The sequence below is a fragment of the Daejeonella rubra genome (genome assembly GCF_900103545.1).
Classification (GTDB): domain Bacteria; phylum Bacteroidota; class Bacteroidia; order Sphingobacteriales; family Sphingobacteriaceae; genus Daejeonella; species Daejeonella rubra.
Map to the genome: position 1 here is coordinate 57,672 of NZ_FNHH01000007.1, position 57,671 is coordinate 115,342.

Annotated in this window: 57 protein-coding genes (2 of these 57 cut by a window edge); 22 read left to right on the forward strand and 35 right to left on the reverse strand. The window is 39.2% G+C overall.

Annotation, left to right across the window (positions count from 1 at the left end):
* Positions 1-293: the end of a superoxide dismutase gene (locus BLR27_RS06810; RefSeq protein ID WP_090702519.1), read on the forward strand. Its footprint begins 316 nt before the window's first position; the window shows 293 of its 609 coding nt (coding positions 317-609); the start codon falls outside the window, past its left edge; it ends in the stop codon at positions 291-293.
* A 238-nt stretch (positions 294-531) separates the two neighbouring features.
* Here BLR27_RS06810 and BLR27_RS06815 read toward each other — a convergent pair whose 3' ends face one another.
* Positions 532-1,470 carry a hydrogen peroxide-inducible genes activator gene (locus BLR27_RS06815; protein WP_090702523.1) on the reverse strand — a complete coding sequence of 313 codons (939 nt, stop codon included), beginning with the start codon at positions 1,468-1,470 and terminating at the stop codon, positions 532-534.
* A gap of 364 nt (positions 1,471-1,834) precedes the next feature.
* Between BLR27_RS06815 and BLR27_RS06820 the strand changes: the two genes are divergently transcribed.
* Positions 1,835-4,294 carry a zinc-dependent metalloprotease gene (locus BLR27_RS06820; RefSeq protein WP_090702526.1) on the forward strand — a complete coding sequence of 820 codons (2,460 nt, stop codon included), beginning with the start codon at positions 1,835-1,837 and terminating at the stop codon, positions 4,292-4,294.
* Positions 4,295-4,362: 68 nt separating this feature from the next.
* Complete coding sequence (rluF, locus tag BLR27_RS06825; RefSeq protein ID WP_090702530.1) at positions 4,363-5,103, forward strand: 23S rRNA pseudouridine(2604) synthase RluF; 741 nt, start codon at positions 4,363-4,365, stop codon at positions 5,101-5,103.
* Positions 5,104-5,107: 4 nt separating this feature from the next.
* On the opposite strand, the gene BLR27_RS06830 is transcribed toward rluF, so the two are convergent.
* From BLR27_RS06830 to BLR27_RS06860, 7 genes are all read right to left on the reverse strand, one after another.
* On the reverse strand, positions 5,108-5,611 hold the full coding sequence (locus BLR27_RS06830; RefSeq protein WP_090702533.1) for a hypothetical protein: 504 nt from the start codon (positions 5,609-5,611) through the stop codon (positions 5,108-5,110).
* 148 nt (positions 5,612-5,759) lie between these two features.
* Entirely contained in the window at positions 5,760-6,110 is a 351-nt protein-coding gene (panD, locus tag BLR27_RS06835) for an aspartate 1-decarboxylase (protein WP_090702536.1), read from the reverse strand.
* A 209-nt stretch (positions 6,111-6,319) separates the two neighbouring features.
* The gene (locus BLR27_RS06840) at positions 6,320-8,047 is read right to left on the reverse strand and encodes a M56 family metallopeptidase (protein ID WP_090702540.1); all 1,728 of its coding nucleotides are present in this window, start codon (positions 8,045-8,047) and stop codon (positions 6,320-6,322) included.
* Positions 8,044-8,409, reverse strand: coding sequence for a BlaI/MecI/CopY family transcriptional regulator (locus tag BLR27_RS06845; RefSeq protein ID WP_090702545.1), 366 nt, complete (start codon positions 8,407-8,409; stop codon positions 8,044-8,046). Before BLR27_RS06845 ends, BLR27_RS06840 begins: the two co-directional genes overlap by 4 nt.
* A gap of 117 nt (positions 8,410-8,526) precedes the next feature.
* Positions 8,527-10,362, reverse strand: a complete 1,836-nt coding sequence (glmS, locus tag BLR27_RS06850) for a glutamine--fructose-6-phosphate transaminase (isomerizing) (RefSeq protein WP_090702548.1) — start codon at positions 10,360-10,362, stop codon at positions 8,527-8,529.
* A 74-nt stretch (positions 10,363-10,436) separates the two neighbouring features.
* Positions 10,437-11,819: a DUF4270 domain-containing protein gene (locus BLR27_RS06855; protein ID WP_176767626.1), complete on the reverse strand. Its 1,383-nt coding sequence runs from the start codon at positions 11,817-11,819 to the stop codon at positions 10,437-10,439.
* Between the two features lie 102 nt (positions 11,820-11,921).
* On the reverse strand, positions 11,922-12,746 hold the full coding sequence (locus BLR27_RS06860; RefSeq protein ID WP_090702555.1) for a glycogen/starch synthase: 825 nt from the start codon (positions 12,744-12,746) through the stop codon (positions 11,922-11,924).
* Positions 12,747-12,893: 147 nt separating this feature from the next.
* Here BLR27_RS06860 and panC point away from each other — a divergent pair, with 147 nt between their 5' ends.
* From panC to BLR27_RS06890, 6 genes are all read left to right on the forward strand, one after another.
* Positions 12,894-13,733: a pantoate--beta-alanine ligase gene (gene panC / locus BLR27_RS06865; RefSeq protein WP_090702883.1), complete on the forward strand. Its 840-nt coding sequence runs from the start codon at positions 12,894-12,896 to the stop codon at positions 13,731-13,733.
* Between the two features lie 11 nt (positions 13,734-13,744).
* Positions 13,745-14,758 (forward strand): lysylphosphatidylglycerol synthase transmembrane domain-containing protein, encoded by a 1,014-nt coding sequence (locus BLR27_RS06870; RefSeq protein WP_176767627.1) that lies wholly within the window; start codon positions 13,745-13,747, stop codon positions 14,756-14,758.
* Positions 14,736-15,230: a D-glycero-beta-D-manno-heptose 1-phosphate adenylyltransferase gene (gene rfaE2, locus BLR27_RS06875; RefSeq protein WP_090702562.1), complete on the forward strand. Its 495-nt coding sequence runs from the start codon at positions 14,736-14,738 to the stop codon at positions 15,228-15,230. Before BLR27_RS06870 ends, rfaE2 begins: the two co-directional genes overlap by 23 nt.
* Before the next feature lie 293 nt (positions 15,231-15,523).
* Complete coding sequence (locus BLR27_RS06880; protein ID WP_090702566.1) at positions 15,524-16,663, forward strand: acyl-CoA dehydrogenase; 1,140 nt, start codon at positions 15,524-15,526, stop codon at positions 16,661-16,663.
* A gap of 16 nt (positions 16,664-16,679) precedes the next feature.
* Positions 16,680-17,927, forward strand: coding sequence for a TlpA disulfide reductase family protein (locus tag BLR27_RS06885; RefSeq protein ID WP_090702569.1), 1,248 nt, complete (start codon positions 16,680-16,682; stop codon positions 17,925-17,927).
* Entirely contained in the window at positions 17,927-20,050 is a 2,124-nt protein-coding gene (locus tag BLR27_RS06890) for a M1 family aminopeptidase (RefSeq protein WP_245704462.1), read from the forward strand. The genes BLR27_RS06885 and BLR27_RS06890 overlap by 1 nt, the downstream gene beginning before the upstream one ends.
* 50 nt (positions 20,051-20,100) lie before the next feature.
* Here the strand turns inward: BLR27_RS06890 and BLR27_RS06895 are convergent, their stop codons facing one another.
* Positions 20,101-20,448, reverse strand: coding sequence for a phage holin family protein (locus BLR27_RS06895; RefSeq protein ID WP_090702572.1), 348 nt, complete (start codon positions 20,446-20,448; stop codon positions 20,101-20,103).
* Positions 20,449-20,480: 32 nt separating this feature from the next.
* Between BLR27_RS06895 and BLR27_RS06900 the strand changes: the two genes are divergently transcribed.
* From BLR27_RS06900 to BLR27_RS06920, 5 genes are all read left to right on the forward strand, one after another.
* Entirely contained in the window at positions 20,481-20,936 is a 456-nt protein-coding gene (locus BLR27_RS06900; RefSeq protein ID WP_090702575.1) for a hypothetical protein, read from the forward strand.
* A 136-nt stretch (positions 20,937-21,072) separates the two neighbouring features.
* Positions 21,073-21,537, forward strand: coding sequence for a ribosome assembly cofactor RimP (gene rimP, locus BLR27_RS06905; RefSeq protein WP_090702580.1), 465 nt, complete (start codon positions 21,073-21,075; stop codon positions 21,535-21,537).
* A gap of 32 nt (positions 21,538-21,569) precedes the next feature.
* A complete protein-coding gene (gene nusA / locus BLR27_RS06910) occupies positions 21,570-22,805 on the forward strand; it encodes a transcription termination factor NusA (protein ID WP_090702583.1) in 1,236 nt (411 codons plus the stop codon).
* A 115-nt stretch (positions 22,806-22,920) separates the two neighbouring features.
* Positions 22,921-25,920: a translation initiation factor IF-2 gene (gene infB / locus BLR27_RS06915; RefSeq protein WP_090702586.1), complete on the forward strand. Its 3,000-nt coding sequence runs from the start codon at positions 22,921-22,923 to the stop codon at positions 25,918-25,920.
* Positions 25,921-26,003: 83 nt separating this feature from the next.
* Positions 26,004-26,819, forward strand: coding sequence for an FkbM family methyltransferase (locus tag BLR27_RS06920; RefSeq protein ID WP_090702588.1), 816 nt, complete (start codon positions 26,004-26,006; stop codon positions 26,817-26,819).
* A gap of 1 nt (position 26,820) precedes the next feature.
* Here the strand turns inward: BLR27_RS06920 and BLR27_RS06925 are convergent, their stop codons facing one another.
* From BLR27_RS06925 to BLR27_RS06935, 3 genes are all read right to left on the reverse strand, one after another.
* Entirely contained in the window at positions 26,821-27,765 is a 945-nt protein-coding gene (locus BLR27_RS06925; RefSeq protein ID WP_090702591.1) for a glycosyltransferase family 2 protein, read from the reverse strand.
* A gap of 2 nt (positions 27,766-27,767) precedes the next feature.
* A complete protein-coding gene (locus BLR27_RS06930; RefSeq protein ID WP_090702594.1) occupies positions 27,768-29,603 on the reverse strand; it encodes an ABC transporter ATP-binding protein in 1,836 nt (611 codons plus the stop codon).
* A gap of 125 nt (positions 29,604-29,728) precedes the next feature.
* A complete protein-coding gene (locus tag BLR27_RS06935; protein ID WP_176767628.1) occupies positions 29,729-30,724 on the reverse strand; it encodes a glycosyltransferase family 2 protein in 996 nt (331 codons plus the stop codon).
* A 127-nt stretch (positions 30,725-30,851) separates the two neighbouring features.
* On the opposite strand from BLR27_RS06935, the gene meaB reads away from it, so the two are divergent.
* Positions 30,852-31,757, forward strand: a complete 906-nt coding sequence (meaB, locus tag BLR27_RS06940) for a methylmalonyl Co-A mutase-associated GTPase MeaB (protein ID WP_090702600.1) — start codon at positions 30,852-30,854, stop codon at positions 31,755-31,757.
* Here the strand turns inward: meaB and BLR27_RS06945 are convergent.
* Positions 31,744-33,033: an aminopeptidase P family protein gene (locus BLR27_RS06945; RefSeq protein ID WP_090702604.1), complete on the reverse strand. Its 1,290-nt coding sequence runs from the start codon at positions 33,031-33,033 to the stop codon at positions 31,744-31,746. The genes meaB and BLR27_RS06945 overlap by 14 nt on opposite strands.
* Before the next feature lie 160 nt (positions 33,034-33,193).
* Here BLR27_RS06945 and BLR27_RS06950 point away from each other — a divergent pair, with 160 nt between their 5' ends.
* From BLR27_RS06950 to BLR27_RS06975, 7 genes are all read left to right on the forward strand, one after another.
* Positions 33,194-34,573: an OmpA family protein gene (locus tag BLR27_RS06950; protein WP_090702608.1), complete on the forward strand. Its 1,380-nt coding sequence runs from the start codon at positions 33,194-33,196 to the stop codon at positions 34,571-34,573.
* An 82-nt stretch (positions 34,574-34,655) separates the two neighbouring features.
* A complete protein-coding gene (locus BLR27_RS18865; RefSeq protein WP_317040452.1) occupies positions 34,656-34,793 on the forward strand; it encodes a DUF6728 family protein in 138 nt (45 codons plus the stop codon).
* A 47-nt stretch (positions 34,794-34,840) separates the two neighbouring features.
* Complete coding sequence (locus BLR27_RS06955) at positions 34,841-35,221, forward strand: RidA family protein (protein WP_090702612.1); 381 nt, start codon at positions 34,841-34,843, stop codon at positions 35,219-35,221.
* 2 nt (positions 35,222-35,223) lie between these two features.
* Positions 35,224-36,153, forward strand: a complete 930-nt coding sequence (locus BLR27_RS06960; protein WP_090702616.1) for an EamA family transporter — start codon at positions 35,224-35,226, stop codon at positions 36,151-36,153.
* A gap of 5 nt (positions 36,154-36,158) precedes the next feature.
* Positions 36,159-38,264 (forward strand): ATP-dependent DNA helicase RecG, encoded by a 2,106-nt coding sequence (gene recG, locus BLR27_RS06965; RefSeq protein ID WP_090702619.1) that lies wholly within the window; start codon positions 36,159-36,161, stop codon positions 38,262-38,264.
* 38 nt (positions 38,265-38,302) lie between these two features.
* Positions 38,303-39,682 (forward strand): M20/M25/M40 family metallo-hydrolase, encoded by a 1,380-nt coding sequence (locus tag BLR27_RS06970; protein ID WP_090702622.1) that lies wholly within the window; start codon positions 38,303-38,305, stop codon positions 39,680-39,682.
* Positions 39,683-39,714: 32 nt separating this feature from the next.
* A complete protein-coding gene (locus tag BLR27_RS06975) occupies positions 39,715-40,989 on the forward strand; it encodes an MFS transporter (RefSeq protein WP_090702626.1) in 1,275 nt (424 codons plus the stop codon).
* Here the strand turns inward: BLR27_RS06975 and BLR27_RS06980 are convergent.
* The 22 genes from BLR27_RS06980 to BLR27_RS07085 all read right to left on the reverse strand — a co-directional run.
* Positions 40,986-41,198, reverse strand: coding sequence for a PLDc N-terminal domain-containing protein (locus BLR27_RS06980; protein ID WP_245704463.1), 213 nt, complete (start codon positions 41,196-41,198; stop codon positions 40,986-40,988). The genes BLR27_RS06975 and BLR27_RS06980 overlap by 4 nt on opposite strands.
* Complete coding sequence (locus BLR27_RS06985) at positions 41,195-41,419, reverse strand: PLDc N-terminal domain-containing protein (protein ID WP_090702629.1); 225 nt, start codon at positions 41,417-41,419, stop codon at positions 41,195-41,197. The genes BLR27_RS06980 and BLR27_RS06985 overlap by 4 nt, the downstream gene beginning before the upstream one ends.
* Positions 41,416-41,637, reverse strand: a complete 222-nt coding sequence (locus BLR27_RS18905) for a PLDc N-terminal domain-containing protein (RefSeq protein WP_090702633.1) — start codon at positions 41,635-41,637, stop codon at positions 41,416-41,418. Before BLR27_RS18905 ends, BLR27_RS06985 begins: the two co-directional genes overlap by 4 nt.
* Before the next feature lie 29 nt (positions 41,638-41,666).
* On the reverse strand, positions 41,667-43,415 hold the full coding sequence (locus BLR27_RS06995; protein ID WP_090702635.1) for an ABC transporter ATP-binding protein: 1,749 nt from the start codon (positions 43,413-43,415) through the stop codon (positions 41,667-41,669).
* Positions 43,416-43,492: 77 nt separating this feature from the next.
* A complete protein-coding gene (gene frr / locus BLR27_RS07000) occupies positions 43,493-44,056 on the reverse strand; it encodes a ribosome recycling factor (protein ID WP_090702638.1) in 564 nt (187 codons plus the stop codon).
* A gap of 79 nt (positions 44,057-44,135) precedes the next feature.
* A complete protein-coding gene (gene pyrH, locus BLR27_RS07005) occupies positions 44,136-44,843 on the reverse strand; it encodes a UMP kinase (protein ID WP_090702642.1) in 708 nt (235 codons plus the stop codon).
* A 31-nt stretch (positions 44,844-44,874) separates the two neighbouring features.
* Positions 44,875-45,984: an N-acetylglucosamine-6-phosphate deacetylase gene (gene nagA, locus BLR27_RS07010; RefSeq protein ID WP_090702647.1), complete on the reverse strand. Its 1,110-nt coding sequence runs from the start codon at positions 45,982-45,984 to the stop codon at positions 44,875-44,877.
* Positions 45,985-46,142: 158 nt separating this feature from the next.
* On the reverse strand, positions 46,143-46,982 hold the full coding sequence (tsf, locus tag BLR27_RS07015) for a translation elongation factor Ts (RefSeq protein ID WP_090702652.1): 840 nt from the start codon (positions 46,980-46,982) through the stop codon (positions 46,143-46,145).
* A gap of 144 nt (positions 46,983-47,126) precedes the next feature.
* Positions 47,127-47,984 carry a 30S ribosomal protein S2 gene (rpsB, locus tag BLR27_RS07020; protein ID WP_090702656.1) on the reverse strand — a complete coding sequence of 286 codons (858 nt, stop codon included), beginning with the start codon at positions 47,982-47,984 and terminating at the stop codon, positions 47,127-47,129.
* Positions 47,985-48,002: 18 nt separating this feature from the next.
* On the reverse strand, positions 48,003-48,389 hold the full coding sequence (gene rpsI / locus BLR27_RS07025) for a 30S ribosomal protein S9 (RefSeq protein WP_090702659.1): 387 nt from the start codon (positions 48,387-48,389) through the stop codon (positions 48,003-48,005).
* Between the two features lie 9 nt (positions 48,390-48,398).
* Positions 48,399-48,842 carry a 50S ribosomal protein L13 gene (gene rplM / locus BLR27_RS07030; RefSeq protein ID WP_090702663.1) on the reverse strand — a complete coding sequence of 148 codons (444 nt, stop codon included), beginning with the start codon at positions 48,840-48,842 and terminating at the stop codon, positions 48,399-48,401.
* Between the two features lie 224 nt (positions 48,843-49,066).
* Entirely contained in the window at positions 49,067-49,537 is a 471-nt protein-coding gene (locus BLR27_RS07035; RefSeq protein WP_090702668.1) for a PH domain-containing protein, read from the reverse strand.
* Positions 49,538-49,609: 72 nt separating this feature from the next.
* Positions 49,610-50,380 carry a polysaccharide deacetylase family protein gene (locus BLR27_RS07040; protein ID WP_090702672.1) on the reverse strand — a complete coding sequence of 257 codons (771 nt, stop codon included), beginning with the start codon at positions 50,378-50,380 and terminating at the stop codon, positions 49,610-49,612.
* Positions 50,377-51,321: a glycosyltransferase family 2 protein gene (locus BLR27_RS07045; RefSeq protein WP_090702675.1), complete on the reverse strand. Its 945-nt coding sequence runs from the start codon at positions 51,319-51,321 to the stop codon at positions 50,377-50,379. The genes BLR27_RS07040 and BLR27_RS07045 overlap by 4 nt, the downstream gene beginning before the upstream one ends.
* The gene (locus BLR27_RS07050) at positions 51,308-52,435 is read right to left on the reverse strand and encodes a glycosyltransferase family 87 protein (RefSeq protein ID WP_090702895.1); all 1,128 of its coding nucleotides are present in this window, start codon (positions 52,433-52,435) and stop codon (positions 51,308-51,310) included. Before BLR27_RS07050 ends, BLR27_RS07045 begins: the two co-directional genes overlap by 14 nt.
* Before the next feature lie 352 nt (positions 52,436-52,787).
* A complete protein-coding gene (locus BLR27_RS07055; RefSeq protein ID WP_090702678.1) occupies positions 52,788-53,195 on the reverse strand; it encodes an OsmC family protein in 408 nt (135 codons plus the stop codon).
* A gap of 5 nt (positions 53,196-53,200) precedes the next feature.
* Complete coding sequence (locus tag BLR27_RS07060) at positions 53,201-54,085, reverse strand: pirin family protein (protein ID WP_090702682.1); 885 nt, start codon at positions 54,083-54,085, stop codon at positions 53,201-53,203.
* Between the two features lie 21 nt (positions 54,086-54,106).
* On the reverse strand, positions 54,107-54,817 hold the full coding sequence (locus BLR27_RS07065) for a pirin family protein (RefSeq protein WP_090702685.1): 711 nt from the start codon (positions 54,815-54,817) through the stop codon (positions 54,107-54,109).
* Between the two features lie 18 nt (positions 54,818-54,835).
* Entirely contained in the window at positions 54,836-55,627 is a 792-nt protein-coding gene (locus tag BLR27_RS07070) for an SDR family oxidoreductase (protein ID WP_090702688.1), read from the reverse strand.
* 73 nt (positions 55,628-55,700) lie between these two features.
* Positions 55,701-56,237, reverse strand: coding sequence for a YceI family protein (locus BLR27_RS07075; RefSeq protein WP_090702691.1), 537 nt, complete (start codon positions 56,235-56,237; stop codon positions 55,701-55,703).
* Positions 56,238-56,346: 109 nt separating this feature from the next.
* Positions 56,347-56,934, reverse strand: a complete 588-nt coding sequence (locus tag BLR27_RS07080; protein WP_090702694.1) for a Crp/Fnr family transcriptional regulator — start codon at positions 56,932-56,934, stop codon at positions 56,347-56,349.
* Positions 56,935-56,957: 23 nt separating this feature from the next.
* Positions 56,958-57,671: the 3' portion of a pseudouridylate synthase gene (locus BLR27_RS07085; protein ID WP_090702697.1), read on the reverse strand. It continues 72 nt past the right edge of the window; the window shows 714 of its 786 coding nt (coding positions 73-786); its start codon lies beyond the right edge, outside the window — the gene reads right to left on this strand; it ends in the stop codon at positions 56,958-56,960.

The following is a 57,671-nucleotide window of genomic DNA, read 5'->3' on the forward strand; positions in this document are numbered from 1 at the left end:
CATTTGATGAATTCAAAAAGAAATTTGCTGAAGCAGGTATGACTCGCTTTGGATCAGGCTGGTCATGGCTTTCTGTTGCTGCTGATGGAAAATTACAGGTAAGCTCAACTCCAAATCAGGATAATCCTCTTATGGATATTGCTGAAGTAAAAGGTACTCCAATCTTAGGAATGGATGTTTGGGAGCATGCTTATTATCTTAAATATCAAAACAGACGTGCTGATTATGTTGCTGCATTTATGAATGTTGTAAACTGGGATGCTGTATCTGAAAGATTCGCGAAAGCAAAATAATTTCAAGAAATAAAACTTTATTGGAAAAGTGATGTATTAGTAATACATCACTTTTTTATTTTAAAGATTATGAGAAAATTATTCTGGATTCTGGCTATTACTTCGGTTACCTTTTTATCGTCCTGCGAAATTATTGGAGGCATCTTCAAAGCAGGTGCTTATACAGGCATTTTTGTCGTTGTAGTAATTATAGCTTTGATTATATGGCTTTTGTCAAAACTTATGAGGAAGAATTAATTCAGGAATAGATCTCTAAAATTTCCTTTTTATTTTTGTTGCGCATCCGCTTAGGTATAGCGTCGAGAATTTCTTTTTCCAATGCCATGATCAATTTTCTCTTTAGAAAGTTTCGATGCGTTACAATACTGATTTCACGGCTTGGTTCAGGCGATTTAAAATAGCGTACCCTGTCTAGTTGCTTCACTGTGAAATCACTTATCGATAATTCAGGCAATAAGGTTATTCCATTATTCATCTCTACCATACGTTTGAGTGTTTCTACACTATCAGTATTATACTCAAATGGTTTATGATCATCTGATTTTTTTCGCTTACATATATTGAGAATTTGGTTGCGCATACAATGACCCTCATTTAGTAACCATAGATCATCCAGATTTATGTCGGAAGGCATGAGATTCTTCTTGCCCATCAGCGGACTGGATTTTGAAAGATAGGCAACAAATGATTCGTAGAATAAAGGGATTTCCTGCAGGCTCTTATCTTCCAGTGGTGTAGAAAGGATCCCGCAGTCTAATAGTCCATTTTTAAGTTCATGAATGATCTGATCTGTCATATATTCCCAGATCACCAGTTGAACATCCGGGTACTTATCCATAAAAGCAGAAATTACTTTTGGCATCAGATAAGGTGCCATAGTAGGAATAATTCCAATTCTAAGTTCTCCTGATACAACACTCTTTTGATTACTTATTAGTTCTTTCAGCTTATAGCTCTCCTTGAGAATATTTCGTGCCTGCTCAAGAACCTCTGCTCCGATCTCTGTTGGTGTGATAGGTTGTTTGCTCCTGTCAAATAGTTTTACTCCCAGTTCTTCCTCTAATTTTTGAACCTGCATACTCATTGTAGGCTGTGTAACAAAACATTTTTCTGCCGCGATCCCGAAACTTCGATAAGTATCAAGGGCAACAATATATTCAAGTTGAACTAAAGTCATTTTATAGATTTAAACTATGTAAATATAATAAATATTGATAATATCTATAATAATATCATGAGTAAACTATGATTTACAGACATATGCGAGATAAACAAAATCATGCTATTGATTTAATCTATAGAAATATAATAACTATCAATAATGTCTATGGTATTATTTGCAATTCTAAATCTTCACGAATTCTATTCGCAATATTTTTATTTGCGCTCTCCTATATATCCAGATTTTTTAGCCTTAGGGTTAATTTATATCATTAAAAATTAGCTTGTTTTATTCTTTCGTAGGAAGCATTCAGTATTTATTCTGCAACTGATCTATTGTTAACTAAATATTTATAGGTTTATTTGATAAACCAATTCTGATGAAAATGCTTTTCCAATCTCTCAAATTAAGTAAAACATGGATCGTGTTTACAATCCATATCATTTCATGCAGTATTTCTATGGCACAGTCAGGAATTACCATTGCTGAAAAAACAAAGAATATGAAGCCGTATAATGGCTTTATAAATTATTATTGGGATGAGAGCACCGGGAAGATCTGGTTGCAGATCGATGAGCTTGATAAAGAAATTTTATACCAGACCTCTCTTCCGGCTGGTTTGGGTTCAAATGATGTTGGCCTCGACAGAGGAGTTATGGGTACCACCTATATTGTTAAATTCAGCCGCACAGCTAATAAAGTGTTAATGATCGAGCCCAACTACGCGTACCGGGCAGTGAGTGGTGGTGAAGCTGAAAAAAGAGCTGTCGAACAATCGTTTGCCCAGTCGACGATATGGGGTTTTACTGTTGCTGCCGAAACTGGAGGTTCAGTCCTTGTTGATGCAACTGATTTTATCATGCGGGATGCATTAAAAGTCTCTAACCGTTTGAGAGGCTCAAAACAGGGGAATTATAATTTAGATGCCGGCCGCTCGGCTATATATTTGCCAAGAAGTAAAAATTTCCCATTAAATACTGAGCTGGAAACAACGCTGACCTTCATTAATACTGATGGGCAAACTGGTAATTTTGTAAATTCCGTTACTCCTGCTCCGGAAGCAATCACTCTTAGAGTTCATCATTCATTTGCGCAATTGCCCGACAATAATTTTCAAACGAGGCTTTATGATGCACGTTCTCCATATATCACGAATTCCTATTTTGATTATAGCAGTCCTGTGAATGAACCAATTCAGAAAAACACGATTCTTCGTCACCGTCTGGAAAAGAAAGATCCTTCCGCTCTAAAGAGTGAAGCCATAAAACCGATCATCTATTATCTTGACAATGGTACTCCGGAACCCATCAGAAGTGCTTTAATGGAAGGTGCCGGCTGGTGGAACCAGGCTTTTGAAGCTGCAGGTTTTATCAATGCTTTTCAGGTAAAAATTCTTCCTGAAACGGCCGACCCGATGGATCTGCGCTACAATATGATCAACTGGGTACATCGCTCAACAAGAGGCTGGAGTTATGGTGATGCTGTTGTTGATCCGCGGACAGGTGAGATAATCAAAGGAAATGTAACATTGGGATCTCTGCGTGTTCGTCAGGATTATCTGATCGCACAGGGTTTACTCGCTCCTTTTGAAAATAATGCCTTGCCAGCTGATGATAAAATGTTGAAAATGGCCTTGCAGAGGTTAAAACAGTTGTCGGCGCATGAAATAGGACATACCATTGGTTTAATGCATAACTATATTTCGAGTTCTCAGAACAGGGCCAGTGTAATGGATTATCCGCCACCCATGGTTACATTAAATGCAAGCAATGAAATCGATTTGAATAATGCCTATACCAATGAAATTGGGGAATGGGATAAGGTAAGTATCCAATATGGATATTCACAATTCCCAAAGGGGACCAATGAAGCCGAAGCTTTGAATAAAATACTGAGCAATGCGGCTAAAAATGGACTGACATTTATCTCTGACAGGGACGCCCGTGATCCTGCGGGACTTCACCCTGAAGCGCATTTATGGGACAATGGAAATGATCCGGTAAAGGAATTAAAAAATGTGATGAATGTTCGTTCAAAAGCTCTGTCAAAATTTGGTTTGAACAATATCCCGCAGGGTACACCAATGGCAATGCTGGAGGATGTTCTGGTTCCTGTTTACCTTTTCCACAGGTATCAGGTAGAGGCGGTTTCAAAGCAGGTTGGCGGGATGTATTATTCCTATGCAATTAAAGGAGACGGGCAAATGGTAACACGTTCTGTTTCTAAAGAAGTTCAGCTTGAAGCCTTGAAAGCTCTCGCAGATTGTATGGATCCTAAAGCTTTAACACTCCCGGAAAGTATTATCAGGTTGATTCCTCCCCGTCCGGCAGGCTATGGAAATTCTAAGGAACTGTTTACCAGGAGAACCGGTCTGGTATTTGATCCGCTGGCTGCAGCAGAAACAGCTGCCGATATGCCTCTCTCGTTTTTATTCAATGCGAGTCGCCTGAATAGAATGGTTCAATATCAGGCTTCAAATAAGGGTTTGGGTGTGGATGAAATGATCAGTTTACTGATAGCAAAAACCTGGAAATCACCCAGACTTAATGGGATGGAGGGTTTGATACAAAAACAAAATGAGCAATTACTGCTTACCTATCTCCTTTCAGCTTCTATCAATGATGATGCATCTTTTGCTACTAAAGCACAGATCCATAAATCGCTGGAGGATTTGAAAACATATGCAGGAGCTCAGTTGAAGGCTACAACAGATAATACCTATAAAGGTTACCTGATTCTTACACTGGATCGAATGAAAACTCCAGAAAAGGCAAAACCAACACTTCATCCTATAGCACCTCCGGGAGCTCCCATCGGCTGTATGATGGATGAAATATAATTTATTGGAATACTCTTTGCCTGATTTATTTAACGGGCATTGGGGCTGTAAAATGGAATACTGTAAAAATGACTTCTGAAGATACTACCAGAATAAATAAATATCTGAGTGAGATAGGTTATTGCTCACGCAGAGCTGCTGATAAGCTGATACTTGAAAATAGGGTTACTATCAATGGGAGCGTGCCTGAAATGGGGACCAAGATCATCCCTGGTGATATTGTGAAAGTTGATGGGAAACTGGTCTCCAAACCTGAGGAAAAGCCTGTTTATATAGCTTTTAATAAGCCCATCGGAATTGTTTGCACCACTGATACCAAGGCTGAAAAGAATAATATTATTGATTATATTAAGTACCCAAAACGCATATTCCCGATCGGCCGTTTGGATAAACCAAGTGAAGGATTAATTCTGCTGACAAGCGACGGAGATATAGTGAACAAGATCCTCCGTGCCAGAAACAACCATGAAAAAGAATATATAGTCTCTGTTAACAGGCCTATTACCCCCGAATTTCTGAAGAAAATGAGAAACGGTGTGCCAATTCTTGATACCATAACCCGGGAGTGTGAGGTTGAACAGATCGATAAAAATAAATTCAGGATCATTCTTACTCAAGGCCTAAACCGGCAGATACGCAGAATGTGTGAGTTCCTTGACTTTAAGGTTACGAAGCTAAAAAGGGTGAGAATAATGAATATTAAGCTCGATATCCCGATAGGAAAATGGAGATACCTGAGCATTGATGAAATGAATGAGATCAACAGACTGATCTCATCCTCCTCTAAAACTCATACAGACTCTGAATAAAGGGTTATTTCAATTCCCTCATAGGATACTTTAAAGCCATATACAGACTTAAAAACAAGCCGACCAGGAATACTCCTCCCATATATCCAAAAATTGCAAAGGCCTCCTTAGCTGCTTCACGACCCATTTCAGGGCCGTAGATTGCCGCAAAAAGCCATATAAATGGATAAAGAAAACCTCCAATTGAAACTGTATATGAAGTAATTACTTTAATTCTGTCTGGAGCTGATAAAAAGGAAATAAACAAAAGTACTCCCATGATCATTGCACCAATCCCGGTAGAATGGAAGTGAAACCGTTGATAATAACGCCAGTTTTTGTCCGCTTCAGATTTAAGTAGCGCTGCCTTTTCAACCGGATCCTGGATCTGATTTATCTTTTCATTCTTTTTAAGGCCTTCGTTGATATTATCCTTAAAATAATCTTCGTTTGCTCCGAAAATAATGGAGATAAAAACACCCCCTATAAGTGTTAAAATAGCGATTACGTATGGAATTCTATGTGTCATAATAATAAGTTTATAATATTTTACTTATAGGTTAAGTTAGGCATTTTCTGAAATATTTTTTGATTTTTTCATCTTGTTATTGTCTTTACATAAAAAAAGGGCCTTTTTTAGGCCCCTGTTTTATATGTAATAAATACTTTTTATCTGGTTACTTCAGTTTGTTAGTCTCCTCATCCGGAAAAATAACAATCGGTTTATAATTTCTGGCTTCTTCTATCTCCATTATGGCATAAGTTATAATGATTATAACATCACCTCTCTGTACCCGTCTGGCAGCAGCGCCATTCAGTACTATTTCTCCGCTACCTCTTTTGCCCGGAATAGTATAAGTTTCAAACCGCTCTCCATTATTGTTATTTACAATTTGCACCTTTTCACCATGCAGGATCTGTGCGGCATCCATTAAATCCTCATCTATGGTAATACTACCTATATAGTTAAGATCCGCATCAGTTACCTTGACCCTGTGAATTTTTGATTTTAAAATATGAACTTGCATATTGCAAAGTTAATGATTTAGATCGATTCCTATAAAGAATGCCATTTTCATTATATTCAGTATAGTTTATGCTCACTGGAATTGCATGCTTTTTTAAGCTATTAAGTCTTATTGTAGTTATTAATAGTTTACACACCCTGGCATTAAACCAAAATCCCCGGCTTTATTAAAACCGGGAATTTGCAATAATTATTCATTTGGAATGTACTTTATTTCTTTTTTAAATTTATTTCAATAACACTTTTTCCGTTTAGATCACTGTATCTTTTACTGGCACTTTCTCCTTTTATCACATTAATAGAATGAATATTACTGGGATCAACTCCTTTGAGTTTGGAGTTTTCAACTCTTTTTCCATCCACTATATAAACAACATTATCTGGTGTGTTATTTTTCCCCTTCGAAGGAATAAAAGAAATAGAATCAGCGATAAGCCGAATATCACCCTCTTGAATGCTGACCTTTTTGGGATCAGTCTCATTTTCCAGTTTTTTACCTTTGAATTCATTTATTAAGCCATTGATCTGTACTTTTTCGGTTCCTGCTTCTAAGGATTGACCCCTAAATTCAATAGTTTCCACACGGTTTACCTCCCTGGAAGCAGCTGGTTCCTGATTGAATTTAACTTGATCATTCTTTGTGGTAATTTCAATTGCTCCTGTTCTGCCATATAAGTTATACTTTCTGGCAGCTTCTTTCTCCCCAATGACTCTGATAGTTGCTATTTCATTTTTTTTGAGTCCCATTGTTGAATTGGCAATCCGACCATTAATTAAGATAACTGGCTTTTTTTTGTCGTCTTTTGAGTTTTCTATCCTTAAATATACTTCGTCATTGTTTTCGAAAGATTTTACCTCGGGCATCGGTGGCATCGGTGGCATCGGTGGTGTTGCTGGCATTGCTGGCATCGGTGGTAATGCAGGCATCGGTGGCAATGCTGGTATTGGGGGCGTCGGCGGCATTAAAGGTTCAGGAACTGCCGGGAGTTTAGGTTTTATGGTATCTGTCTGGTTTTCAAAATATACGTTTTCAAATTGTTCTTCCAGGATTTTAACTCTGTCTACCGCATTGACCCTGATCGAAAAAATTCCAAGGGCTATTATTATGACTGGTAATACCATTACCCTTCTTAGGTATGAATACCTTGTGTTATTTGATTTTGTTAACATAGCTAGTCTTCGTTTAATGGATGAATAATTAAAGGCATGAATTGGGTTTAAGAAATGTGTACCGTAATGAGTTTCCAATAATAGTTTTGCAAATGCCTCTGTATTGTTTTCACCAACTGCTTCTTCGTCTGCAATAAACTCATGAATTGTTTGAAGCTCTTTCTGTATGATCCAGTTGAATGGGTTGATCCAAAATAAAGAACCAATGATCTGGCAAAATAACCTGTCCCATGAATGCTTTTGCCTGATATGCGTTATTTCATGCTTAAATATTTTTTGTCCGTTCTCATCGTCTAAGTGGATTGACTTTTTCCAGAATAAGTTATTGAGGAATGAGAATGGCGCATTTTCGATATCAGTTTCAATAAATTCTATGCCTTCGAAATGTTGGACAAGAGATTTATTCTTTATTCTGTAAATCTTTAGAATACTGATCACTAATAGTATGAGAAGTGAAATACCGATCATCGCGATGAAAAGAAATATCCAGTCGCTATAAGCTATGGCATTCGCCGGACTTTGAATCCCAGGCTCTGCGATCATTAATAATAATTCTTCGCTAGTTGTTTCAGCTACCGGCTTTTCAAATGTGAACCAGTGAAAATTTAACAGTGGTACGATCAGGCTTAATGCCAGGCTGATTAAAAGATAGAAGCGATTATAATAATGAAATTTATTATCCTTCAAGGCTAAACGGTAATAGCCGTACATGATCGCTGTAATTACTGTCGATTTGAGAATGTAGATCAAAATAATTTCACTGCTCATGGCTTTTTGTTTTTGAGTTCTTTTAAAAGCAGTTCCAGATCTTCAATTGACATTTGTTTTTTATCAACGAGGAACGAAACCACATTTGAATAAGATCCGTCAAAATATCTTTCTGTGAGCCCTTCGATACTTTGCGCAGAATACAATGATTTTGAAACCACTGGATAATAGAGATTGTTTCGGTTTGGATTTTTGATACCAACAAAACCTTTCTCAACCAATATCTTAAGTAAGGTTGCAACAGTGTTGTTATGTGGTTTGGGATCGTCAAGCATTTCGAGGATGTCTTTGACATAGCCACCCGCTTTGAGTGACCAAAGTACCTGCATTATTTGCTCTTCTGCCTGTGTGAGTTTTTTCATTCTAACTAAATAATTAGTCAATATTATGACTAATTATTTAGTTAGACAAATTTTTTGCAAAAAATTTTAAATACCGCAATGAAATACGGTTTAAGGAATGGAATTTACTATTGATTTTTATTCTACCGTAACCGATTTAGCAAGGTTTCTTGGCTGATCTACATTGCAACCTCTCATTACTGCAATATGGTAGGAAAGCAGTTGTAAAGGTATTGTAGCCAGCAATGGCAAGAATATTTCATCCGCATCAGGTATTTCAATTACGAAATCTGCCATATTCTTAACTACGGTATCTCCTTCGGTTACAATGGCAATTACTTTACCTTTCCTGGCTTTTACCTCCTGGATATTGCTGATCACCTTTTCGTAAGAAGAGTTCTTTGTGGCAATAAATACTACAGGCATCTCCTCATCTATCAAAGCAATAGGACCGTGTTTCATCTCTGCTGCAGGATAACCTTCTGCGTGGATATAGGATATTTCTTTGAGTTTCAGTGCGCCTTCTAATGCTACCGGAAATCCGCTTCCTCTTCCAAGGAACAGGAAGTTTCTGGCATCCTTAAATTTTGCTGAGATCTCTTTAATACTGTCGTTTGAAAGCAGACATCTTTCAACCATGGTAGGAATATTGTCAAGTTCAGTAAGTAAATGAATTAATTTACTTTGTGTGATAGTACCCCTTTGCTGGGCCATGTATAAGGCCATCAGCGTGAGCACCGTTACCTGAGCGGTAAAGGCTTTGGTGGATGCTACCCCTATTTCTGGTCCCGCATGAGTATAAACTCCTGCATGGCTGAGCCTTGGGATTGAAGCACCCACTACATTGCAAATACCAAATATGGTAGCACCCTTTTCCTTGGCCAGCTCAATAGCTGCCATGGTATCGGCTGTTTCCCCCGATTGGGATACTGCGATAACGATGTCTTTTTCTGAAATGATGGGGTTACGATACCTGAACTCCGAAGCATATTCTACCTCAACAGGGATGCGTGCATATTCTTCTATGAGATACTCTCCAACCAGACCTGCATGCCAGGAAGTACCACAGGCAACAATAACGATCCGATCAATATTTTTGAGTTTTTCAGCAAATTCTTTGATGCCACCAAGTTGCACCAGACCTTTTTCAGGATAGATGCGGCCGCGCATACAATCCTTTATGGAGCGGGGTTGCTCATAGATCTCCTTCAGCATGAAATGATCGAATCCGCCTTTTTCAAGCATCTCAAGTTTCAGCTCCAGCTCCTGAACATATGGAATCTGAATCACATTATCTATGCTTTTGATCAGCAGTTCATTTCTTTTAATATAAGCGATCTCATTATCATTCAGATAGATCACATTTTTGGTGTACTCTATGATTGGAGAAGCATCAGAAGCAATGAAATATTCTTTTTCGCCAACGCCAAGTACCATCGGACTTCCTTTACGGGCTGCAATAAGTTCATCGGGTTCATCTTTGCTCATGATCACAATGGCATACGCACCAATGACCTCATTCAAGGCTATTCTGACTGATTCTCTGAGATCCAACCCAGTTTGCTCCTGTATGTCTTCAATCAGGTGAATAAGAACCTCTGTATCGGTATCGCTTTTGAAAATATGGCCCCTTGATAGGAGGGCTTCCTTTAATGAAGAATAGTTTTCGATGATACCATTATGAATAATGGCTAATCGGCCATCTCCGGATGTATGAGGGTGTGAATTTCGGTCGGAAGGTTCTCCATGGGTTGCCCATCTTGTATGGCCCATACCAATTGTGCCTTTCAGATCCTCGCTTTCAACTGATTTTTCGAGATCGCTGACTTTACCCGCTTTTTTATAAATATTCAGTGTTCCATTCATCAGCGCGACACCTGCGCTGTCATAACCGCGGTATTCCAGGCGGTGTAATCCTTTAATAACAATAGGCCAGGCTTCACGAAAGCCAATGTAACCAATTATTCCACACATGTTGGTCAGAAGTTTAGATTTTACTAAACTACTGATTTGAATGAATATTTTAAGGGGAGTTGGGAATTAGAAGCCTAATTTATTTTGCTGTAAATAATATTTAGCTTCATCTTATAACTAACTCCCGCTTTACCACTACCGATTACAGCACTTTTGGCAGTTGTTCCTGATGAAACAGGACCTGATTGACGATTATAATTCAGGCTTACCGGAGCAATGAAGGTGTCATATTGCTTTAATTTACCTTTAAGTATATTCTGAATATAGGTTGTAATTACAAACTTATATCGCTTGTTAGTCGTGTCATAAAAACCTCCAAAATCAAGGTCGGTCATTGAAACTACAGGATCGGTACTGAAATCCGGGATAAATTGCCTTTGGTTGGCTATGTCTGTCTGGTACAGCAATAACCTCTGGGCAGGTTTGAAATTATCAGTTCCGCCTACAACGGATACTATTAGCTCAGCCTTATTGATTGTGATATTGCCAAGACTTTTTAACTTATCAATATAGGGAAAACGAATACGTGTACGCAGCCCGCCTAATCCTTGAACATAGGTATAATCAAATTTCGTGTTAGGGTTATTCAGTTGTGCCTGAATATTTGTACCAGTATAATCATGTTTAAAATCTGCAATTACAGGCGATGAATTATTCTTAATAGGGAATTTGTGAAGGGTTGTATCTATTAAGGTGCCATTCTGGCTTTTATAGTAAACTTCAAGCCTGCTTGAATCCGTTAGGTTCAAAAATGCTATTCCTCCAGGGCCAGTAGTCTGAGCTTTATTAACAGTAAGGTACAGCCCCTTTATTGCTTTATTTAGTTCTGTATCACTGGATAAAACTGTTGAAGTGGCATTCAAAAAATTAGTGGTAACGAAGTTTCGATCTAATTGGATACGGATATGAGGTGGCTTTGTTTTTTGCACATCAGCTTTTCCTGTAACTAATTCGTAAACTCTCACACTATCTTTTAAATTGAATCTTAAAGATTTGCTGCCAAGTATTGTACTGCTATAACCTACAGCTTTTGTGTTATAATACGGAGTTGACTCACTCAGTGCATCTGTAAGTTGGTGAACCTCAACCTGAAATTGAGAAGTACTGTCACCATGGAATTCATTACCATAATATAATACCAATACTGCTGAATCTAACACCGGGCTTGTACCAAATGTAAGTCCCGGAGGATCAAGTGTTAGAGACATTGCAATGTTAGCAGTGGTTTTACCCATTATTGGATCATTCAGATATCCAAGGGGATACTGTTCCAGGGTATTGGTAATGATAGTATCTTCAGTTACAGTTGCAGCATTAACTGTAATGGTGTCTATAAAACTTCCTTTGATCTCTGTAGCAGGGTCAACATTAAGTCCGATTGACTCAGTTTCCTGACAGCCACTTAAAATAAAAAGACTTATCAACAGCGTTAATAAGTCCAGTTTGTATAATTTCATCTGTATTACATTTTTTTTTAAAAGCCTCATGACTCTATTTTTACTTCAACACTGACCAATATTAAATCATGTCAGTAGTTCAGGTCATTTGCTTATTTATTTTTATGCTAATGAAATAAGTTCTTCGCTAACTATTTCTTCGTAAAGGTTGTAATAATTTTCGTAATCTGAAGTAGAATTGAACTCCAGGGTCGGTTTATTGCCTTTTTTAACAAACTTTAACACTTCTTCATTAATGTTCTCACTTGCATAAACAACAGCATCTGAGTATGAAATTGCACCCAGGTTAAGAGCTGTATTGGTAGCCTCTGAATACATTTCAGTATGCTCTGCATTCATTCCATTCATTATTGCCTTTTTTGCAAAATCAGCATTTAATGAATTCTGGAAATGGTCATCGTAAACAGAGTAAACAACTTTTGAATTTTTAAAAGTAGGATCGTCTTTGTATATAGTTTTTAAATAAGCAGGTACTAATGAACTCATCCAGCCATGGCAATGAACAATTTCTGGCGACCAACCTAATTTTTTGACTGTCTCAAGAGCTCCTTTACAGAAGAAAATAGTACGTTCGTCATTATCTTCATAGAACTTATTGCTATTATCTGCGAAGACATGTTTTCTTTGAAAGTATTCCTCATTGTCGAGGAAATAAACCTGCATACGAGCTGAAGGGATCGAAGCAACCTTAATGATCAGAGGATTATCATTGTCGTTAATGATAATGTTCATACCTGAAAGACGAATTACTTCATGAAGCCTGTTACGACGTTCATTAATATTTCCGAAGCGGGGCATTAGTATGCGGATTTCGAATCCTTTGTCCTGCATCGCCTGTGGCAGGTGACGGGTAATCTCAGCAATTTTGGTTAATTCTAGGAAAGGCGACATCTCATGCGTAATAAAAAGAATCTTGGTTTTTGCCATCTCCGATTTGGTTAATTTGAGGTTGTGAAAAATTTTAGAAGAGCAAAGATAAGCATTATCTTATGAAATATCAATGATTTACGCAAATCGTTTTGGTTCTCGGGAAGTATTTAACCATTTTTGAGGCCAGTAAAATCAGTTTATATTTTGAAAATCTTTAATAGCAGACAAGCGGTTCATAACTATCTGAATGAATTGAGAGCATCAGGTAATTCTATAGGATTTGTTCCGACTATGGGGGCATTACATGCCGGGCATTTATCCCTGATTAAACTTGCAAGACAAAAATCCGATGTTATTGTTTGCAGTATTTTTGTAAATCCTACTCAGTTCAATGACAAGAAAGATCTCGAAAACTATCCGCGGCCGGTTGAAGATGATATCAGAAAACTGGAAGAAGTTAAGTGTGATGTACTCTTTATCCCTGGTGTTGCTGAAATGTATAACAGTACCGAGAAATGGAATATTGAGCTTGGTAACCTGGATAAGATCCTTGAAGGAAAGATCAGGCCGGGACATTATCAGGGTGTTACCCAGATCGTTAAGAAGTTATTCGATACAATAAACCCGCATTATGCCTTTTTTGGACAGAAAGATTACCAGCAGTTTATGGTTATTTCTTACATGGTCAAAAAACTTCGGGTAAAGATCAAGCTTGTGCTTTGCCCGATTATCAGAGAAAGTGATGGATTGGCAATGAGCTCCAGAAATATTTATTTATCACCCCCAGACAGGAAGAATGCACTTGCATTATATAAGGCACTATCTAAAGTAGTGGAATTATATAAAACTAAAACCATTGCACAGATCATAAAGGAAGTAAACTCTTTTTTGAAATCCGCTCCTGGTATAGAACTCGAGTATTTCGAGATTTTTAATGCAAAATCATTTGAAGCTGTTACTTCTAAACGTTCCGCAAGCCTTATTGCCCTTGTTGCAGCTAAAGTTGGGTCGATCCGTATTATTGATAATATGATACTTAAATAGGGTCACGATTTTTGAAAAAGTTAATAGCGAATAGCTTCAAATATTTCATTCTCCTGATTATAGGCATAGTACTTTTGTTCTTTGCCTTCAAAGATCAGGATCTGAATTTACTGCTTGAAGATTTGAAGAAAGCTCAGTATAAATGGGTATTTGCATCAATTTTCTTCGCAAATCTCGCTCATCTACTGAGGGCATATCGCTGGAGAATGATGATCAGTTCGCTGGGACATGGAACCCCTACGCTAATGAACACCTTCTATGCCGTACTCATTGGCTATCTGGCTAATCTTGCCTTTCCCAGGATGGGTGAAGTATCACGATGTGGGGTAATCAACAAAACTGATAAAATTCCTATTGTAAAACTAATAGGTACAGTAGTTGCTGAACGCCTGATAGATCTCCTGATGCTTGGGATTATTACATTTTTGGCAGTAATACTCCAGTTTGGTCTGCTATCAGATTTTCTCTATAATAACTTACTGATAAAACTAAGTGGAAGTACCGGTCAATTCACTCTTCTGGTTTTTGCATTCTGTATGATGATCCTTACACTGATCCTTTTCTATATTTTTAAAAATAGGGAGAAAATGGGAATTTGGGTTCGATTCCATAATTTCTATCTGGATATCAGGAGTGGAATTCTATCAGTTACGTCTATGGAAAATAAAGCTGGCTTCATCATTTATTCAATTTTGATTTGGATAATGTATGGATTATCCATTTACTTATGTTTTATTGCTCTTAAAGCTACTTCCGGTCTTGGAGCACTTGAGGCACTTTCAACGCTTGTTTTCAGTAGTCTGGCAATGATTGCTCCTGTTCAGGGAGGCATTGGGGCATTTCACTGGATGGTTTCAGAAGGATTGACCATTTATGGGATTGATAAAAGTAATGGACTTGCATTTGCCTTATTACTTCACTCATCTCAAACATTAATTATTCTGATTACTGGTTCAATAAGCTTAATTTTGCTATTTATCAGTTCACCAAAAAAGATCAGTAATGAGCAAGCTGGAAATTATTAAAGGAAAGGTCTTTCGTACTGAAGAGCTGCGCGCCAGACTGAATATTTGGCGTCTGCTTGAGAAGAAAATAGTATTCACCAATGGTTGCTTCGATCTGCTGCACCTTGGCCATATTGACTACCTTTCAAAAGCTGCCGATCTGGGGGATAAATTAGTTATCGGACTCAATTCAGATGCCTCAACATCGGCTCTTAAAGGTCCGGGAAGACCAATAATTGATCAGTACTCCCGCTCGATCATGCTTGCCTCCCTTTCATTTGTTGATGCTGTTATCCTGTTCGATGAACCTACACCAATTGAACTAATTGCCAAAGTCAGGCCAGATGTCCTGGTTAAAGGTGCCGATTATACAGTCGATCAGATCGTTGGATCAGATCTCGTTTTAGAATATGGCGGTGATGTTCAAACCATTGAATACCTCTCAGGTTACTCCACCACTATTATTGAAAAAAAGATAAGATCACTCTCCTAACCCTTTTTTTTCATCCTGAAGCAGCAAATTGTTTTTATTTTTAATTTTTCGTTTCCCCTGCATTCAGGAAGTCATCCTGAAGCAGTATTCCATTATTTTGATTAAATAGTTATGTTCCTGCATTCAGGATGTCCTCCTGAAGCAGACCTCAATTATCATATTAAGCATTCATAACCCCTGCATTCAGGAAGTCATCCTGAAGCAGAGTTCTATTATTTTGATTAAACATTTATGTTCCTGCATTCAGGATTTCCCGCTTGAAACACTATTTTTGAACAACTAAACCAATTAGTATGTATTTTGAACTATCCGAAGAGCACCTGATGATACAACAGGCTGCAAGAGATTTTGCCAATAATGAATTGAAACCAGGGGTAATTGAGAGAGATGAACATCAAAAATTTCCTCATGAACAGATCAAAAAACTAGGAGAGTTGGGCTTTCTTGGTATGATGGTCGATCCCAAATATAATGGCTCAGGAATGGATACCATTTCGTATGTTCTTGCCATGGAGGAACTCTCAAAAATAGACGCTTCTGCTTCTGTTGTTGTTTCTGTCAATAATTCCCTTGTTTGTTTTGGCCTTGAAAAATATGGTAACGAATTTCAAAAGGAAAAATATCTGAAGCCATTAGCTGCCGGAGAAAAGATCGGCGCATTTTGTCTGTCTGAGCCTGAAGCTGGCTCAGATGCTACTTCCCAGCATACCACTGCCGTAGATATGGGCGATCACTACCTGTTGAACGGAACAAAAAACTGGATCACAAATGGTGGTAATGCTTCTACATACCTGGTAATCGCTCAAACTAATTCCGCACTAAGACATAAAGGTATTAATGCGCTTATTGTTGAAAAGGGAATGGAAGGTTTTAGTGTTGGGCCTAAAGAAAATAAACTCGGTATTCGCGGTTCTGATACTCATTCTCTGATGTTTACAGATGTTAAGGTACCTAAGGAAAACCGGATTGGTGAAGAAGGTTTTGGCTTCACTTTTGCAATGAAAACTCTTGATGGGGGAAGAATAGGTATTGCCTCTCAGGCATTGGGCATAGCTTCCGGTGCATATGAACTGGCATTATCCTATTCAAAAGAACGTAAAGCATTTGGGAAACCTATTGCAGGCCATCAGGCCATACAGTTTAAGCTGGCAGATATGGCAACTGAAATTGAGGCTGCCAGGATGCTTTGCTTAAAAGCTGCCTGGTTAAAAGATCAGGGACTGCCTTATGCACAGGCAAGTTCAATGGCCAAGCTTTTTGCCTCTGAGGTAGCCATGAAAACTACCGTTGAAGCTGTTCAGATACATGGCGGATATGGCTTCGTTAAAGAGTATCATGTTGAACGACTTATGCGCGATGCCAAGATCACTCAGATATATGAAGGTACATCGGAGATACAGCGTATAGTTATTGCACGCGAGATTTTGAAATAATATAGTACATTCAACTATGAAATATATTTTCAATATTACATCATTATGGGTACTTATTACGGTATTTTCTTCCTGTAAAGGTACTTCTGACGACGGGTTAAAGGAAGGAATATGGCGCGCTACCCTCAAAACAGGATCCGGTGCAGAGATTCCTTTTAATTTTGAAGTGACCGATTCTGCAGATCAAAAATTTCTGGATATTGTCAATGGAAAAGAGAGATTCAGAGTTAATGAAATTTCTACAATATCAGATTCTTTAATTATTCAGATGCCCCTTTTTGATTCAGAGATCAGAGCAAAATTCAAAAATGAAACTCTTAGCGGACGATGGATCAAGCATTATGGAGATAGTGATGAAGTTTTGCAGTTTGACGCCAGACAGGGTGATTCATGGCGCTTTTTCAAAGTTAATTCTGAATCAAACACCGGCATAAGCGGTCGTTGGTCGGTAACCTTTAATAATATTGATAAAAAAAGCAGCTATGCCGCAGTTGGTGAATTTAGCCAGGAAAATGGCCGTGTTTTCGGAACATTCTTAACTGCAACCGGTGATTACCGCTTCCTGGAAGGAACAGTTTCTGATAATAAACTGTATCTCTCTTGTTTTGACGGGAGCCATGCTTATCTATTTACAGGTAAGCTTATGAATGACAGTACAATAACGGATGGTAAATTCTATTCAGGATTTTCTTCCATTGAAACCTGGACTGCTAATAAAGATGCTAATGCAATTCTTCCGGATGCTTATTCATTAACGGATCTTAAAGATGGGTATGATAAAATTGATTTCTCATTTCCGGGTCTTGACGGGGAAAAAGTATCACTTTCTGACGAGAAGTTTAAGAATAAGATCGTGCTTGTTCAGTTTTTTGGATCATGGTGCCCTAATTGCATGGATGAAACGGTTTACCTGACCAGCTTTCATAAAAAGTATCAGAAAAAAGGAATTGAAGTTGTTGCATTGGCTTATGAGCGTTCCAAAGATTTTGAACGTTCAAGAAAAAATATATCCCGATTGAGGGACAGATTTTCTGTGCCCTATGATATGCTGATCACAGGCTTTACGAATGATAAAGTTGAGGTTTCAAAAAGTTTACCGATGCTTAAGGAATTTATAGCTTTTCCAACTCTCATGATCATTGATAAAAATGGCAAGATCAGAAAGATCCATACCGGTTTTAGCGGACCCGGAACCGGAAGCCATTATGCTGATTTTGTAAAAGAGTTCGAGAAAACAATTGATGATCTTTTGGCAGAAAAATAATGATGAAATATAAATTAATACTATGCTGCCCCCTTGTGGCAGCATTTTTTCTGTTATCCTGTTCTGCACCCAAAATGGTGAACCTTGATCCGGTAACAGTTACTGAAAATATGCCCGGTTCAACAGTTTATCGCGGAAGCTATTCAAGAACGAATGACATAATAAATACCAGGCTTGACCTGAGTTTTGACTGGGACAGTGCTTATGTTCATGGGAAGGCTACAATTCTTGCAAAACCATATTTTTACGCCACAGATCAGTTGCTGCTTAACGCAAATGGTTTTCGTATCAATACTGTTTCGCTGGTTAACAGTTATGATAAAAAGCCTCTGCGTTATAGCTATGATGGCAAAATACTCTCAGTAACCCTTGATAAAGTTTATAAAAGGGATCAGAATTACACAGTTTTTATTGATTATGTGGCCATGCCAAATAAGTTGAAGGTCGGCGAAGATATTTCGTCCTCTGGTGACCGTGGGATCTACTTTGTCAACAAAGACGGTAAAGACAAGAATAAACCAAGACAGATCTGGACTCAGGGTGAAACCGAATGTAACTCAAACTGGTTCCCTACAATAAATGACCCTCAGGAAAAAATGACTCAGGAACTGAATATTACAGTTCCTAACGAATTTGTCAGCCTTTCAAACGGCAGCCTTGAATTTTCAAGTATGAATGGTGATGGAACACGAACTGATAGCTGGAGACAGGAGCAGGCGCATTCTACCTATCTGACCATGCTTGCTATTGGGAATTTTACGATCACCAAAGATAAATGGCGCGATAAGGAGGTAAGTTATTATACCGAACCTGCATATGCCTCAACGGCCAGGCTAGTTTTTGGAAATACTCCAGAAATGATGGAGTTTTTCTCTGTGAAACTTGGTGTAGATTATCCATGGGATAAATATTCGCAAATTGTTGTGAGAGATTTTGTGAGCGGAGCCATGGAAAATACCAGCGCTACAGTTTTGTACGAAGGATTAAATATGTCCGAAGGGCAGTATCTTGATCAAAATCATGAAGATATAATCGCCCACGAGCTCTTTCATCACTGGTTCGGAGATCTGGTAACTGCAGAATCCTGGGCAAACCTTCCTTTAAATGAGTCATTTGCAACCTATGGTGAATATTTATGGGATGAATTTAAACATGGACGAGATCAGGCGGATTTTAAGGGACTTCAGGATCTGTCGGCTTATATAAGTAATAAAAGTAAAGAGGATGAGGATGTAATTCGATTTAATTACGCTGACCGGGAGCATATGTTTGATGAGATCAGTTACCAGAAGGGTGGCAGGATCTTGCATATGCTGCGTAAGACTGTCGGAGATGAGGCCTTTTTCAAAGCACTGCATCTATATCTGACCCGTAATGCATATAAAACCGCTGAAATACATGATCTGAGACTTGTATTTGAAGAGGTGACAGGTACTGATCTTAACTGGTTTTTTAAACAATGGTTTCTGGCATCGGGGCACCCTGTGTTGAATATTCAAAACAATTTTGATCCTGAAAAGAAAGAAGTTTCTATAACGATCAGGCAAAACCAGGACCTGTCAAAAACTCCGCTTTACCGTATTCCTATGGCAATTGATATTTATTTAAATGGGAAGGTTGAGCGCAAAGAGATCGTTTTGGATAAGCAAAAGCAATCTTTTATTTTTCCTGTAGCCGGATTACCGGACCTGGTAAATGTTGATGCTGAAAAATACATTCTTGCAGAGAAATCAGAGGTTAAAACCCTGCAGCAATATGTATTTCAATATGGGCATGCGCCATTATTTATGGATAGAATGGAAGCGGTGATCATGTTATTGCAGATGAAAGATGAAAACCTTTCAAAAAGGACATTGATTGCGGCAATGAAGGATAAAAGCTGGGCAATTCGTAATACAGCTTTATCGGTAATTGAACACCTTTCAAACGAGGAGAGGACCTCGGTTTACGGAGAAATTAAGGAGCTGGCTCTCAAAGATAGTGTTTCGCAGGTCAGGGCTTCAGCTGTTGAAATTCTGGGAAAATATTACAGATCTATGGATAATCGCGGTGTATTCGCAATTACAGCCAATGATAAATCACCCGCTGTAAAGAAGGCTACTTCTGATGCATCAGAAAAATAAAGGAATCCAATCTCTGATTTTACAGGCAGAGATTGGATTTTGATAAAGCCTTAAACAGCTTTATCTGAACGAAAAGCAGAAAATACCATTTGGATCAAAGCAAGAACCACGGCAAATAATAAGGCAGAGAAAAAACCTTGTGTGTTGAAATCATCCATTAATTGATCAACCATTAATACCATCAGTACAGTAATAATAAATGACATTAGTCCGAGGGTTAAAAAGTTGATCGGGAAGGTCAGAATACGAAGAATCATACCGATTGTGGCATTGGCTAATGCAATGAGAATTCCGGCAATAATTGCACTCCAGAAATTTTCAACCGTTACTCCGGGAAGCAGGTATGCAGCAATGGCAACAGCAGCTCCCATTAATAATATTTCAATGATTAGTCTCATATTCTTTTTTTTTATGTAAAATGTAATTAACAATGAAATTGAATAATCTGTTTCACATTTTCATATTTTTTTTTCTGGTACTTAGTTCCTGCAGCCAGGAAAAGCCGAAAGACAGTACAACTAACGATTTGCTGATCGGCCTTTCTGCCGATAGTGCAGAAGTGGTATTATCCAGAGTGCCATCTTTTATAATTGATGAATTTCGCGCCGATTCCCTGGACAACATCCAGTGGGTCAATTTCTTTGCTGTTTATAAAGACACCACCGACCAGGAAATGAGAGATTTTCAACCCGCTTTGGAAGGAACTTATACGATCGCTGAGGGAACGGTCAGGTTTAAGCCTGAAACGGAATTCAATCCTGGCATTCCTTACTTTGCAAGGTGTTACACCAAAATGCTTCTAAGAAAGCCTGAGGATATTATTTCTACAAGAAAAATATTCACTACCGGTGACTTCATTGAATTTAAATTCAGTACAGATAAATAATATAAATGTATTGAAACCAGCTATTTGCAATGCCGGATAGTTTTTTTATATTTGCATCGATCTGAGAAGAGCCCCGACGTTATCGGGGCTCTTTTTTTACCTTCCCATTTTTCAAAGGGATCAAAAAAGGTCGATTATGAATATAGAGAAAAGGGTTGTTGAATTAGTTGAAGAGAAGATCGCTGATCGTCCGGATTTGTTTTTGGTCGACGTGCAGATGCATGGAAGCGGAATTTTGTCTATTTTAGTAGATGGCGATAATGGTGTTGCAATAAGTGATTGTGTTGCAATTAGTCGCCATGTGGGTTTTCATCTTGAGGAGGAAAATGCAATTGAACAGGCTTACAGGCTTGAAGTTTCTTCTCCGGGTATTGACACTCCGCTGAAATCATTTCGTCAGTTCCAGAAAAATATCAACCGTTCCCTGAAAATTAAGTTGACAGACGGTAATACGAAGGAAGGTAAATTGATCAATGCTGAAGAATCAGGGATCACCATTCAGGAAAGTGTGAAAGAAAAAGGGAAAAAAGCAGAAATGATAGAAAGCTTTATCCCATTTGAAAATATATCAGAAAGTATAGTTTTAGTGAGTTTTAAATAACGTCAGTCCCAGACTGACAAATTCAATAAAAAATGAGCAATATTAATTTAATCGATTCATTCCAGGAGTTTAAAGACTTCAAGAATATTGACCGTCCTACGGTTATTAGTGTGTTGGAAGAGGTTTTTCGCAGTATGTTGCGTAAAAGGTATGGTACCGACGAGAATTGCGATGTGATCGTCAACCCGGATAATGGTGATTTGGAGATCTGGCGTACACGTACTGTGATGGAGGATGGATTTTCTGAGGATGATGATCTGGAGATTGAACTGGCAGAGGCAAAAGCTATTGATGCTGATCTTGAAGTTGGGGATGATTATATCGAACAGATCACACTTGAAAGTTTTGGCCGTAGAGCAATACTTGCTGCCCGTCAGACCCTTGTTTCAAAAATTCTTGAACTTGAAAAGGACGAAATATTTAAGAAATATAAAGATCGTGTTGGCGAAATAGTTACCGGTGAGGTTTATCAGGTTTGGAAGAAGGAAACACTGGTACTTGATGATGAAGGTAATGAGCTTTTATTGCCTAAAACTGAGCAGATCCCGGCAGATTATTTCAAAAAGGGAGATTCTGTACGTGCAATTATCGAAAAGGTAGAAATGCTGAATGGCAACCCTAAGATTATTATCTCACGTACTGCACCTGAGTTTCTTCAGCGTTTATTTGAAATGGAAGTTCCTGAAATTTTTGATGGTCTGATCACCATTAAAAAGATTGTTCGTGAACCGGGTGAAAGAGCAAAAGTTGCTGTGGAATCTTACGATGACAGAATTGATCCTGTAGGTGCATGTGTGGGTATGAAGGGATCACGTATTCATGGTATAGTTCGTGAATTAAAGAATGAAAATATTGATGTTATCAACTTTACAAACAATATTTCATTGTATATTCAAAGAGCTTTAAGTCCGGCGAAGATCACAAGTATCAAATTGGACGAAGAAGAGAAGAGAGCGGCAGTATATTTGAAACCAGATCAGGTTTCCCTGGCTATTGGCCGTGGCGGACATAATATCAAGTTAGCCGGAAAGCTGACAGGATATGAGATCGATGTATATCGTGAAGCACATGAAGATGATGAGGATGTGGATATTGAGGAATTCTCAGATGAGATAGAAGGCTGGATCATTGATGAATTCAAGCGTGTTGGACTGGATACCGCGAAGTCAATTCTGGCACTGAATGCTGAAGAATTGGTAAAACGTACCGATCTGGAAGAAACAACTGTTAAGGATGTTATAGAGATTCTGAAGTCAGAATTCGAATAAGTTATTTGATCCGGGATATTTGGAAAAATTACCGGGCAGAGAAATTGCCCGATCCTAAAACATATAACATATAAAAAACGTACTTTTGTACAAAAATAGCGAGGTTAAATAATAAATGTCAGAAGGTAAAAGCACAAATTTACTTAAAACTGCGAAGGAGCTGAATATTGGCTTGTCCACAGCGGTTGAGTTTTTAGGAAAAAAAGGTTTCAAAGTTGAAGCCAGACCCAATACTAAACTCACCGATGAGATGTATGATGTTCTTCTTAAGGAGTATCAGGGTGATAAGATTGTAAAAGAGGAAGCCAAACAAATTGTTATAGGCAAGATCCGGCGCGATGATGTCCCTGTTGCTGTTGAGAAGGCAGAGCCACAGCATTCAAAGGAGTTTGAACAGGAAGAGATCCTGATCAAGAATGTAAATCCTTTTACTCCTCCTGTGGTTGAGAAACCAAAGGAGACTGCAGTTGTTGAACCTAAACCTGAAGAGGGTTCTTTGCCTGGTGTGAAGGTGGTAGGAAAGATTGATTTAGATCAGCTTAACTCAAAAACCCGTCCCGAAAAGAAAAGTCCTGAACCAGAAAAGCCTGCTCCGGTAGCTGTTGTTGTTCCTGAGCCTGTTGCTCCGGCACCAGTAATTGCTGAGCCGGTTGCAGTAAAAGAACCAGAAGTGGTACAAGCTGTAAAGGTTGAACCAGTTGCTCCGGTAGCTGAGGTTATAGAAACTCCAAAAGCTCCTGAGAAGGTTGAGCCGGTAGCAGTGGCACCTCCGGTTGTGGTTGCTCCGCCAGCAGTTCCGCCTGTACAGGAAAAACAAGAAAATAAACCGAATACGCAGGAGGGTAACCCCAATGCGACAGTTATACGCGCTAAAGCGGAACGTTTAACCGGTCCTAATGTAATCGGACGTATTGAATTGCCAGTAGCACCGCCACGCCGCGGTCAGCCGGTAGCTTCATCGTCTGCTGCTGCAGGTGCCGATCATAAACGTAAGCGTAAGCGTAAAGATAATGCTCCCGGTCAGCCGGGACAAGCTCCTCAAGGACAGGCAGGAACTGCTCCGCGTCCGGCACCTGGTGCTGGATATCAGGGAAACCGTCCGGATTTCAGAGGAAGCAGACCAGCACCTGGTGCTGGTGGAGCTGCTCGTCCGGATTTCAGAAACAAGCCGCGTACACCCGATGCTCCAAAAGCTGAACCTACGGATAAAGAAATTCAGGATCAGATCAAAGCAACACTTGCCCGCTTAAGTGGTGCAGGTAAATCAGGAAAATTTGCACAACGTGCTAAATTGCGCCGTCAGAAGCGTGATGACGTTGCTCAAACAGCTGAAGATGCTGCATTAGAACTTGAAGCACAATCCAAAACCATTAAGGTAACAGAATTTGTTACTGCAAATGAATTGGCACTCATGCTTGATGTTCCCGTAACTCAGGTTATTTCTACCTGTATGAGTTTGGGAATGTTTGTTTCCATCAACCAAAGGCTTGATGCTGAAACCCTGACCATTGTTGCTGATGAGTTTGGCTATGAAGTAGAATTTGTAAAACCTGAAGACGAAGAAAGCGGATTATTCGGAGAAGAGGATAAGCCGGAAGATCTGTTGCCAAGAGCTCCAATCGTAACCGTAATGGGTCACGTGGATCATGGTAAGACTTCCTTACTTGACTTTGTTCGCAAAACCAACGTGATCGCCGGTGAAGCCGGAGGTATTACTCAGCACATTGGTGCTTACGAGGTTACCCTTGAAAACGATAGAAAAATAACATTCCTGGATACTCCGGGTCACGAAGCCTTTACGGCCATGCGTGCAAGGGGTGCAAACGTTACCGATATTGCAATTATTGTAATTGCTGCAGATGATAGTGTGATGCCTCAAACGCGCGAAGCTATTAATCATGCACAGGCTGCCAATGTTCCGATCGTATTTGCCTTCAGTAAGGTAGATAAGCCGGGTTCAAATGCAGATAAGATCCGTGAACAGCTTTCTGCCATGAATATTCTGGTTGAAGACTGGGGTGGAAAATATCAAAGTCAGGAAATTTCCGGTAAAACGGGAATGGGTATCGACCTTTTACTTGAAAAAGTTTGTCTTGAGGCCGATATGCTCGAATTAACTGCTAATCCTAACAAACGCGCAGTAGGTACCGTTATTGAAGCTGCCCTGGATAAAGGACGTGGTATCGTTACCACAGTATTGATCCAGTCTGGAACACTTAAAGTGGGTGATGCCATACTTGCAGGTGGATATAGTGGAAAAGTGAAAGCTTTACATAATGAACGTGGCGTTAAATTAGACCATGCCGGACCATCAACACCTGTTCAGGTGCTTGGTATGCAGGGCGCACCTACATCAGGTGATAAATTCAACGTGATGGAAAGTGAAGTGGAAGCACGTCAGGTTGCAAATAAGAGATTACAATTACAACGTGAGCAGGGATTACGTACCCAGAAACATATCACTCTTGATGAGATCGGACGTCGTTTGGCGATCGGAAACTTTAAAGAGCTGAATGTGATCGTTAAAGGTGACGTGGATGGTTCAATTGAAGCATTATCCGATTCATTACTGAAACTCTCTACCGAGCAGATCCAGGTTAATATCATTCATAAATCAGTTGGTCAGATCTCCGAATCTGATGTATTGCTAGCTTCAGCTTCTGATGCGATCATCATCGGTTTCCAGGTTCGTCCTTCAGCAAGTGCACGTAAATTAGCCGAAGCTGAACAGATCGATATCCGTCTTTACTCTATTATTTACGATGCTATCAATGAAGTTAAAGCTGCAATGGAAGGCATGCTTGACCCTGAATTTGAAGAGAAAATTACTTCCAACGTTGAAATACGTGAGGTCTTCAAGATCAGCAAAGTTGGTACGATCGCAGGTTGTATGGTATTGGATGGAAAGATCACAAGAAACAGCAAGGTGCGAATCATTCGTGATGGTGTAGTTGTTTATACCGGAGAGTTAGCTTCATTGAAGCGCTTCAAGGATGATGTGAAAGAAGTTGCTACAGGTTATGAGTGTGGTTTAAATATTCAGAACTTCAATAATATTGAGGTTGGTGATATCGTAGAATCATACGAACAAGTTGAAGTGAAAAGAAAATTATAATTTTAACAGATATAATTAAAAGCGATCTTTTGATCGCTTTTTTTGTTTTGGTGATTTTTTAGAATCAATTTATTCTATCATTTGTGGGTTTAAGAAAAGAATTCAGAAGGCTTAAAAGAAGTATAAGTTCAAGATTTAATGCGGGTGATATTAAACTCGAATTAGGCCGTATTGCTGATTATAAGCACTTTACTGTGGGGTATGCTCATGTATTTGATAAGCCCTTTAAATTTCACCACGGACCAAGTTTTGCTGAGTCTTATCATGAACTCTTTGAAACTGATATTTATCGCTTCAAGCCTTCCGGAACTTCCAGAACAATTCTTGATTGTGGTGCAAACATGGGACTGAGTGTTTTGTATTTCTCTCTCAATTACCCGGAACATCATATTATTGCCTTTGAGCCCGATCCTGAAATATTCTCAATTCTGGAGGAAAACGTTAAGACCTTTGGATTAAAGAATGTCACTCTTCATCAAAAGGCTGTATGGACAAAAACTGAAACTTTAAAGTTCTATACCGATGGCGGAATGGGTGGACGAATAGGCAATGAATACGCTCATCAGGAGCCCAAAATTATAGATGCAGTACCACTTTTGGACTTCCTTACCGAGGATGTTGATTTTCTAAAGATCGATATTGAAGGTGCTGAAGATACTGTATTAAAATACTGTGGCAAAAGTTTACAGAATGCTAATCATATCTTTTTCGAATACCATAACAATGTGAATTCAAAGCAGACCCTTCATGAACTTCTTGCACTGGTCGAAAGTTTGGGATTTCATTATTATATTAAGGAATCTGCTACACGAAAACGCCCTTTTGTAGATACAAGGCTGATCTGTGAAAGCTTTGATATGGCAATTAATGTTTTCTGCTATAAACAGCAGGATAATTAAGCTATAATGAAAATAGCTTCCTGATTTTTCCACCCCAAATTTCTTTGAGTATAAAATTTAGTTTACTGTAATTACTTTTTTTGTTGATTTTGAAAAGCAGAGAACGGTTAAGATAGATCAGTTTAGCGAGCCCTGCCGAGATATAGGTGCTGTCATTTTTGATGATCTCTTCGTAAATTTTTTTAATCAGTTTAGTGTTCTTATTAAAAGGATATTCTGCGCAGGATTTAAGCCATTGAACCTTTCTTTTGTATAGTTCTGACGATTTAATGCCTGCTTTTTTCCTTTTTTTTAGATCTCGCTTCAATATATTGGTATCTGCATTTTCATGCTGCCTGTATTTTACAAGGGCTTCGCTGATATAATCAATGCTTCCGGCATTGGTTGCTACATAACCCATCCACCAATCATGAAAATAGGCATCCGGGAACGGAAGCATCTTATCCAGCAACTCCTTCTTCAGTAAAACAGAATGTCCGGAAATACAGTTGAAAAATAAAAATACTTCTGGCTCATCTCCCCGGTAGAGATTCATAACATCAGACATGTATTTATTGAGGGACTTTCCTTGCTGGTCAATAAATTCGGAGTCATGGTAGATGAGCATATTGTTACCGATGGACTGAACCTGTTTTTCGATTTTATCTGATGACCAAATATCATCCTGGTCAGATAGTGCGATCAATGGTCCATTGCACAGTCGCATGGCTTTTTCGAAGTTTCTGATATAGCCAAGGTTTTCAGTATTGGAGAATACCTTTATAAATGGATATTTTTCGGCATAATCTCTGAGTATTTTGAGGGTGCTGTCTGAGGAGCAATCATCCACAGCTATTAGTTCAATGTTCGAATAACTTTGATTGACAATGGAATCAAGTTGCTCCTTTAGAAAGCGTTCGCCATTATAAGTACATAAAGCAATAGAAACCAGGGGTTTTTCGTCCATTTCTATTCATTGAAAGTTTGCATCTCGATGAGCCTTTTATAAAGTCCATCTGCCCGGATCAATTCATTATGTGTACCCTGTTCTGCTATTTTTCCGCTTTCAAGAACTATGATAAGATCAGCTTCTTGTATAGTGCTCAGGCGGTGTGCAATGACAATGGAGGTACGGTTTTTCATCAGTTGTTTTAAGGCATTTTGAACAACCTTTTCTGATTCTGTATCTAATGCTGATGTTGCTTCATCTAATAAGAGTATCGGAGGGTTAGCAAGCACCGCACGGGCAATACAGATTCGTTGCTTTTGTCCTCCTGAAAGTTTCATTCCCCTGTCACCGATATTGGTTTGGTAACCCTCCCCTGTATTACTGATGAACTCATGGGCATTGGCAATTTTGGCAGCCTCAATTACCTGTTCAGTACTGAAGTTCCTGCCGAAGGCTATATTGTTTAAAATTGTATCATTAAAAAGAATGGATTCCTGATTCACTATCCCCATCAGCGACCTGACATCTTTCATATAAATGTCTCTGATGTTGATTCCATCAATGCTTATCTCACCCTCGTTTGGATCCATAAACCTTGGAAAAAGATCCATCAGGGTGGTTTTTCCTCCCCCTGATGGCCCTACTAAGGCTACAGTATGACCCTTCCTGATTTTAAAGTTGACAGAGCTTAATACTTCTTTAGGACCATAAGAAAATGAAACATTTTTCACCTCTATCAGCTCGTCGAAGGAGTTTTTAGAAACCGCATTTGTCTTATCAGTAATATTTTCGGGGGCATCTAATAACTGGAATACACGCTCCCCTGCTGAAATCCCTTGTGAAATATTTCCGAAAGCTTCAGAGATCGCCTTTGCCGGATTAATGATCTGTGAAAATATAATGATATAAACTATGAACTCGGCTCCCTGAAGGTCTGACCCTTCCTCTAAGATCAATGTACCTCCATAAAATAAAAGTGCTGCCACGGTAATAACACCCATCATTTCTGAAACTGGTGCAGCTAGAAGAACTCTTCTTGCAAGTCGTCTGTGGATCTTGCTTGCCCACATATTAACGGAATTGAATTTTTCCTGAATGAAATGTTCAGCATTAAAAGATTTAACGATCTTGACTCCGCTTATACCTTCCTCAATACTTGATACCAATACCCCTAATGATTCCTGTGCGGCAGTGGCATGTTTCTTTAATCGCTTAACTATAAAGGTGATCATTAAGCCTGAAACCGGAATGAGTATTAAGGCGAATAATGTCAGTTTGGCAGAAATGGTAAAAAGAACGGCGAAGTTCAGGATGATAGCAATGGGCTCCCGTAAAATTACCTGCAGAGAGCGGATAATAGAATCCTGAATAGTCACCACATCCGTCATGAACCTCGAAATAAGATCCCCTTTGCGCTGGCTGTTGAAAAATTGAATATCAATATTTGTCAGCTTTTTAAAAATACTGCTTCGTATCCGGGTTACGATCATGAGCCTGAAATTCTCAATGACCCTTGCTGATAAGTATTTAAAAAGGTTGCTTAAGATCACAGAAATAACAATGGCAATACTGACCATTTTTAATGCTTCAACCTTGCCGGAACTATTGATTATCGTCTGAAAATAGTAGTAGAAGATATCTTTGAAATAGCTAAGGCTAAGTTTAAATACTGGTGTCGCAGTCAGTGTTTTGCTTCCAGGATCGTTGGCTTGATTGAACAATAGTTCAAAAACCGGCATTAGAAGTGTGAAATTTAATAAGCCGAATATGATACCTAATATGGAAGTAAAAAAGAATGGAATTGCAAATTTCTGAACGGGTGTAGCAAAGGCGAATAGTCGGAAAAATGTCTTCATTTTTTGAATTATGCGCTAAAGTTAATCATTTTGCAAATTAGCTTCCTTTCTTTATTCCCGGGTAAAATTTCCAGTCCAATCACAAGTATTTACAACCCTTTTTTTAGCTTTTGTTTGATAAAGCTTTAATTTCTGAAAAATGTAATTTCTTTGTTTTTCAAAGATTGGATAATGGTTTTTCTAACATCATTCAGACTTAATTTAAAGTCGGTTTTTTCGCAAAGCTTATCAAAATCTGCACAGGATCGTTTTATCGCCTCCCGATTTTTAATCAATTCTGAAAAAGATGTAAAATAATCCGTTCTCAAGGTTAATAGCCGGAAAATGAGTTCCAAAAGTGTTTGCAGAAACCAGCCTGTGAAGGCCCAGCCTTTCAGATGAATAGCATGAAAGTATAATTTATTCCGGTTGTAAATGGTCCGGATATTAATCTTCTTTTCTTTTGTTCGGATACTTTCGGATGTTTTATGAATGCAAACTGAATTTGTTTCGAAATAGCACTTAAATCCGCAGCGCCATGCTCTTACTGAAAGGTCGACATCTTCAATGTAAAAGGGACTGAATAACTCATTAAAACCTCCCAATAATAAAAGTTTATCTCTGCTAACCAATGCATTTGCTCCTGAGAGATACAAACTAAAAAAATTATTGTCTCTTTGATTTCCATCCGGGAGGTAATTCAAAGAGGTTTTAAGTTTGAATCCTTCAAATTCCGGATACTTTGCTCCATCCTGAATTTCCTCATTCTCCCATCCTATGATCTTGCCCATTACTCCAAAAGTATCAGGCAGGTCAAAATATTTGAATTGATCTATAAAGTAGGATTCTGATAATTTTACATCACTGTTCAATAATAAAATAAGATCATATACGGCCGCGAAGATCCCTTTATTGATGGTTTTAGAAAATCCTGAATTGCTTTCATTTTGCAGCAGTTTGATCTCAGGGTAATGCTGTCTTAAAAAATCTACTGAAGCATCAGATGAGCAATCGTCAATTATTATAATTTCATATTTCTTTCCTGTATATTCCAGTGCTTTATACAGGGCAGGAAGAGTTTCCGGAAAGAGGTGCACACCATTATAGTTTGGAATGACAACTGAGATGTTCAAATCTTTCAAATCCTTTGATGTGATTAATTGCTTTTATTTGTACAAACTTAGGTAATTTGTTCAAATGCAGAGGCCGGATAGCAGAAAAAGCCCCCTTCATACTTGAAGAATTAACTGAGATTAATTTAAATTTTTGATGATATCAGTTTCCCAATTAGTCAGTCAGGTAAAATCAGGTAATTACCTTGGTTTGGCCAGAGCTTTGACTTTGGTTGAGAATGATTTGGAGGGTTCTGCAGATTTGCTGAAAGAGATCCGAACTTCAGATACTCCTGTTATAGGTATTACAGGTCCTCCGGGAGCAGGGAAAAGTACACTGGTTAACGCGATGATCAATCATTTAAGTTCAGAGGGTAAAAGTGTAGCAGTTCTTGCTATTGATCCGACATCACCTTTTAATCTTGGGTCTTTACTTGGCGACCGTGTTCGGATGGCTGAACAATTTAATAAACCTAATGTGTATATCCGTTCTTTGGCTACCAGAGGATCATTGGGCGGCTTATCAGGTAAGACAATTGAAATGACTGATGTCCTCAAGTCTGCGGGATTTGATTATATATTGATTGAAACTGTGGGTGTTGGGCAATCGGAAGTAGAGATCGCCGGCCTTGCAGATATCAGTGTGGTGGTGCTTGTTCCAGAGTCTGGCGATGAAATCCAGAGCATGAAGTCGGGATTGATGGAGATTGCCGATATTTTTGTAGTAAATAAGTCAGATCGTGATGGAGCGGATGCATTTGCCAATAATCTGAAGAAACTTGTACATCAAAGGACAGAGATCATCCCTGTTATTAATACCATTGCCGATAAGTCGGCAGGAATTGATGAGCTGATGCAGGCAATAGAAGATCAGCCCATTAAGGATAATACCCGTCGCGTTTTTCTACTTGCCGAAAAAGCATGGAAGCTTATTCAGCATGAAAAAATGAAAAATATCAACAGAATGAAGCTCCAGGAAGAAATCAGGACTGCTTCAGTTGATCCTGAATTTAATTTATATCGCTTTGTAGACAGGATACTGAGCAGCACTAAGAATTCATAATTTCTTCAATTTCCTCTGCTTCTATTGGAATATTGGCCATCAGATCGATATTCCCATCTTTTGTTAGCAGAATATCATTTTCCAGCCGGATTCCCAGACCCTCATTCTGAATATAGATCCCTGGCTCACAGGTAAGGATATTACCTGCCTCAAATGGTTTGTAGCGGCTTGCAAAATCATGTACATCCAGTCCAAGGTGATGTGAAGTGCCATGCATAAAATACTTTTTATACAGAGGCATTTTGCTGTCCTGTTTTGCAACATCGTGTTTGTCAAGCAATCCCAATTTGATCAGTTCAGATTCAACAACTTTTCCAACTTCAGTATGATACTCATTCCAGATCGTTCCCGGTAAAAGCATTTTCTTTGCTTCTTTCATGATATGAAGTACAGAATTATAAACATCCTTCTGTCGTTTTGTGAAACGGCCGTTTACCGGAACCGAGCGACTGAGATCAGCATTGTAATTTCCATATTCGGCACCAAAGTCGAATAGTATCACATCACCATCCTTACAGATCTGGTTATTGTCATTGTAATGTAGAATATTTGCATTTTTACCTGATGCAATAATAGGATTATAGGCATGTCCGCTTGCTCGCTGCCGTATGAATTCATGAATAATTTCTGCTTCGATCTCATATTCTGCTACCCCCGGTTTAATAAACTTAAGTACGCGGTTAAAGGCATCTTTAGTAATGTCGCATGCCTTTTGAGTTAATTCAATTTCAATATCAGACTTTACAGGCCTTAGATCGCGTAAAATTGTTGCTGCGCGTTCATAGCGATGTAAGGGATACAGATTTTTTAGTTTTTCAATAAAGCGGATATCGCGGTAGGGTACCTGATGGGCATACCTGTCATTCTCATTGGTGTTAAGAAAAATTATATCCGCATAGTTAATGATTGATGGCAGAATATTCCAGAATTCGTCCAGCCAATAGATATTTTCTATACCAGAAACCTTTTTTGCCTCCTGAATTGTCAGTTTATGGCCTTCCCAAACAGCAATGTGTTCGCTGGTCTGTCTTAAAAACAGGACTTCTTTGTATAGTGGATTAGGGCAATCAGGAAATAAAATTAAAATACTTTGCTCCTGGTCTACCCCACTCAGATAGAACAGATCGGGGTTTTGTTTAAATGTAAAGGGCTGGTCGCCACTTCTTGGGAATTCATCATTGGATTGAAATATAGCTATAGAGCCCTTGGGAAGCCTTTTTTTGAAATTTTGGCGATTTAATTCAAACAGCCGATTATCTATGTGAGAATATTTCATAATTGTAACTTTATTTAATGCAGGGAGTAAAACATTTTGTCTACTGTTTTTGTTGTATAAAATAATTGGAACAGTATTTGATTATTTGCACAAGTCAAACTTATGACTATTTTTGTGTAAATTACACTGATGAAATTTGTTAACCTTTAAAACAACAATTATGAATTATTCTACAATTAAGAAAACCCTTGTGTTTTCATTAGTAGCTATGCTAGGCCTCGGTGAGGTTTCTCTGGCACAAACGGCTACGAGCTCCTCAGCCAAAGTATTTGGTGGAAGAAGCCAGTACAGAACATGGAGTTTAGGCATCAATGCTGGTGTTTTAGCTCCTAAGGTAGTTATCGGCGGAACCAACGATTTCAACAAAGCTAATCTAAACCTTGGTTACGGATTAAGTCTTCGTAAGCAGTTAGGTCATGCTTTCGGATTAGAGTTTGCTGGTGTTGCTGGCAAATTGTCTGGCGAAAACGAAACAGGAAAATCATCTATCGTAGGTCTTCCTACATCATTTGAGACTGATTTGGGATATGCTTTATCACTTTCCGGAGTTGCGAATGTTGCAACTGTTGATTTTTTACAAAGAGAGAATTCTGTTAACTTCGTCGTAAAAGCCGGTATGGGTTATACAGGTTTTGCTCCAAGATCCCCACAGGACTGGAAAGATAAGGCTGGTGAGCCTTATGGTTCAGGAACAAATAAATATGTTAAAGAGCTTTATGTTCCTGTAGGTGCAGGCGTTAAATTCAAAGTTTCTGAGCGTGTTAATTTCGACTTAAGTTATGTTATGAACTTTCTTGATGGAGATAACCTTGACGGAACTTATGCTAAAGGTACTTCAAAAGATAAATGGTCATACACTTCAGCTGGTTTAGAATTCTCTTTAGGTTCTGCAGCTAAGCCTAACCTTGATTGGGTTAATCCTTTAGCTTTGATGTATGATGAATTGAAAGATCCAACATTACGTCAGGAAGTTGAAGCATTAAAAGGTCGTGTATCTGCATTAGAAGCTGCTGATCTGTTAAAAGATTCAGATGGTGACGGTGTTGCTGATAAATTAGACAAATGCCCTAACACTGAAGCTGGAATTAAAGTTGATGGTTCTGGTTGTCCTTTAGATGTTGACGCTGATGGTATTCCTGATTCAAAAGATGCTTGTCCTACTGTTAAAGGTACTGCTGCTCTGAACGGATGTCCTGAGTTTGCTTCATCTGGTCCGGTTGTTCCAATCCAGTTCGAATTTAACTCTTCAGTTTTGAAAACTTCTGCTTACTCTACTTTAGATAAATTGTCTTCTGACCTTAAAGCAAATTCATCTGCTATGGTTCAGTTAGATGGTCATGCTTCTGCTGAGGGTACTGAAGAATACAACATGTCTTTATCAAGAGACAGAGCTAACTCAGTAAAAACTTACTTAGTTAATTCTGGAATTGCTGCAAGCAGAGTTGCTGTGACTGCATATGGCGAAAGCCGTCCGGTTGCTTCAAATGCTACTGAAGCAGGACGTGTTGAAAATCGTCGTGTTGAGATTAAACAACAATAAACAATATTGTATATAAGCAAATTGTAAAAAAAAGAGTCCCGATCATTCGGGACTCTTTTTTTTATTTAATAATTTTGGCATTATGTATTTTTTTAGAAAGAACGATCCGAACAGGCCTAAGAATTTTAATCTGAAGGTCATGCACATCATAAATACAACGGCAATTATTATTTTCTTAGCCGGTATCATTTATAAACTGCTTGAATGGTATGTCTTCTGATTTTTGCCCGGAAATTCTTTTGATCATTCTAAACTGAACTACTATTTATGAAATCTATAATCTATACCGAAAATGCACCGGCTCCTATCGGGCCTTATAGTCAGGCTGTGCAAACAGGAAATATGCTGTTCATTTCCGGGCAAATCCCAATTGATCCTGAAACAAACCAATTAATAAGTGGCAGTATCAGCGACGAAGCGAAACAGGTTATGCAAAATCTGGAAGCTCTTCTTACAACCGCTGGGTTTTCATTCGAAAATGTGGTAAAAACCACTATATTTTTAAGTGATATGAATCATTTTGCTCAGGTAAATGAAGTTTATGGTTCATATTTTAAATCAGACTATCCTGCCAGAGAAACAGTTGCAGTACTTGGATTACCAAAAAATGTAAATGTTGAGATCTCTTTAATAGCTGTTAAAGCCTGACCTTGAAAGAGGGCAGACTGAAATATTTTCTTGCTGCATTTTCTGCGGTAGTAATTTGGGGATTTTTTTCAATTCCCCTGCGAATGCTCCGGGATTATCCCTCTGATCAAATATTATATTACCGCATTTTTACTTCCCTGATATTAACGTGGACATATATTCTCCTTTTCAGGAAAAAACAGATCCGATCCGATATTCAATACATTCAAAACGAAGAGAAATTTAGCCGCAGGAAGATCATATGGCTTAGTCTGCTTGCCGGGTTATTAATAACCGGAAATTGGTTCACGTATATTTATGCTGTGAACAATGTGAATCTTAAATCTGCGGCTTTCGCCTACATGGTTTGCCCTTTGATCACAGCATTGGGTGGTTTCCTGATCTTGAAAGAGAAGCTTTCTGCTATGAAGCTGATCGCTTTGGGATTTGCATCTATAAGTATTGTTGTTCTGGCTCAGGGCTCCATGAGAGATGTATTATGGTCGGTACTTGTAGCAGCACTCTACAGCTTCTATCTGATCATACAACGGGTAATGATTCGAATCGATAAGTTTAATATGCTGGGCTTGCACTTACTTATTGCAACGCTGTTAATGCTTCCGTTTTTCATTTCTGATTTTGAACATTTTCCTTCTGATCCTGATTTCTGGATAATTATTGTAGTAATTTCCATTTTCTTTACCATTATTCCACTTTTTTTGAGCCTTTATGCTCTGATAGGGATGCCTTCCTCTACTTTAGGAATTATTATTTATATAAATCCCATTGTTGCTTTTGCAGTCGCATTTTTCTATTTTCACGAAGGAATCAGCCTGCATCAGCTTTATTCTTATTCGCTCTTGCTGGCGGCGGTCATAGTCTTTAACTGGGCTACGATCAAAGAAATATTATTTAAATCGCCGGCCGAAGAAAAGCCGGTAAATACCCCTTAACCGGATTGGCAGAACAGATCTTTAAAACCCCTGTTGAGTATTTAAAAGGTGTGGGTTCTCAACGTGCTGAGATCCTTAAGAAGGATCTTGAGATATTTACCTATGCTGATCTCCTTCAACATTATCCTTTCCGATACATTGACCGAACCCGTTTCTATAAGATCAGAGAGCTTAATCCGGATCTTCCTGCAATTCAGATTCTTGGACGGATCGTTTCAAAAGAAATTATTGGGGATAAACATGTCAAAAGGCTGGTTGCACGGTTTAAAGATGATACAGGTACTATGGAACTTGTTTGGTTCCAAAGTATCCGCTGGATCGATAAGATCGTTCAACCCGGGGCAGTTTTTATTGTGTTCGGGAAGCCGACACTGTTCAACGGACATTTTTCCATTTCTCATCCAGAGCTTGAGGCCTATCAGCCCAATGCTGTAAACCAGGGAAATTTAACTCTCCAGCCAGTCTATAGTTCTACTGAAAAGCTGAAGCAATTTAACCTCGATAGCAAAGGGATACAGCGGGCTCAGGCTGCACTGATCGATCAGGTGATCAGGCAAGTAGAAGAAACTCTTCCTGTTTATCTGATGCAAAGGCATGAACTGATCAGCAGGCAGAAAGCTCTGTATAATATTCATTTCCCTGAGAACGTAGAAATTCTGAGGGAGGCTCAGAAGCGGCTTAAATTTGAAGAGCTTTTCTTTATTCAATTGAAGCTGCTAAGAAGTAAAGTGCTGCGTACGCAAAAATTCAAAGGTTCCGTTTTTAATAATGTCGGAGATAATTTCAATACTTTTTATTCGGAAAAATTACCATTTGATCTTACTGGTGCCCAGAAGCGTGTAATTAAGGAAATTCGTCAGGATACTCAAAGAGGAGTACAGATGAACCGTTTGCTTCAGGGTGATGTAGGTAGCGGAAAGACTGTCGTTGCCTTGATGATCATGCTGCTGGCTATTGATAATGGATTTCAGGCTTGTATCATGGCCCCGACAGAGATTCTTGCTCAGCAGCATTATTTTTCGATTAAAAGCCTTTTGGGAGATGATTTTGTAAGTGTTGAATTACTTACCGGCTCTACTCCAAAAAAGGCAAGGAGGGGTCTGCACGAGCGTCTGGAGAGTGGTGAATTGAATATTCTGGTAGGTACTCATGCATTGATTGAAGATGCGGTGCAATTTCAGAACCTTGGACTGGTGGTTATTGATGAGCAGCATCGTTTTGGCGTAGAACAGCGGGCCCGCTTATGGCGAAAGAACATTATTCCTCCACATGTTTTAGTAATGACCGCTACTCCAATTCCCCGGACACTCGCCATGACGCTCTATGGCGACCTGGATATTTCAGTGATCGATGAACTTCCTGCAGGAAGAAAACCCATTAAAACGGTGCATTTATATCATAGCCAGCGTTTAAGAATGTTTGGCTTTATGCGTGAAGAAATAGCCAAAGGCAGACAGGTTTATATTGTTTATCCGCTGATCAAGGAAAGTGAAAAGCTTGATCTTTTGTATCTTGAAGCCGGGATTGAAGCGATATCTAATGAGTTTCCTCTCCCTGAATATAGGATCAGCATAGTACATGGAAAATTGGCGGCAAAGGATAAGGCTGCCGAAATGCAGCGTTTTGTGAAGGGTGAAACCCAGATCATGGTTGCAACTACAGTGATAGAAGTAGGGGTTAATGTCCCAAATGCAAGTGTCATGATCATTGAAAATGCAGAGCGGTTCGGACTGTCGCAGCTGCATCAGCTGCGTGGCAGAGTTGGCCGTGGAGCTGAACAATCTTTTTGTATATTGATGTCGGGTATGAAGCTTAGTCCGGATGCAAAAATTCGTTTGGATACCATGGTACGTACCAATGACGGATTTGAGATCGCTGAAATTGATCTGCAGCTTCGGGGACCGGGAAATATCGAAGGAACACAGCAAAGCGGTGTTCTTGATCTTAAATTAGCCGATCTTGCTCTCGATCAGCAATTATTAGCTGAGGCCAGAAAAACTGTTATTCAGATCCTCGAAGATGATCCTGAATTGGTTAATGATGACAATCGTATTCTGAGACAGTATTTTGAGACAAGATCAGGTGGCATAAGTTGGGATAAAATATCCTGAGGAAGGTGATTTGATAAAAAACAGTATAATCTATAAAAATGAAATTCTATAAAATCCTGATACCAGCTCTGTTTTTCGGAGCTTCATTATTTGCCCAAAATACTGATTCTGTAATGATCCGAAAGATCTATGATGAGGCATTGGCCAATGGACATGCCTATAAAAACCTTGAGTATTTGTGTAAAAAGATCGGTCCCAGGCTTAGCGGCTCCGTCAATGCACAAAAATCTGTCGAATGGACCAAAAAGCTTATGGAGGACTATGGTTTTGACAGAGTTTACCTGCAGGAATTGATGGTGCCGGTCTGGGAGCGTGGTGCAAAAGAGCTAGCCTATATTATTGAGGGTAAAACGAAAATACCTGTTCCTATTGCAGCCCTTGGTGGTTCCATAGCAAGTCCGATGCAAGGTATAACAGCTCCGATCTTGGAAGTCCAAAATTTTGAAGAGTTAAGAGCATTAGGTGAGCAGGTGGTTAAAGGGAAGATCATATTTTTCAACCGCCCTTTTGATCCTAGGCTATTTAATACGTTCAATGCATATGGTGGTGCTGTAGATCAGCGTGGTCAGGGAGCAATTGAAGCGGCAAAACTCGGAGCTGTTGGGGTGATCGTTCGTTCCATGTCAAGTATTGTTGATGATTTTCCTCATACAGGAGGAATGAGATACCAGGAAGGTGTTACAAAGATTCCTGCTGCTGCCATCAGTACAAAAGCTGCAAACTTACTAAGTCAGAAATTAAAACTTAGAAAACTACCTGCCATTCAATTTTATTTTAAGCAAAATTGCCGCACCTTACCTGATGCGGTTTCTTATAATGTGATCGGTGAGATTCGAGGCAGCGAAAACCCTGAAGGGATCATTACTGTCGGCGGGCACCTGGATTCATGGGATCTTGCTGAAGGAGCTCATGATGACGGAACCGGGGTAATGCAATCTGTTGAGGTTTTAAGAATATTTAAAAAGCTGAACATCAAGCCAAAGCACACGATCAGGGCAGTTATGTTTATGAATGAAGAGAATGGCTTACGTGGTGGATTGAAATATGCAGAAATTGCAAAGCAAAATAATGAGAAGCATATTGCTGCTTTGGAATCAGATGAAGGAGGATTCACTCCCCGTGGTTTTAGTGTAGAGAATGCCCCTCAGGCGCTGGCACATTTTTCCAAATGGAAACCACTTCTCGCTCCATACCGTTTAAATGAATTAGAGGCGGGGGGCAGCGGAGCAGATATTGGTCCCTTGAGAGTCATCCCCGGTGCAGTTCTCATTGGTTTCAGACCTGATTCACAGCGATATTTTGATATTCATCATTCAAGTAATGATGTGTTTGAAAATGTAAATAAACGTGAATTGGAGCTTGGGGCAGCATCCATGACTTCCTTGATCTATATGATAGATCAGTATGGTACTAAATAGGTAGATTATCACAATAATCAATATATCTCCGAATGGGTGATTTTAAGTCAGAGGCAGTTAAAACAGATCCGTATATAGCCATGCGCTTTCCCGAGTTCCGCTCGTATATAGCTATGCGGTTTCTCTTTACCTTTGCCTATCAGGTTCAAGCTGTCGTGATTGGCTGGCATATATATCAGCTAACAAAAGATCCCTTATCATTGGGTCTGATCGGTTTGGCTGAAGCTATTCCTTCCATAACGGTGACTCTTTACGGGGGATATATTGCCGATAAATCAGATAAGAAAAAGCTTTTAGTATGGATCATTGGCTCAATGCTTTGCTGTTCGGCAGTACTTGCTGTTGTAACTACCAATGATATGTTAAGTCTGCTTGGCCAGACACCGGTGATCATTATCATCTATGTGATGATATTTTTTATAGGTATCGCCCGTGGCTTTTATTCTCCAACAGCCTTTGCTTTAATGGCCCAGATCATACCGAAAGAGCATTATGCAAATTCATCTACCTGGAATAGCGGCAGCTGGCAAACAGCATCCATCATTGGACCTGCAGTTGGAGGTCTATTATATGCTTTTAGCGGGATAACAGCCTGTTTTATTGTGATCGTTACATTTGTAGCCCTTGCTTTGGGGTGTATCATATTTTTCGTTAAAAATTATCCGGCTTATTTTGTGCCTAAAGAAAATATCTTTAAAAGTCTGTCTGAGGGCATCCGCTTTGTTTTCAAAAGCCGAATGATCCTGGGAGCATTAAGTCTGGACATGTTCTCGGTATTTTTTGGTGGTGCTGTGGCTCTGATGCCAATTTTCGCTCATGATATATTAAAGGTGGGTGCTGAGGGACTTGGCTTTATGCGGGCGGCTCCTGCGCTTGGGGCAGTGATTACCATGTTTATTTTGGCAAAATATCCGCCAATGAACAAACCATGGAGAAATCTCCTGCTTGCAGTTGCCGGATTTGGAATTTCGATCATCTGTTTCGGGCTATCCAGAAATTTTTATCTCACTCTCTTGTGTTTATTCTTTGAAGGCGCATTTGATAGCGTCAGCGTGATCATACGTTCCACTATTTTACAGATTCTCACTCCGGAAGAAATGCGAGGCAGGGTATCGGCGGTCAATGGAATATTTATTAATTCCTCTAATGAAATAGGCGCTTTTGAGTCGGGAGCAACCGCAAGACTGATGGGAACTATACCATCTGTGATCTTTGGCGGAAGTATGACTCTTCTAATCGTTATTTTTACCTATTTCAAAACCAAAAGGCTTATACCCTTAAGTTTAAAACAGATAAACAGCCATTAAATTTGTTTGTTTCTTCCAACCACAAAGTAGATGATCGAGCCCAGAATTGGTGCGATCAGGATGACGATCAGCCACAATAGCTTAGTGTTTGTTGGCAGGTTGCTCTTGAGCAGATCCAGAAGGGTATATACGATCAGGATAAACCAAAGGATACCCATCAGGAAGCGTAAGAAACCCCCTATAAACAGAATTATTATTAATGTACTCATATTGCTTTTTGTTTACGGCCCCAGAAAAGATAGACAACGGCTCCCAAATATGGGGCTACCAGAATAAACAGTATCCAGAGGAATTTTTGTGTGGTACTTAGATCTTTTGATCTCATTGTATCAAATATTGCAAAAGGAATGACCAGAAGCAACGCAATGACGGCAAAGGCAATCATAATTAACTCCCATAAACCAAAGCCGCTTGTATATTCTGATATCATGTATTGCTTCTTTTTTGACTTTTTCCCAGAGTCAGGTACAATAATGCGCCTATTAACGGAGCAAAAAGAATGATTATTACCCAGATGATCTTATTAACAGGCTCACTGAACTGTGATTTCGTTAAATCAATCAGGGAGTAGACCATTAATACTAAAGGAAAGAATAAAATTATCCACTCCGATATCCCAATGTTCATAAACAGTAATGTGTTCATCATCTCTAATAAATTTACTTAAAAATTTATATTTACAATGAATATTTCTCACCTATCTGCTGACGCCACATGGCATAATACAATCCTTTTTCAGCAAGAAGCTCTTCATGTTTGCCAGCTTCGATGATGTGGCCCTTTTCAAGAACGAAGATCTTATCGGCATGCATAATAGTTGAAAGGCGGTGTGCGATCAGGATAGTAATATGATCACTGATCACTGAAACATCACGGATGGTCTCGGTGATCTCTTCCTCAGTTAAAGAATCAAGAGAGGATGTTGCTTCATCAAATACCAATATGTTTGGATGTCGAAGTAATGCTCTGGCTATTGAGAGACGTTGTTTTTCTCCGCCGGACACTTTTACACCACCCTCACCTATGATCGTATCAAGGCCTTTATCTGCACGCGCAAGAAGATTCTGACAGGCAGCTTTTTGTAAAACGAGCATACAATCTTCATCGCTTGCATCAGGACGAACAAAGAGCAGGTTCTCACGAATGCTTCCCGAAAACAGCTGGGTATCCTGGGTCACAAAACCAATTTTCTCACGTAGTTCATCCAGGTCGATACTGGTAGATGGAACCTCATTGTAAAGTACCTGTCCGCTACCCGGATGATATAGGCCTACAAGAAGTTTTACCAGAGTAGTTTTACCAGATCCGGAAGGCCCAACAAATGCGATAGTTTGCCCTTTTTCTGTTTCAAAAGAGATATTTTCAAGTGCATTTCGGTTTGAGGACTGATGTTTAAAGCTTACAGTATCAAATTTGAGGCTGTTTATTCGGCCTAAAACTGCCGGGTTAGCTGGTTTTTTCTCCTTAGGAGTACTTAATATTGCTTTGAAATTTTCCAGTGATACTTCAGTCTCCCGATAAATATTGATAATATTCCCAAGCTCCTGCAGAGGGCCGAAAATAAAGAAGGAGTAAATAAACAGAGAGAAAAACTCTCCTACACTGATCCTTCCGGCGAATATCAGGTAAAGCATCAGTAGCAGGATCATGTTACGAAGCAGGTTGACCAGAGTTCCCTGTATGAAACTGAGACTTCGTACATACTTTACTTTTTTAAGCTCAAGTTTTAATATTTTATCTGTCGTATTGTTGAGTCGTTTGATCTCCTGACTTGAGAGCCCAAGGCTCTTTACCAGCTCAATATTACGAAGTGATTCAGTTGTTGAACCTGCTAGCGCTGTGGTCTCACTCACAATGGCTTTCTGAACAACCTTGATCTTTTTACTAAGTACGGAGCTAATTACCCCAAGTACAGGTATAACAGATATATAAACTACTGCGATCGACCAGTGGATATTAATTGCATAAATAAATACAAAGGTCACACCAACCAATGAGGTGAATACAATATTGATGAGTGCAGTGATCAGTTTTTCACTATCCGTTCTTACCTTTTGGAGAATACCTAAAGTTTCTCCGCTTCGCTGATCTTCAAATACTGAATAGGGCAATTCCAGCGAATGTGCCAGGCCGTCGGAATAGATCTTTGCTCCCAGGCGTTGTGTGATCACATTGACATAGTAATCCTGGAAATTTTTCGCGATTCGCGAAACCATTGCTACACCCATTGCTGCCAGAATTAATAAACCAGCACCCTTAAAAAACTCTTCGGTTGTATATTCCTGATAGCGGGTCACATAGGTATCTATGATCTTTCGAAAGATCCAGGGATCGAGAAGAGAAAAGATCTGATTTACTGCAGCAAGAAGAAGTGCCAGAAAGATCAGGCTTTTATAATTCTTTAAGTAGTCTATTAATAGTTTCATCTTTTTGATTTTTTCATTAAAAAAGAAAGGGAACAAGCTAAATTCCTATTCCCTTTCTATTTATAAGTGTATCAAGATCAGACAGTCATTACATCTTTTTCTTTGGCCTCCATCAGGCGGTCAATTCGAACGATGCAGCTATCTGTTAATTTTTGTACTTCACCTTCACCTGTTTTGATCTCATCATCAGAAACTCCTTCAGATTTAGAGCGTTTGATCTTTTCATTCGCATCTTTACGGATATTCCTGACTGCAATACGTCCTTTTTCTGCTTCTTCTTTAACTTTTTTTACCAGGTCTTTACGACGTTCTTCAGTAAGAGGCGGAACATTTAAACGGATCACTATACCATCGTTCTGTGGGTTGAGGCCGATATTTGCTTCCATAATTGCTCTTTCAATAGGAATCAGCATTGTTTTTTCCCAGGGCTGTACCACAAGAGTACGGGCATCGGGTGTATTTACAGTTCCAATCTGATTCAGGGCAGTTGGGGTACCATAATAATCCACATAGATACCATCAAGCATTGTTGGCATTGCTTTTCCGGCACGGATCTTTACCAGTTCATTATCACAAAACTCAATGGCTTTTTCCATATGAGCTTTCGCATCATCCAGTTGTTTCTTTATTAGCTCGTTCATAATATATCTGTTCGATCTGTAAAATTAATTAAATTCCTGTTATTCTCAGGTATTTAAGCTTTACTCAGTCTTTGATTTCTTAGCCTTTCACTAATGTACCAATAGGTTCACCATCAACCAGACGCATTAAATTTCCTGGTTTATTCATATCAAAAACGATGATTGGCAGGTTATTTTCCTGACAAAGGGTGAATGCGGTCATGTCCATAACATTCAGGTTCTTTTTATAAACCTCATCGAATGTTATTTCATCGTATCTGATAGCATCTGGTTCTTTCAATGGGTCAGCAGTGTAAATTCCATCTACACGTGTGCCCTTCATAACAACATCTGCATTGATCTCAACTGCTCTCAGAGAGGCTGCAGTATCAGTTGTGAAATATGGATTACCTGTACCTGCACCGAAGATCACGATCCTTCCTTTTTCAAGGTGGCGGACTGCCCGGCGGCGAATGAAGGGTTCACAGATCTGCTCCATTTTAATAGCTGTTAGAAGACGTGTTTTTACACCTGTTTTTTCAAGTGCATCCTGTAAAGCCATACTGTTAATTACTGTTGCAAGCATCCCCATATAATCTGCCTGCACCCGATCCATACCTGCTTTTTCTGCACTTAATCCGCGGTAGATATTACCACCACCAATTACCAGAGCAATCTCTATTCCTTTAGCATGAACATCATGAATATCTTTGGCATACTGTGCAACACGGTCAATATCGATTCCGTATTGTTTTTCGCCCATTAATGCTTCACCACTTAATTTTAAAAGGATACGTTTGAACTTCATGAAGAGATTTTTTTAAAGTTATTAAATTATTTTAGTTCAGATTGCCTGAAATATAAGTGCTATGATGTTTGAGATTTTCATCGAAAACAATGATGTCGGCTTTATAACCTGCTTTTAACAGTCCGCGAGCACTATCTTTCATTAGTCGTGCTGGGTAGGTAGAGCCCATTCTTAGGGCTTCATCCAATGGAATGTTCACTTTTAACACGCAGTTTTCTACAGCTTTCAGCATGGTCAGGCAAGATCCGGATAATGTTCCATCGGGCATGGTATAGCGGTCTCCGGTAAATAAATGAGGATAAGCACCTTCCCGGCTCTCAGTAACAGCATCGGTGATCAGAAATAATCTTTCACCCAATTCACGTTTGGCCAGTTCGATCATAGGGAAACTTACATGAACTCCATCGGCTACGATACTGGTATATGGTTTCAGTTTAAAAATTGCCGGGATAAGTCCCGGTTCACGGTGATGAATTGGGGGCATTGCATTGTAAAGATGGGTAGCTGCCTGTACCGGATTATTTAAGAAGGTTAAAGCTTCTTCATAACTGGCATTACTATGTCCTGCCGATATAATGATATTATTGGAGTGGAGGTAATCAATTAATTCCTGATCCTGGAGCTCAGGTGCGATGGTCATCATTTTTAGTTCACCTTCTGCACGATCCACCCAGCTTTTGATCTCTGCAAGAGTTCCCTTTTTGATATATTTTTCAGGATGGGCACCTTTACGTTTTACGTTCAGGTAGGGGCCTTCCAGATGCAGGCCCAGAAAATTGCCTTTTGCTTTTTTGCGGTATGCTTTTGCTGCATCAATTGCTTTAAGTACCACTTCATCACTATTGGTTGCTGCTGTGGCGAAAAATCCGGTTGTGCCCTGAGCGAGAAGATCTTTTTCCATCTGTTCCAGACTATCCTCATCCGGCAATGCTCCGAATAATTTGCCTCCGCTGCCATAGATCTGCAGATCTATTAAGCCGGGAGCAATGGATAATCCATGAAGGTCAGTGATTTTAAAATCTGCAGGTATTGCCGATTGGTCGGTGATCGAGAATATCAGTCCGTCCTGAATCAGGATTGCTTTGTTCTCTAATTTTTCTTCCCCGGTAAATATAGTGGCGTTTATCAGTGCAATATTCATCCGTTTATTTTTTTGTTTTTAATTATCAGATGGAGCCTTTTATGGTTAAAATAATCATAACCTCGTATGTTTAATGGTTATTTTAATCATGTCGGGTTTATGACGCAGGAATTTTCAGACAAAAAAAATCCTCTCCGTTTTGGAGAGGATTTTAAATATTAAGCTCCTAACTGAACCCGCTTGAATGCGGTAACGGTGAGGCCTTTTTCTACATCATTTAAAAACTGTGCGACAGTTTTAGAAGAGTCTTTAACAAACTCCTGATTTAGTAAAGTAGAATCTTTATAGAATTTATTAAGCTTACCTGCTGCGATCTTTTCAACCATTTCTTCAGGCTTGCCTTCTGCACGGATCACATCTTTAGCAATTTCAAGTTCTCTTTCGATAGTTTTTGAATCAACATCTCCTTTATCGATAGCAACCGGGTTCATTGCAGCGATCTGCATTGCAACATCTTTACCAACTTCATCAGCACTAGCAGGATTAGAGTTTAATGCTACTAATACGCCTAAACGGTAATTTCCGTGGATATAAGCGATAACTTTTTCACCTGTTACAGACTCAAATTTAGAAACACCAACTTTCTCACCGATCTTTCCAATTTGTGAAATGATGGTATCAGCTAATTTTTCGCCATTAAGTTCAAGTTCAACCAGTTCTTCTAATGAAGCAGGATTTTTCTCAATTGCCAGATCAGCAATGCTATTTGCAAATGCAACGAAGTCAGCGTTTTTTGCAACGAAGTCGGTTTCGCAATTGAATTCAATAACAACTCCACGTTTTCCGTCAGCGGTTGTTTTTGCGATAACTACTCCTTCATTTGATTCACGATCCTGACGGCTGGCAGCAACTTTTGCACCTTTCTTACGAAGGTTATCAATTGCAGCTTCAAAATCACCGTTTGCTTCGGTCAATGCTTTTTTGCAATCCATCATACCGGCTCCGGTTTGCTGGCGTAATTTATTTACATCTGCGGCAGTAATTTGTACTGTAGACATGTTATTTTCCTTTTAATCCTTTGAATCCCCGCCTTGGGCGGGGATCTAAGGAAATATTATTAAAATTAATTTGATTGTCGTTGCGGATAGAATCCGTTTGTGATTGAGGATTTTCTCCCTTGTCGTTGCGGATTAATTCCGCAATTATTCTTCGCTTTTAGCTTCTGGTTCAGCTTCTACTGCAACACCTTCAGGTCCAGTAGCCTTACGGGTACGTTTTCCAGGAGTAGCTGCTTCGTCTTTTGCTTCGCCTTCAGTATCTGCTTTTGCTTTTGCAACTGCAGCTTCTTTATCAGCTTCTTCTTCTTTCTCGCGCTTGCGCTCATCTAATCCTTCGTGGATAGCTTTCATGATTACATCTGTGATCAATGTGATTGATTTAGTTGCATCATCGTTCGCCGGGATAGGGAAGTCGATATTTGACGGATCAGAGTTAGTATCTACCATTGCAAAGGTTGGGATGTTTAATTTCATCGCCTCAGCAACTGAGATATGTTCTTTCTTTACGTCAATAATAAATAAGGCTGCAGGTAAACGGTTCAGATCAGCGATACCTCCAAGAAGGGCCTCTAATTTGATACGCTCACGCTGAATCATTAATTTTTCTTTCTTTGATAATACGTCAAAAGTTCCGTCTTTAGTCATCTTGTCGATGTTTGACATCTTTTTGATCGACTTACGTACAGTAGCAAAGTTAGTTAACATACCACCTAACCAACGCTCGGTTACATATGGCATATTTACAGAACGAGCTTGCTCAGCAACAATATCTTTCGCTTGTTTCTTTGTAGAAACAAATAAGATCTTGCGTCCTGATTTTACGATCTGTTTGATCGCAGCAGCAGCTTCTTCTAATTTTGTTAAAGTTTTATTTAAGTCTATAATGTGGATGCCATTACGCTCCATGAAAATGTACGGTGCCATTTTCGGATCCCATTTGCGGGTAAGGTGACCAAAATGTACACCTGCATCCAATAAATCCTGATATGTTGTTCTTGCCATTGTCTGATCCTCCTGAGATTAACGTTTACTAAATTGAAATTTCTTACGGGCTTTCTTACGACCTGGTTTCTTACGCTCAACCATACGGTCATCGCGGGTCATAATACCTTTAGCTCTCAATGCAGGTTTTTTCTCTGGATCCAGCTCTACAATAGCCTTGGCAATTGCTAAACGAACGGCTTCTGCCTGTCCTTTAACACCACCGCCGGCAACGTTTACAATCACATCGAATTTTCCTGTTGATTCAGAAACTTCGGTTGACTGCATTACGATATATTGTAATGGCAATGTTGGAAAATATTCCTTGTAATCTTTACCGTTTACGGTAACCTTGCCGCTTCCATCTGTTAGATAAATGCGTGCAACTGCTGTTTTTCTTCTTCCTGAAGTGTTTGTAGTTGACATTTCTCTTAATTACGGTTTAATGGTTTGAGGATTTTGTGCTGCATGCGGATGTTCAGTTCCTGCATAAACGAACAGGTTCTTGTACAATGCACGGCCCAAACTGTTTTTTGGTAACATTCCACGTACAGCCTTCTCTACCACGCGGGTAGGATGCTTTGCCATTAACTCTTTTGGAGAAATGAATTTCTGACCTCCAGGGTAACCTGTGTAAGAAACATATTGCTTGTTGGCAAATTTGTTCCCTGTCAGTTTTACTTTGTCTGCATTGATAACGATTACATTATCTCCGCAGTCTACGTGTGGGGTGAACGATGGCTTGTTTTTTCCTCTGATGATCATTGCGATCTTAGAAGACAAGCGCCCCAAAATCTCGCCCTGAGCGTCAACAACTACCCATTCTTTGGTGGCGGTCGCTTTGTTGGCAGAGACAGTTTTGTAACTTAACGTATTCACTTGCTTGAATTTAAATTATGTATTATTTATTAATTGCCCTAAAAATAGGGACTGCAAAGATACGAGAATTTGATTAATTGGCAAGGGGGAAATGGAAAAATTTTGATATTGAATTGAATACCGCTCTTTTATTATGAGTTGAGTTCAACACCATCTGTTAAGTGAAAATAAGTATTGGGAATAATGTGTTTAAGGTTGAAAGTCAAATGTTATGGATCTTTATACTAAGATATAGGCTTAAACCCTTTGAATTCTGCAACAAAGGCTTCTGCTTCATCCGGACTGATAAGTATCTTTTTGCTGTCCTTTTTTATAATTAATATAGGTTTATCCCTGCGGGTTACATACCAGGTCATATTGCCTAATTGAGTATTGGCGAATTTTCCGAACCAGCCGAAAAGTCCCCCAACTCCAAATGTTCGTATTGAGCCCGAAATCGCACTTTTGTCTATCAATTTCAGGCTTTCAATATCAGACCTGTTAATATGAACACTTTTGAGCAGCCTGCGTATGATCAGCTCATCTTCAGTGATCTCATAGCTTAAGGGTTTCAGAAGCAGGCATATTAAATAGGTAAGCAGTAAAATAATGGCAAGCGGCAGGATAAAATTAAACACGATCAGGGCGCCAAAAAGAAGGGTTACTATGTTGGTTATAATGACTGCAGTTTTGTCAAGAGAGGCTTTGTAAATCATAGGACCAGATTATTTTTGATAATATTTTGTATCATAAGGTATAAAATATTAACCTGTTTCTGATGCTCTTTATCAATTTTGAATAAAATCTGATAGTGTGCTGAAGGTGTAATTCTTTCGTTTTAAATCACCAATAAATAGATCCATTCTTTCGATCATTTTTATTCCTGAGTTTTTACTCACATATCCGGGGAAGCCAAATCGATTTTTATCTTTCAGATCGGTGAATTCCCAGGGGTGGAAATAGATGTTCAGGTAGCCATCCTTTTTATAGGTTCTTTTGGCGAGCCATGTATAAATTCGGAGTGGCAGATTATGAAAAGATAGCCAGAACAGGGGGAAGCGCAATACAGGACTAACAGAGGCCGGGATTTGCCATATGCCAGCCTCTTTAAAACGTGTTCTTGGCCGGCCTAAATTATTATACCGTCCGGGCAGCCAGGTCGGGTTGATGGAAGAATTATACAGATAGCCGGCTTTTCTGACTTCATTTTCATCAACAGGCTTCATTCTGGGCATTCTAAATCCGCTTATTTCCTGCGATGAAATCTCCTGAAGGGCTTTTCTGGATGTTGCAAGATGTGCCGGCTCAAATGCTGAATGGAAATAACCATGCGAAGCCAGCTCATGTCCGCTTTTGATTAATCGTTTGATCACATCAGGAGCATTTTGTGCAAAGATTACCGTACTGAAAAAGGTAGCTTTTACCTCATGTTTTTCCAGAATATCTAGAATATGGTTGGTTCCTCTTATGGATATCTCCATCTGGTCCTGAAATGATATTTCTTTTCCATATTCCAGAGGCATATCAAACTCCTCTATATCAAAACTAAGAAGAATCAAGACAGCTGTTCTTTAATATTAGTGGAACGAATGATATAATTTGGCCTGTTCTTTACCTGCATGAACATCTTACCGATATAGATTCCGATGATCCCTAAAATGATCAGTTTCAATCCGCCAAAGAATACAATTGTCATGATTATAGATGCCCAACCTGAAACCTCCTTCCCGGTATGAAAAGCATGTATCACATAGGGGATATAGAGAAGAGACAGGAAGGAGAGTGTAAAACCAAGATAGATAGCTGCATATAAGGGTTTGACAGAAAAGGAGGTTACTCCCTGAAGTGCAAATTTTATCATTTTTTTTATGCTGTATTTACTTTTTCCGCAGTGGCGGGCACATGGAGCATATTCTACAGAGGTTTGCTTAAAACCTATCCATTTAAAGAGGCCTCTCAGAAAGGGTTCATTCTCATGAAAATTCCGGATCACAGAAACTACTTTTCTATCGAGTAATCTGAAATCTGCAGATCCTGTTTCCAGCTCCACGTCAGACAGGCTGTTTAATGTCTTATAGAAGAGTTTTGATGATATTCGCTTCGCCATTGGAAGTTTTTTGTCCTCTAAACGAATGGTATAAACCACTTCAAAGCCTTTTTCCCATTTTGCCAATAATTCTGGTAAGAGTTCCGGTGGATGCTGAAGGTCGCAGTCCATACTGATCACACAATCGCCTTTCGCATTATCAAGACCAGCCTTCAAGGCAAGCTGATGACCGAAATTTCTGGAAAATTCAATAAAAAAAATGTTGTCACTTTGGGGAATAAGTTTATCAATTGTTTCCATGGTAGTATCTGTGCAACCATCGGCTACAAGGATAATTTCATAGGAGTAATGGAGATTACTGAAAACTTTTTCTATCTCCGAACATATTCTTACAATGTTTTCTGATTCATTGAATGCGGGTATTACTATAGAGACTAACTTATTCGATACCATAGTTTTTGTAATTCTTGAAATCCAATTTTAACATTTGATAAATTATTGTGAACCAGATCAACACACAAGGAAGCGCTTTGAGTGAATATGGTTTGATATACTGATCGCGAATGAACTTTGGGAATAGGTCTGAAGGAGACATACTGGTTAAAATAAATGCGAAAACGAATAAAAAGATGATTCCTTTATTTTTAGGTGAAGGCTGGATCATGAACCAGATCGCAACACCCGCAAAGGCTATGATATAGGTTGGCGACTCAGAGCCGGAACTAAAGATCACTGTAAATATTAAAACGGAGGATAAGAGCATCAGTCGGAAAGGTGTATGCTTGAACTGGTCTATTCTTGTATATGGCAGAAGGAATAAAAGTAATCCTCCGGCGAGGAAAGGAAGATTTGGAATGCTTGCATCCTGCATCACCCGTCGTACGATTCCCATCAATGAGATGTCCTGCATGGATGTTAAAGAGGCATTATGCATATTTTTTTCAGTAAGCGAACTGTACCAGTCGGCATAAGATCTGATCACATAATCAGTTGATGACAGCATGGCTGGCAGGATCAATAGAACAGCAATGGAGGCTATGCCTGAGAAAATGAACCTCCACTTATTCCTGCTGAAAAAGAAAAATGCCAGTCCTACTATTCCATACAGTTTTATAAGGGTCCCTAAGGCGATGACAAAGGCCGATTTTGCTTCTTTCTGACTGATCAGATAGGAGAAGCTAAGCATAATCAGGCCAGTCAATCCAACATTGAACTGGAAGCTTAATAAGGCTACCAGAGCTTCATGGGCACAGACCAGGGCTATGATGGACCTTGTTCTTATGGGTAAGGGCAGACTGTAAAAGCCCAGGCACAGAATGAGCGCATTGGCAATATTCCAGAGTGAAGTTCCAAGGGCATCAGGTAATAACGCGAAGGGAGCAATGATCAGAGCGAAAACGGGACCGTAATGATTTGAATCGCCATATTCAAGGGGGTATTCTTCATAGAGCGACTTTTCTTCCAGGCTATGCAGAAAGGTATATTTAAAAATCTTATAGTTGTTATAGTGACCGCGTGTGTATTGCTTGATGCCCGTGACCAGGGCAATAGCAATGAACAGAGACATAACAAATCTCTTATCTAATAAAATCGTAATGATCCTTTTGATTTTTTCTGAATTCACCTTATAAAAACTCTAATCTGTAAAATTTCCATTTTAGTTAAAATCAAAAGGTTTAATTGTAATTGAAATATTACACTATCTAAAAGTAGAAATATTTTTAAGAATTCACAGGAAAAGAGTTTTTTATAACAGTAGTGGATGAGGACCGCTGGTTTTAATTTGAATGTTTTATTTTGCTGATGCCTATCATTAAAGTAAAATACAGGCTATTTAACAAAATAGCCCATAGCGATGGACTTGAGTCTTTAACTACGAGCAACTCAATCAAAGGTGTCATAAATTAGTAGAGTATTCTTTAAACTTTATTATTCACCTCCTGTGTCAGGATCTCTATGGGGTTGCTCAATAACTTATGGACAGGGCATGCATTGGCAATTGCGATCAGTCTTGCCCTTTGCTCTTCACTTAAGTTGCCGATCAGTTCAATTTTTCTTGAGATATCAGTTTGGCTTCGGGCTTCACTCTGTTTTACCTCAATTTCCAGATTTACTTCCTGCAGTTCCCAGGCTTTCCTATCGGCATACATACGCAGGGTTGCAGATGTGCAAGCAGCCAGTGCGGCACCAATCAGTTCTAATGGTGAAAATCCTGCATTCTGACCACCTGATGAAACAGGTTCATCAGCTATGATTATATTTCCTCCCGGCGACCAGATCTTAACTTTGTATAATTCCTTGCCGATATGAGATCTAACTGAAGCCATATAATTTATTTTTTGATTCTTGATGGGTAGGGAACAAATTCATTTTCTTCTCCCTTTATTTTCGGGAATTTTTGTGCGATCCATTTTTCGCGTGCTTCCGCAAGTGTTTCTTTACTGCTGCTTACAAAATTCCAGTCGATAAAACGTTCTTCAGGGAAAACCTCTCCACCAAAGATATAAATGACAGTGTTTGCTTCCATAACGAATTCGCAAATTGAACTGTCCTTCGCAACTAAAAGCTGTTTAGGCTGGTAGGTATTTCCATCGCTTTCAATGCTTCCTTCAAGAATATACAATCCCGCTTCTCCATATAGTTCATGTCCGATCGTAATGGTTTGTCGTTTACTGCTCTTAATTTCAAGCATATACAATTTACTAAAAACCGGAACTGCAGACCTTCTGCCAAATGCCTCTCCTGCTATAAGCTTAAAATCAATATCTCCCTCAGTCCAGGAGGGGATCTGTGTACTGTCAATATGAAAGAATTCAGGCTCCATCTGCTCGAGTTCTTTAGGTAAGGCAACCCATATTTGCAGTCCATGCATATGTTTTTCAGAATGACGCAGGTATTCTGGTGTACGTTCAGAATGAACTATTCCTTTTCCCGCTGTCATCCAGTTTACTGCTCCCGGCATGATCTCGACTTCGTTCCCGAGGCTATCCCTGTGCATGATGCTTCCCTCAAATAGAAATGTGAGAGTGGAAAGTCCGATATGTGGATGAGGTAAAACATCGAAATTTTCGCGTTCAGACATTTTTATCGGTCCCATATGGTCGATGAAGATAAAGGGACCGACCATTCTTTTCTCGCGGAATGGAAGTAAACGGCCAACCAGGAAGTTTCCTATGCTGGCTGCCCGTTCCTCGATAATCATTTCAATTGTTGACATAAACAGATCTTATTTATTTTTTCAGGCCATTGGTACTTCCATCAATAGTATCTCTGCATCTGAGTTAGCACTGATCGTAAATTTATCAATATCCCAGATGCCAAAACCATCTCGGGTATTCAGTTTTTGGTCATTGATGTTTACATCCCCGCTAAGAATGAAAGCATAAACGCCATTTCCTGTACCATTTATTGCGTAATCAGTATTGAACCCTTTGTCCAGTTTACCTAAGTGAAACCAGGCATTCTGCTGGATCCAAACTCCCGGATCTTTGGGATCAGGACTCAGGATCTGCTGGAGTTTGTTGTGTCGGTCTTCCGGATTTAAAGTGATCTGATCGTAGCGGGGTTGTACATTTCTTTTGTTTGGAAGTACCCAGATCTGTAAGAATTTTACACCTTTATCAGCGTTTTTGTTGTACTCGCTATGCGTAATACCTGTTCCGGCACTCATTACCTGTATATCACCCTTTTTGATCACAGTTTTATTGCCCATGCTGTCTTTATGTTCCAGATCACCCTCCAATGGAATAGAAATAATTTCCATGTTGTCGTGAGGGTGGGCTCCGAATCCCATTCCTGCATCTACACTATCGTCATTTAACACTCTCAGAGCACCAAAGTTCATTCGTTCCGGATTATAATATCCGGCAAAGCTGAAGCTATGTTTACTATGCAGCCAGCCGTGATTTGCATCACCACGGGTATCGGCCTTATGAAGTACTGTTTTCATTGTTCTTGTATTGTAAAATTAAACAAAACCGTAACTGTTTGACTGCCCGCCATCAATGGCTATTGTTTGTCCGCTTACATAAGAACAATCCTCGCTCATTAAAAATACAACAAGTTTGCCAACCTCTTCAGGCAATCCCAGGCGTTTTGTTGGGTTAAACTGTGCATATTCGGTTTCTGCTTTTTTCGGATCAGCTGGATTGATCTCTCTGAAAGCTTCGGCAACCATTGGGGTAAGGATCGCTCCCGGGGCAATGGCATTTGTTAAGATACCATATCTGCTGTATTCCAAAGCTGCATTTTTGGTAATTCCGCTAACAGCATGTTTGGTTGCAACATAGGGAGTTTGATTCATAACACCACGTATTCCACCAACAGATGCCACATTTACTATGCGACCATAGTTCTGTTTTTGCATGACCGGAATAATGTAGCGCATACCGTAATAAACTCCCATCAGGTTAATGTCTATCACTTTTTTGAATACATCTAAATCATAATCGGCTAAGAGCGCCTGTTTGCCTTCAATTCCGGCATTATTATAAAATCCATCAATTCGTCCATAGGTTTTTACGGTTTCATCAACATAGGCCTTTACTGCCTCTTCTTTTGAAACATCAGCAACAAGTGTTAGAACTTTTGCTTCAGGGTAAGCTTTTAGTATGCTTGTTTTTGCATCTTCCAAAGCTTTGGCATTATAGTCTATCAGACTAAGTTTTGCGCCTTCCTTTGCAGCCTCAATAGCAGTAGCTAATCCCAGTCCCATACCGGCACCGGTAATTACAATGATCTTATTCTCTAATTTTTTCATGATCGTTATATTTTGTTCATTCAATGAATAAAAGGACGTTTGTTCAAATTATTTATCGGATGAAGGTTTAAAATTATGCTTGTTTTACAAACTGTACTTCAGCGTTGATCCTAACCTCCTCGCTGACCATTACTCCACCGGCCTCAAGTGCTGCATTCCAGTTCAATCCCCAGTCTTTTCTGTTGATCTTCCCGCTGAGCGAAAAACCTGCTTTTTCATTTCCATAAGGATCTTTCATCAATCCGCCGAATTCAACATCGAAGGAAACCTCCTTAGAAACATCTTTGATTGTTAGCATTCCTTTTAACTGGTAGTTATCCTCATCAAGTTTTGTAAAAGATGTACCCTCAAAGCTTAGTTCTTTATAGGTTGCTGCATCAAAAAAATCGGCACTTTGTAAATGTGCATCACGGTCGGTATTATTGGTAAAGATCGATGAAGCATCAATGTTTGCCTTAACTTTAGCTTTACTAAAGTCTGTTCCAACGGAGGTGATGCTTGCATTAAAATTTCTGAATTCACCTTTAACATTGGTGATCATAAGGTGCTTTACCTTGAACACGATCTCACTATGCGTAGGGTCTAAAACCCAGGATGTTTGGTTTTCCATTTTCTTATTTTATTGTTGTGAAACTTTTTTAGTTGTTTTGACAATACAAAGGTCGAACAAACTCAAAGGCTTATTGTTCACATAGGTTAATAAATGAAATGGCTTGTTTTTATTTAGAATGCCCCTTTTCATTGCGGATCCGGCTCAGCGACTGGGGTTTTATTCCCAGATAGGAGGCAATTAGGTATTGTGGGATGCGCTGGATAAAATCAGGGTGAAGTTTAGAAAATTCATGGTAACGATGCTCTGCATCTTCACTATTTGTTTTTGCGAGACGATACTGCTGTGAAATGAAGGCATTCTGGATCAGAATTCTGAAAAAATGCTCAAAATGATGATTGCTATTGCAGATATTCTCAAAATTTTCTCTGTTCAGCACTAAAATTTTGCTTGGTTCCAGGGTTTCTATTGAATAAATGCCTGGTTTTCCTGAGAAAAAACTGAAATGGTCAGTAATCCAATATCCCTCCAGTGCAAACTGCATGGCATGCTTTTCACCATGTTCGTTGACAAAATAGCTATAGGCTGATCCTTTCAGAATAAAGTAGACGTATTTACAGTGTTCTCCTTCTTCTGCCAGAAATGATTTTTTATCAAAAGTACGGGTAAATAAATAGCTGCTGAAGAGCTCAAATTCCTCATCCTTTACCAGTTTTCCGATAGTTCGCTGAATATTTTGTCTGAGTAGATCCTCCATTTAACTCAAATTAGGCATTTATATTATTTATTGCAATCTATTCCATCCAGCATATGTGCCAGAATTGGCTGACATTTTTCTTTACAGCAGGGATAATAATTTGTATGCTTCCATTGAGCTGACTTTGGCGATTTTCCCCACCAGAATTCTGCAATGGCCAGTGGTTTCATTTGATGCTGAAAAGCATACTGCAAAAGTTTTGGCCCTGCACATTCGCCTGCCCCTGCAGGTGGATTTTTATAAGATGCAGCCTTAAAAATTTCATTCAGGCTCTTTATTTCTCCTCTTTGATTCAGAAAATTATAGTGATTGAAGAGTTCATTTTGCAGGGTATTAGAATGGATTTTTCTGTTTTTTTTAAGAAGGCTGATCTTTTCTTTTTGATCTTCTTCCATCAATACTTCAGCTTCTTTGATCTCTTTATTCATGCGGTTTAGCTCCGCCATTCCATCGTTAAGGAAGCTATCCTGATGAAGACTGTCATAAACCGGCGGTACAAATTTGGAATGATGATTTCCTCCTGCCAGTTTACCAGAAAATGCGGCAAGGTATCCCAGTTCATTTTTTGAATTTTGAACAGCTAAAACACCGAACATCTTGCCAATTATACTTCCTTCCTGTCCCGGACTTAGGCCAAAATTATGTTCCCAATCTTTCTGATTGCTAAGATATGCCTGTAATTGCTTTGCAGCTAGGAGGCATAGGGGATGAGGTTTATTATCCTTCAGGAAACTAAA

Coding starts and splice junctions, on each gene's coding strand:
- BLR27_RS06890 (WP_245704462.1), top strand. CDS start 17,927: ATGATGAAATATAAATTAATACTATGCTGCCCCCTTGTGGCAGCATTT.
- tsf (WP_090702652.1), bottom strand. CDS start 46,982: ATGTCTACAGTACAAATTACTGCCGCAGATGTAAATAAATTACGCCAG.
- rpsB (WP_090702656.1), bottom strand. CDS start 47,984: ATGGCAAGAACAACATATCAGGATTTATTGGATGCAGGTGTACATTTT.
- pyrH (WP_090702642.1), bottom strand. CDS start 44,843: ATGAAGTTCAAACGTATCCTTTTAAAATTAAGTGGTGAAGCATTAATG.
- BLR27_RS07035 (WP_090702668.1), bottom strand. CDS start 49,537: ATGATTTACAAAGCCTCTCTTGACAAAACTGCAGTCATTATAACCAAC.
- BLR27_RS06970 (WP_090702622.1), top strand. CDS start 38,303: ATGAAATTCTATAAAATCCTGATACCAGCTCTGTTTTTCGGAGCTTCA.
- BLR27_RS07080 (WP_090702694.1), bottom strand. CDS start 56,934: ATGGAGGATCTACTCAGACAAAATATTCAGCGAACTATCGGAAAACTG.
- BLR27_RS06830 (WP_090702533.1), bottom strand. CDS start 5,611: ATGACACATAGAATTCCATACGTAATCGCTATTTTAACACTTATAGGG.
- infB (WP_090702586.1), top strand. CDS start 22,921: ATGTCAGAAGGTAAAAGCACAAATTTACTTAAAACTGCGAAGGAGCTG.
- panD (WP_090702536.1), bottom strand. CDS start 6,110: ATGCAAGTTCATATTTTAAAATCAAAAATTCACAGGGTCAAGGTAACT.
- BLR27_RS06855 (WP_176767626.1), bottom strand. CDS start 11,819: ATGAAATTATACAAACTGGACTTATTAACGCTGTTGATAAGTCTTTTT.
- BLR27_RS07055 (WP_090702678.1), bottom strand. CDS start 53,195: ATGGCTTCAGTTAGATCTCATATCGGCAAGGAATTATACAAAGTTAAG.
- BLR27_RS07070 (WP_090702688.1), bottom strand. CDS start 55,627: ATGAAAAAATTAGAGAATAAGATCATTGTAATTACCGGTGCCGGTATG.
- BLR27_RS06975 (WP_090702626.1), top strand. CDS start 39,715: ATGGGTGATTTTAAGTCAGAGGCAGTTAAAACAGATCCGTATATAGCC.
- frr (WP_090702638.1), bottom strand. CDS start 44,056: ATGAACGAGCTAATAAAGAAACAACTGGATGATGCGAAAGCTCATATG.
- BLR27_RS07045 (WP_090702675.1), bottom strand. CDS start 51,321: ATGGTATCGAATAAGTTAGTCTCTATAGTAATACCCGCATTCAATGAA.
- nagA (WP_090702647.1), bottom strand. CDS start 45,984: ATGAATATTGCACTGATAAACGCCACTATATTTACCGGGGAAGAAAAA.
- BLR27_RS06820 (WP_090702526.1), top strand. CDS start 1,835: ATGAAAATGCTTTTCCAATCTCTCAAATTAAGTAAAACATGGATCGTG.
- BLR27_RS07050 (WP_090702895.1), bottom strand. CDS start 52,435: ATGTCTCTGTTCATTGCTATTGCCCTGGTCACGGGCATCAAGCAATAC.
- rluF (WP_090702530.1), top strand. CDS start 4,363: ATGACTTCTGAAGATACTACCAGAATAAATAAATATCTGAGTGAGATA.
- BLR27_RS06860 (WP_090702555.1), bottom strand. CDS start 12,746: ATGGCAAAAACCAAGATTCTTTTTATTACGCATGAGATGTCGCCTTTC.
- BLR27_RS06930 (WP_090702594.1), bottom strand. CDS start 29,603: ATGAAGACATTTTTCCGACTATTCGCCTTTGCTACACCCGTTCAGAAA.
- BLR27_RS18865 (WP_317040452.1), top strand. CDS start 34,656: ATGTATTTTTTTAGAAAGAACGATCCGAACAGGCCTAAGAATTTTAAT.
- BLR27_RS06880 (WP_090702566.1), top strand. CDS start 15,524: ATGTATTTTGAACTATCCGAAGAGCACCTGATGATACAACAGGCTGCA.
- BLR27_RS06995 (WP_090702635.1), bottom strand. CDS start 43,415: ATGAAACTATTAATAGACTACTTAAAGAATTATAAAAGCCTGATCTTT.
- rimP (WP_090702580.1), top strand. CDS start 21,073: ATGAATATAGAGAAAAGGGTTGTTGAATTAGTTGAAGAGAAGATCGCT.
- BLR27_RS06950 (WP_090702608.1), top strand. CDS start 33,194: ATGAATTATTCTACAATTAAGAAAACCCTTGTGTTTTCATTAGTAGCT.
- nusA (WP_090702583.1), top strand. CDS start 21,570: ATGAGCAATATTAATTTAATCGATTCATTCCAGGAGTTTAAAGACTTC.
- BLR27_RS06980 (WP_245704463.1), bottom strand. CDS start 41,198: ATGAGTACATTAATAATAATTCTGTTTATAGGGGGTTTCTTACGCTTC.
- BLR27_RS07065 (WP_090702685.1), bottom strand. CDS start 54,817: ATGAAAACAGTACTTCATAAGGCCGATACCCGTGGTGATGCAAATCAC.
- BLR27_RS18905 (WP_090702633.1), bottom strand. CDS start 41,637: ATGATGAACACATTACTGTTTATGAACATTGGGATATCGGAGTGGATA.
- meaB (WP_090702600.1), top strand. CDS start 30,852: ATGATATCAGTTTCCCAATTAGTCAGTCAGGTAAAATCAGGTAATTAC.
- BLR27_RS06985 (WP_090702629.1), bottom strand. CDS start 41,419: ATGATATCAGAATATACAAGCGGCTTTGGTTTATGGGAGTTAATTATG.
- BLR27_RS06955 (WP_090702612.1), top strand. CDS start 34,841: ATGAAATCTATAATCTATACCGAAAATGCACCGGCTCCTATCGGGCCT.
- rpsI (WP_090702659.1), bottom strand. CDS start 48,389: ATGTCAACTACAAACACTTCAGGAAGAAGAAAAACAGCAGTTGCACGC.
- BLR27_RS06895 (WP_090702572.1), bottom strand. CDS start 20,448: ATGAGACTAATCATTGAAATATTATTAATGGGAGCTGCTGTTGCCATT.
- BLR27_RS06900 (WP_090702575.1), top strand. CDS start 20,481: ATGAAATTGAATAATCTGTTTCACATTTTCATATTTTTTTTTCTGGTA.
- BLR27_RS06815 (WP_090702523.1), bottom strand. CDS start 1,470: ATGACTTTAGTTCAACTTGAATATATTGTTGCCCTTGATACTTATCGA.
- BLR27_RS07060 (WP_090702682.1), bottom strand. CDS start 54,085: ATGTCAACAATTGAAATGATTATCGAGGAACGGGCAGCCAGCATAGGA.
- BLR27_RS06925 (WP_090702591.1), bottom strand. CDS start 27,765: ATGGACGAAAAACCCCTGGTTTCTATTGCTTTATGTACTTATAATGGC.
- BLR27_RS06885 (WP_090702569.1), top strand. CDS start 16,680: ATGAAATATATTTTCAATATTACATCATTATGGGTACTTATTACGGTA.
- rfaE2 (WP_090702562.1), top strand. CDS start 14,736: ATGAGCAAGCTGGAAATTATTAAAGGAAAGGTCTTTCGTACTGAAGAG.
- BLR27_RS06840 (WP_090702540.1), bottom strand. CDS start 8,047: ATGAGCAGTGAAATTATTTTGATCTACATTCTCAAATCGACAGTAATT.
- BLR27_RS06845 (WP_090702545.1), bottom strand. CDS start 8,409: ATGAAAAAACTCACACAGGCAGAAGAGCAAATAATGCAGGTACTTTGG.
- BLR27_RS06945 (WP_090702604.1), bottom strand. CDS start 33,033: ATGAAATATTCTCACATAGATAATCGGCTGTTTGAATTAAATCGCCAA.
- glmS (WP_090702548.1), bottom strand. CDS start 10,362: ATGTGTGGAATAATTGGTTACATTGGCTTTCGTGAAGCCTGGCCTATT.
- BLR27_RS07075 (WP_090702691.1), bottom strand. CDS start 56,237: ATGGAAAACCAAACATCCTGGGTTTTAGACCCTACGCATAGTGAGATC.